Annotated in this window: 56 protein-coding genes and 1 pseudogene (1 of these 57 running past the window's edge); 28 read left to right on the top strand and 29 right to left on the bottom strand. The window is 70.4% G+C overall.

Annotation, left to right across the window (positions count from 1 at the left end; genetic code table 11):
- A protein-coding gene (locus HOV91_RS19575) for a CE1 family esterase (protein ID WP_174186844.1) crosses the window boundary here: on the bottom strand, nucleotides 1-637 show its 5' portion. The gene continues 488 nt to the left of window position 1, outside the view; the window shows 637 of its 1,125 coding nt (coding positions 1-637); its start codon is at nucleotides 635-637; its stop codon lies beyond the left edge, outside the window.
- 169 nt (nucleotides 638-806) lie between these two features.
- On the opposite strand from HOV91_RS19575, the gene HOV91_RS19570 reads away from it, so the two are divergent.
- Complete coding sequence (locus HOV91_RS19570) at nucleotides 807-1,346, top strand: GNAT family N-acetyltransferase (protein ID WP_174186843.1); 540 nt, start codon at nucleotides 807-809, stop codon at nucleotides 1,344-1,346.
- Nucleotides 1,347-1,353: 7 nt separating this feature from the next.
- Here HOV91_RS19570 and HOV91_RS19565 read toward each other — a convergent pair whose 3' ends face one another.
- The 3 genes from HOV91_RS19565 to zapE form a co-directional block, all read right to left on the bottom strand.
- Nucleotides 1,354-2,106 (bottom strand): alpha/beta fold hydrolase, encoded by a 753-nt coding sequence (locus HOV91_RS19565; RefSeq protein WP_174186842.1) that lies wholly within the window; start codon nucleotides 2,104-2,106, stop codon nucleotides 1,354-1,356.
- Nucleotides 2,107-2,171: 65 nt separating this feature from the next.
- Nucleotides 2,172-2,957: a tyrosine-protein phosphatase gene (locus HOV91_RS19560; protein WP_174186841.1), complete on the bottom strand. Its 786-nt coding sequence runs from the start codon at nucleotides 2,955-2,957 to the stop codon at nucleotides 2,172-2,174.
- Between the two features lie 73 nt (nucleotides 2,958-3,030).
- Entirely contained in the window at nucleotides 3,031-4,047 is a 1,017-nt protein-coding gene (gene zapE, locus HOV91_RS19555) for a cell division protein ZapE (RefSeq protein WP_174186840.1), read from the bottom strand.
- A gap of 35 nt (nucleotides 4,048-4,082) precedes the next feature.
- Here zapE and HOV91_RS19550 point away from each other — a divergent pair, with 35 nt between their 5' ends.
- From HOV91_RS19550 to msrB, 4 genes are all read left to right on the top strand, one after another.
- Entirely contained in the window at nucleotides 4,083-4,844 is a 762-nt protein-coding gene (locus HOV91_RS19550; protein WP_174186839.1) for a pyrimidine reductase family protein, read from the top strand.
- 31 nt (nucleotides 4,845-4,875) lie between these two features.
- Nucleotides 4,876-6,432 (top strand): alpha/beta hydrolase, encoded by a 1,557-nt coding sequence (locus tag HOV91_RS19545; RefSeq protein WP_174186838.1) that lies wholly within the window; start codon nucleotides 4,876-4,878, stop codon nucleotides 6,430-6,432.
- An 82-nt stretch (nucleotides 6,433-6,514) separates the two neighbouring features.
- Complete coding sequence (locus HOV91_RS19540; RefSeq protein ID WP_312884702.1) at nucleotides 6,515-7,858, top strand: glycosyltransferase family 87 protein; 1,344 nt, start codon at nucleotides 6,515-6,517, stop codon at nucleotides 7,856-7,858.
- Nucleotides 7,855-8,286, top strand: coding sequence for a peptide-methionine (R)-S-oxide reductase MsrB (msrB, locus tag HOV91_RS19535; RefSeq protein WP_174186836.1), 432 nt, complete (start codon nucleotides 7,855-7,857; stop codon nucleotides 8,284-8,286). Before HOV91_RS19540 ends, msrB begins: the two co-directional genes overlap by 4 nt.
- Nucleotides 8,287-8,663: 377 nt before the next feature.
- On the opposite strand, the gene hemQ is transcribed toward msrB, so the two are convergent.
- The 3 genes from hemQ to hemE all read right to left on the bottom strand — a co-directional run bounded on the left by hemQ (nucleotide 8,664) and on the right by hemE (nucleotide 12,324).
- Entirely contained in the window at nucleotides 8,664-9,359 is a 696-nt protein-coding gene (hemQ, locus tag HOV91_RS19530; RefSeq protein WP_174186835.1) for a hydrogen peroxide-dependent heme synthase, read from the bottom strand.
- Nucleotides 9,360-9,669: 310 nt separating this feature from the next.
- Nucleotides 9,670-11,031, bottom strand: coding sequence for a protoporphyrinogen oxidase (locus HOV91_RS19525; RefSeq protein WP_174186834.1), 1,362 nt, complete (start codon nucleotides 11,029-11,031; stop codon nucleotides 9,670-9,672).
- 237 nt (nucleotides 11,032-11,268) lie between these two features.
- On the bottom strand, nucleotides 11,269-12,324 hold the full coding sequence (gene hemE, locus HOV91_RS19520; RefSeq protein ID WP_217440759.1) for a uroporphyrinogen decarboxylase: 1,056 nt from the start codon (nucleotides 12,322-12,324) through the stop codon (nucleotides 11,269-11,271).
- Between the two features lie 132 nt (nucleotides 12,325-12,456).
- Between hemE and HOV91_RS19515 the strand changes: the two genes are divergently transcribed.
- Both HOV91_RS19515 and HOV91_RS19510 read left to right on the top strand, forming a co-directional pair.
- A complete protein-coding gene (locus HOV91_RS19515) occupies nucleotides 12,457-13,095 on the top strand; it encodes a DUF3000 domain-containing protein (RefSeq protein ID WP_174186833.1) in 639 nt (212 codons plus the stop codon).
- Nucleotides 13,096-13,232: 137 nt separating this feature from the next.
- The gene (locus tag HOV91_RS19510; protein ID WP_174186832.1) at nucleotides 13,233-14,471 is read left to right on the top strand and encodes an HRDC domain-containing protein; all 1,239 of its coding nucleotides are present in this window, start codon (nucleotides 13,233-13,235) and stop codon (nucleotides 14,469-14,471) included.
- Between the two features lie 28 nt (nucleotides 14,472-14,499).
- Here the strand turns inward: HOV91_RS19510 and dxs are convergent, their stop codons facing one another.
- Nucleotides 14,500-16,398 (bottom strand): 1-deoxy-D-xylulose-5-phosphate synthase, encoded by a 1,899-nt coding sequence (dxs, locus tag HOV91_RS19505; RefSeq protein WP_174186831.1) that lies wholly within the window; start codon nucleotides 16,396-16,398, stop codon nucleotides 14,500-14,502.
- 441 nt (nucleotides 16,399-16,839) lie between these two features.
- On the opposite strand from dxs, the gene HOV91_RS19500 reads away from it, so the two are divergent.
- Nucleotides 16,840-17,514 carry an SIMPL domain-containing protein gene (locus HOV91_RS19500; protein WP_312884701.1) on the top strand — a complete coding sequence of 225 codons (675 nt, stop codon included), beginning with the start codon at nucleotides 16,840-16,842 and terminating at the stop codon, nucleotides 17,512-17,514.
- Nucleotides 17,515-17,558: 44 nt separating this feature from the next.
- Here HOV91_RS19500 and HOV91_RS19495 read toward each other — a convergent pair whose 3' ends face one another.
- Together HOV91_RS19495 and HOV91_RS19490 are read right to left on the bottom strand one after the other, a co-directional pair.
- Entirely contained in the window at nucleotides 17,559-17,924 is a 366-nt protein-coding gene (locus tag HOV91_RS19495; protein ID WP_174186829.1) for a VOC family protein, read from the bottom strand.
- A gap of 28 nt (nucleotides 17,925-17,952) precedes the next feature.
- Nucleotides 17,953-18,252 (bottom strand): DUF1330 domain-containing protein, encoded by a 300-nt coding sequence (locus HOV91_RS19490; protein ID WP_174186828.1) that lies wholly within the window; start codon nucleotides 18,250-18,252, stop codon nucleotides 17,953-17,955.
- Between the two features lie 20 nt (nucleotides 18,253-18,272).
- Here HOV91_RS19490 and HOV91_RS19485 point away from each other — a divergent pair.
- Nucleotides 18,273-18,584 (top strand): annotated as a pseudogene (locus HOV91_RS19485) (Clp protease/crotonase-like domain-containing protein); the annotation flags it as partial.
- Between the two features lie 4 nt (nucleotides 18,585-18,588).
- On the opposite strand, the gene HOV91_RS19480 reads toward HOV91_RS19485, so the two are convergent.
- Together HOV91_RS19480 and HOV91_RS19475 are read right to left on the bottom strand one after the other, a co-directional pair.
- On the bottom strand, nucleotides 18,589-20,034 hold the full coding sequence (locus HOV91_RS19480) for a class I SAM-dependent RNA methyltransferase (protein ID WP_174186827.1): 1,446 nt from the start codon (nucleotides 20,032-20,034) through the stop codon (nucleotides 18,589-18,591).
- A gap of 19 nt (nucleotides 20,035-20,053) precedes the next feature.
- Nucleotides 20,054-22,042, bottom strand: coding sequence for an APC family permease (locus tag HOV91_RS19475; RefSeq protein WP_312884700.1), 1,989 nt, complete (start codon nucleotides 22,040-22,042; stop codon nucleotides 20,054-20,056).
- A gap of 161 nt (nucleotides 22,043-22,203) precedes the next feature.
- On the opposite strand from HOV91_RS19475, the gene HOV91_RS19470 reads away from it, so the two are divergent.
- A complete protein-coding gene (locus HOV91_RS19470; protein WP_174186825.1) occupies nucleotides 22,204-22,869 on the top strand; it encodes a potassium channel family protein in 666 nt (221 codons plus the stop codon).
- 2 nt (nucleotides 22,870-22,871) lie between these two features.
- Nucleotides 22,872-23,543 carry a potassium channel family protein gene (locus tag HOV91_RS19465; protein ID WP_043727886.1) on the top strand — a complete coding sequence of 224 codons (672 nt, stop codon included), beginning with the start codon at nucleotides 22,872-22,874 and terminating at the stop codon, nucleotides 23,541-23,543.
- 48 nt (nucleotides 23,544-23,591) lie between these two features.
- On the opposite strand, the gene HOV91_RS19460 is transcribed toward HOV91_RS19465, so the two are convergent.
- The 3 genes from HOV91_RS19460 to HOV91_RS19450 all read right to left on the bottom strand — a co-directional run bounded on the left by HOV91_RS19460 (nucleotide 23,592) and on the right by HOV91_RS19450 (nucleotide 25,457).
- Nucleotides 23,592-24,218: a sigma-70 family RNA polymerase sigma factor gene (locus HOV91_RS19460; protein ID WP_174186824.1), complete on the bottom strand. Its 627-nt coding sequence runs from the start codon at nucleotides 24,216-24,218 to the stop codon at nucleotides 23,592-23,594.
- A 165-nt stretch (nucleotides 24,219-24,383) separates the two neighbouring features.
- A complete protein-coding gene (locus HOV91_RS19455; RefSeq protein WP_174186823.1) occupies nucleotides 24,384-25,076 on the bottom strand; it encodes a DUF3159 domain-containing protein in 693 nt (230 codons plus the stop codon).
- A 3-nt stretch (nucleotides 25,077-25,079) separates the two neighbouring features.
- The gene (locus HOV91_RS19450; protein WP_174186822.1) at nucleotides 25,080-25,457 is read right to left on the bottom strand and encodes an OB-fold nucleic acid binding domain-containing protein; all 378 of its coding nucleotides are present in this window, start codon (nucleotides 25,455-25,457) and stop codon (nucleotides 25,080-25,082) included.
- Nucleotides 25,458-25,589: 132 nt separating this feature from the next.
- Between HOV91_RS19450 and HOV91_RS19445 the strand changes: the two genes are divergently transcribed.
- Nucleotides 25,590-26,285 (top strand): alpha/beta fold hydrolase, encoded by a 696-nt coding sequence (locus HOV91_RS19445; protein WP_174186821.1) that lies wholly within the window; start codon nucleotides 25,590-25,592, stop codon nucleotides 26,283-26,285.
- Nucleotides 26,286-26,295: 10 nt separating this feature from the next.
- Here the strand turns inward: HOV91_RS19445 and HOV91_RS19440 are convergent, their stop codons facing one another.
- Complete coding sequence (locus HOV91_RS19440) at nucleotides 26,296-27,177, bottom strand: DUF3710 domain-containing protein (RefSeq protein ID WP_174186820.1); 882 nt, start codon at nucleotides 27,175-27,177, stop codon at nucleotides 26,296-26,298.
- 5 nt (nucleotides 27,178-27,182) lie between these two features.
- Entirely contained in the window at nucleotides 27,183-27,683 is a 501-nt protein-coding gene (dut, locus tag HOV91_RS19435; RefSeq protein WP_174186819.1) for a dUTP diphosphatase, read from the bottom strand.
- Between the two features lie 73 nt (nucleotides 27,684-27,756).
- Here dut and HOV91_RS19430 point away from each other — a divergent pair, with 73 nt between their 5' ends.
- Nucleotides 27,757-28,248 (top strand): DUF3093 domain-containing protein, encoded by a 492-nt coding sequence (locus HOV91_RS19430; RefSeq protein ID WP_174186818.1) that lies wholly within the window; start codon nucleotides 27,757-27,759, stop codon nucleotides 28,246-28,248.
- 23 nt (nucleotides 28,249-28,271) lie between these two features.
- On the opposite strand, the gene HOV91_RS19425 is transcribed toward HOV91_RS19430, so the two are convergent.
- On the bottom strand, nucleotides 28,272-28,574 hold the full coding sequence (locus HOV91_RS19425) for a DUF4193 domain-containing protein (protein ID WP_174186817.1): 303 nt from the start codon (nucleotides 28,572-28,574) through the stop codon (nucleotides 28,272-28,274).
- A gap of 376 nt (nucleotides 28,575-28,950) precedes the next feature.
- On the opposite strand from HOV91_RS19425, the gene cei reads away from it, so the two are divergent.
- On the top strand, nucleotides 28,951-29,628 hold the full coding sequence (gene cei / locus HOV91_RS19420; protein WP_174186816.1) for an envelope integrity protein Cei: 678 nt from the start codon (nucleotides 28,951-28,953) through the stop codon (nucleotides 29,626-29,628).
- Here cei and HOV91_RS19415 read toward each other — a convergent pair whose 3' ends face one another.
- A complete protein-coding gene (locus HOV91_RS19415; RefSeq protein WP_312884699.1) occupies nucleotides 29,629-30,531 on the bottom strand; it encodes an inositol monophosphatase family protein in 903 nt (300 codons plus the stop codon).
- Nucleotides 30,532-30,728: 197 nt separating this feature from the next.
- On the opposite strand from HOV91_RS19415, the gene ppgK reads away from it, so the two are divergent.
- A complete protein-coding gene (gene ppgK, locus HOV91_RS19410) occupies nucleotides 30,729-31,487 on the top strand; it encodes a polyphosphate--glucose phosphotransferase (protein WP_174186814.1) in 759 nt (252 codons plus the stop codon).
- 193 nt (nucleotides 31,488-31,680) lie between these two features.
- Nucleotides 31,681-33,060, top strand: coding sequence for an RNA polymerase sigma factor (locus HOV91_RS19405; RefSeq protein ID WP_174186813.1), 1,380 nt, complete (start codon nucleotides 31,681-31,683; stop codon nucleotides 33,058-33,060).
- A gap of 280 nt (nucleotides 33,061-33,340) precedes the next feature.
- On the opposite strand, the gene HOV91_RS19400 is transcribed toward HOV91_RS19405, so the two are convergent.
- Nucleotides 33,341-34,525, bottom strand: coding sequence for a cation:proton antiporter (locus HOV91_RS19400; protein WP_174186812.1), 1,185 nt, complete (start codon nucleotides 34,523-34,525; stop codon nucleotides 33,341-33,343).
- 4 nt (nucleotides 34,526-34,529) lie between these two features.
- Entirely contained in the window at nucleotides 34,530-35,012 is a 483-nt protein-coding gene (locus HOV91_RS19395) for a cation:proton antiporter regulatory subunit (RefSeq protein ID WP_043694470.1), read from the bottom strand.
- Nucleotides 35,013-35,105: 93 nt separating this feature from the next.
- Between HOV91_RS19395 and HOV91_RS19390 the strand changes: the two genes are divergently transcribed.
- Nucleotides 35,106-36,302, top strand: a complete 1,197-nt coding sequence (locus HOV91_RS19390) for a sensor histidine kinase (protein ID WP_174186811.1) — start codon at nucleotides 35,106-35,108, stop codon at nucleotides 36,300-36,302.
- The gene (locus tag HOV91_RS19385) at nucleotides 36,299-36,946 is read left to right on the top strand and encodes a response regulator transcription factor (protein WP_174186810.1); all 648 of its coding nucleotides are present in this window, start codon (nucleotides 36,299-36,301) and stop codon (nucleotides 36,944-36,946) included. Before HOV91_RS19390 ends, HOV91_RS19385 begins: the two co-directional genes overlap by 4 nt.
- Here HOV91_RS19385 and HOV91_RS19380 read toward each other — a convergent pair whose 3' ends face one another.
- Nucleotides 36,947-37,306 (bottom strand): DUF952 domain-containing protein, encoded by a 360-nt coding sequence (locus HOV91_RS19380; protein WP_312884698.1) that lies wholly within the window; start codon nucleotides 37,304-37,306, stop codon nucleotides 36,947-36,949.
- 276 nt (nucleotides 37,307-37,582) lie between these two features.
- On the opposite strand from HOV91_RS19380, the gene HOV91_RS19375 reads away from it, so the two are divergent.
- On the top strand, nucleotides 37,583-37,777 hold the full coding sequence (locus HOV91_RS19375; protein ID WP_036538000.1) for a DUF7455 domain-containing protein: 195 nt from the start codon (nucleotides 37,583-37,585) through the stop codon (nucleotides 37,775-37,777).
- Between the two features lie 105 nt (nucleotides 37,778-37,882).
- Here the strand turns inward: HOV91_RS19375 and HOV91_RS19370 are convergent, their stop codons facing one another.
- Complete coding sequence (locus HOV91_RS19370) at nucleotides 37,883-38,638, bottom strand: TetR/AcrR family transcriptional regulator (RefSeq protein WP_174186809.1); 756 nt, start codon at nucleotides 38,636-38,638, stop codon at nucleotides 37,883-37,885.
- A 117-nt stretch (nucleotides 38,639-38,755) separates the two neighbouring features.
- Here HOV91_RS19370 and HOV91_RS19365 point away from each other — a divergent pair, with 117 nt between their 5' ends.
- Entirely contained in the window at nucleotides 38,756-40,510 is a 1,755-nt protein-coding gene (locus HOV91_RS19365; protein WP_174186808.1) for a DEAD/DEAH box helicase, read from the top strand.
- On the top strand, nucleotides 40,510-41,064 hold the full coding sequence (locus tag HOV91_RS19360) for an SWIM zinc finger family protein (protein WP_174186807.1): 555 nt from the start codon (nucleotides 40,510-40,512) through the stop codon (nucleotides 41,062-41,064). The genes HOV91_RS19365 and HOV91_RS19360 overlap by 1 nt, the downstream gene beginning before the upstream one ends.
- Nucleotides 41,065-41,182: 118 nt before the next feature.
- Here HOV91_RS19360 and HOV91_RS19355 read toward each other — a convergent pair whose 3' ends face one another.
- On the bottom strand, nucleotides 41,183-41,752 hold the full coding sequence (locus tag HOV91_RS19355; protein ID WP_174186806.1) for a class I SAM-dependent methyltransferase: 570 nt from the start codon (nucleotides 41,750-41,752) through the stop codon (nucleotides 41,183-41,185).
- Between the two features lie 55 nt (nucleotides 41,753-41,807).
- Between HOV91_RS19355 and HOV91_RS19350 the strand changes: the two genes are divergently transcribed.
- Nucleotides 41,808-42,575 (top strand): AraC family transcriptional regulator, encoded by a 768-nt coding sequence (locus HOV91_RS19350; RefSeq protein WP_312884697.1) that lies wholly within the window; start codon nucleotides 41,808-41,810, stop codon nucleotides 42,573-42,575.
- Here the strand turns inward: HOV91_RS19350 and HOV91_RS19345 are convergent, their stop codons facing one another.
- Nucleotides 42,576-43,316 carry an SDR family NAD(P)-dependent oxidoreductase gene (locus HOV91_RS19345; RefSeq protein WP_174186805.1) on the bottom strand — a complete coding sequence of 247 codons (741 nt, stop codon included), beginning with the start codon at nucleotides 43,314-43,316 and terminating at the stop codon, nucleotides 42,576-42,578.
- Between the two features lie 104 nt (nucleotides 43,317-43,420).
- On the opposite strand from HOV91_RS19345, the gene HOV91_RS19340 reads away from it, so the two are divergent.
- Nucleotides 43,421-44,023 (top strand): TetR/AcrR family transcriptional regulator, encoded by a 603-nt coding sequence (locus HOV91_RS19340; protein ID WP_174186804.1) that lies wholly within the window; start codon nucleotides 43,421-43,423, stop codon nucleotides 44,021-44,023.
- 6 nt (nucleotides 44,024-44,029) lie between these two features.
- On the opposite strand, the gene HOV91_RS19335 is transcribed toward HOV91_RS19340, so the two are convergent.
- The gene (locus HOV91_RS19335) at nucleotides 44,030-45,781 is read right to left on the bottom strand and encodes a DEAD/DEAH box helicase (protein WP_174186852.1); all 1,752 of its coding nucleotides are present in this window, start codon (nucleotides 45,779-45,781) and stop codon (nucleotides 44,030-44,032) included.
- A gap of 191 nt (nucleotides 45,782-45,972) precedes the next feature.
- Between HOV91_RS19335 and HOV91_RS19330 the strand changes: the two genes are divergently transcribed.
- Entirely contained in the window at nucleotides 45,973-47,139 is a 1,167-nt protein-coding gene (locus HOV91_RS19330; RefSeq protein WP_174186803.1) for a YhjD/YihY/BrkB family envelope integrity protein, read from the top strand.
- Here HOV91_RS19330 and HOV91_RS19325 read toward each other — a convergent pair.
- Nucleotides 47,112-47,348: a DUF3039 domain-containing protein gene (locus tag HOV91_RS19325; RefSeq protein ID WP_174186802.1), complete on the bottom strand. Its 237-nt coding sequence runs from the start codon at nucleotides 47,346-47,348 to the stop codon at nucleotides 47,112-47,114. The two genes, HOV91_RS19330 and HOV91_RS19325, sit on opposite strands and share 28 nt — an antisense overlap.
- A 288-nt stretch (nucleotides 47,349-47,636) precedes the next feature.
- Here HOV91_RS19325 and HOV91_RS19320 point away from each other — a divergent pair, with 288 nt between their 5' ends.
- A complete protein-coding gene (locus HOV91_RS19320) occupies nucleotides 47,637-47,990 on the top strand; it encodes a DUF3099 domain-containing protein (RefSeq protein WP_246350417.1) in 354 nt (117 codons plus the stop codon).
- Between the two features lie 43 nt (nucleotides 47,991-48,033).
- On the opposite strand, the gene HOV91_RS19315 is transcribed toward HOV91_RS19320, so the two are convergent.
- Nucleotides 48,034-49,344, bottom strand: a complete 1,311-nt coding sequence (locus HOV91_RS19315) for an MFS transporter (RefSeq protein ID WP_174186800.1) — start codon at nucleotides 49,342-49,344, stop codon at nucleotides 48,034-48,036.
- Nucleotides 49,345-49,523: 179 nt separating this feature from the next.
- On the opposite strand from HOV91_RS19315, the gene HOV91_RS19310 reads away from it, so the two are divergent.
- The 3 genes from HOV91_RS19310 to HOV91_RS19300 all read left to right on the top strand — a co-directional run bounded on the left by HOV91_RS19310 (nucleotide 49,524) and on the right by HOV91_RS19300 (nucleotide 53,029).
- Entirely contained in the window at nucleotides 49,524-50,267 is a 744-nt protein-coding gene (locus HOV91_RS19310) for a VOC family protein (protein WP_174186799.1), read from the top strand.
- Nucleotides 50,268-50,346: 79 nt separating this feature from the next.
- A complete protein-coding gene (locus HOV91_RS19305) occupies nucleotides 50,347-51,864 on the top strand; it encodes a DUF7782 domain-containing protein (protein ID WP_174186798.1) in 1,518 nt (505 codons plus the stop codon).
- Between the two features lie 196 nt (nucleotides 51,865-52,060).
- The gene (locus tag HOV91_RS19300; RefSeq protein ID WP_174186797.1) at nucleotides 52,061-53,029 is read left to right on the top strand and encodes a sigma-70 family RNA polymerase sigma factor; all 969 of its coding nucleotides are present in this window, start codon (nucleotides 52,061-52,063) and stop codon (nucleotides 53,027-53,029) included.
- 183 nt (nucleotides 53,030-53,212) lie between these two features.
- Here HOV91_RS19300 and HOV91_RS19295 read toward each other — a convergent pair.
- Nucleotides 53,213-55,829 (bottom strand): bifunctional acetate--CoA ligase family protein/GNAT family N-acetyltransferase (locus HOV91_RS19295; RefSeq protein ID WP_246350413.1); only part of this gene is annotated, 2,617 nt, incomplete at its 5' end.

The raw sequence follows: 55,829 nt of genomic DNA, 5'->3' as shown, positions 1-55,829 counted from the left end.
CCACCGGAGCGATCGCCGCGATCCGATCGGAGAGCTGACATGCCAGCGAGGACGTGGTGAAGGCGCCCATCGACAGACCGGTGACGAAGATCCGGCGCTCGTCGACGCACAGCGACGATTGGACGTGCGACATCAGTTCGGACAGATAGGCGACGTCGCCGCTGGCCTCGCCGAAATCCCAGCGTGGCAGGCCCGGTTGCGCCAGCTGCGGCGTGATCGTCACGAATCCCTCTGCGGCGCCCAGCAGACTGATGCCGCTGCTGACGTGCTCGAGGGCGGCGGGCTCGAGATAACCGTGCAGATCGAACACGACGGGCGCCGGACGGCCCTGGTCGATGCCGGGCACGTCCTGGATGTAGCTGCCGGACCTGTCGCCCGCGGTGAAACTCAACGTCGAGCGTCCCGGTGCGACGGTGGGCGCGGCACAACCCGCGGAGGCTACTGGATCGGGAGACGGGACCCCCTCGTCGGAGCGTGCCGCACCGGGGCCCGCGGTGAGGACCGCTCCTATGGCGACGGCGGTTGTGACGACCGCGCAGGCGCGGCGGAAGGGCAGGCTGGTCCGCTGCGGTAGGCCGCGCACGCGACCGACCCGGTGGCTGGGCTCTGCTGCCCCGAAAGCCATATTCTTGAGCATGAGAAGCATATTCGCACCGATGTTCCGGAAACGGTCTCGCTTCGCGGTTTCCAGCAAGGCTCGGGAGAAATCACGACACCGGAGGGACGTCGGCTGCGCAGGTCCCTGAAAATATAGCTTCCACATTTGGAAGTGACATTCCCCCTAGGGAATATGCTCTGATGGACGTATGAGCAACCTCCCAGTCATCGTCGACCGGGCCGGGCTGTGGGACGCCGAAGCCCTCAGCGACGTCGCGGCTGCGACGTTTCCGCTCGCGTGTCCGCCGGGGGCGACGCCCGACGACATCGAGATCTTCGTCAGCGACGTGCTGTCCGGGGAACGCTTCGGCGAGTATCTGAGCGATCCGGCCCGGATCGTGCTCAAGGCCCTCGCGGACGACGACATCGTCGGCTACGCGATGCTGGTCGCGGGCGACCCCGCCGACCCGGCGGTGGCCGAATCGGTCGGGCTGCACCCGGCGGTGGAGATCAGCAAGATGTACGTGCTGCCCGGCCATCACGGCACCGGGGTGTCCACCGCGCTGATGCTGGCCGCGTTGGACTGGGCGCGCGCGGAGGGATATCCGGGCGTCTGGCTGGGCGTCAACCAGGAGAACGTCCGCGCCCAGCGCTTCTACGCCAAACACGGTTTCGCCGAGGTGGGCACCAAGACATTCACCGTCGGCACCCAGCGGCACCACGACTACGTGCTGCGCCTGGTCTTCTAGGCCGTCCTCACCGCACGAAATCGACGAGCGCGGTGTGGAACTCGGGCCCGACCACCGCCATCAGATGATCACCCGGCACCACGGCGAGTGTGCCGTTCGGCAAGGCCGCGGCCAGCCGCTCGGGCTCGGCGGCGAACGGGTCGTCGGCGCCGGCCAGCACCAGGGCGGGCACCGTGATGTCCGCCAGGGTCTCGATGGGACGGTCGTCGAGACCGGTCGCCACCGCGTGGATGGCGGCCACGTCGGCCCGCACCGCGTCGGCCAGCACCCGGAACATCTTCGCGGTCGGGGACGCGCCCGCGCCGTCCCCGGTCATCGCGGCCTGGAGATCGGGCAGATCGATCACCCGGCGGTCGACGCCCCCGCAGTCCAGCACACCCGACCCGATGCCGCCGACGACCAGGCGCCGCACCCGCGGGTCGGTGGCGGCAACCAGCAGCGAGATCACCCCGCCCATCGAGTACCCGACCTGCACGACCTCCTCGAAGCCGAGTTCGTCGTAGAGCGCGCGCACGTCCTTCGCCATGGCTTCCCACGAGTAGCGGTGCGCCTCGTGCGGCTTGTCGGAACGACCGTGGCCGCGCGCGTCCAGCGACACCACGGTGCGCCCGGCGGACTGCAAGGCGCCGACCACACCGGTGCTCATCCAGTTCGCGTTGGTGTCGGCGACCACACCGTGCTGCAGAACGACCGGAACGCCCGAGCCCTCCCAAACCCGGTAATTGAGTTCCAGGCCGTCCCATGTCTCAAACTTCGTCATGCCGGGATCGTAGTGGACGACACCGCGGCGGGCAGCCGAAGTGGACGCTCGGCCGAGAGCCGCGCTCAGCTCAGCAAACGCGCTCGCAAGGCGGCGACCTGGCGGTCGTCGAGTCGCAGACCATCCCGGACATATGCCGCGAAATCGCCATGGGTCCGATTCACCTGGTCGAAGGCCGCGTCCAGCCAGGACTGCTGCACACCGTTCAGCGGATCGTCCGCACGCGCGTTGCGATACCGGTTGGACAGCAGGTAGTCCTCGGTGACCGTGGCCCGGTCGACACCGAGCAGAGTGAGCAGCACGGCCGCCGCCCAGCCGGTACGGTCCTTGCCCGCGGTGCAGTGGAACAGCACCGCCCCGTCGGCGCCGATGATGTCGCGCAGCACGGAGGCGAATGCCTCGTTCGCGCCCGGCGCGGTGATGAACGCGCGATACAGTCCGTCGCCGCCGGTGAGCGTGGTGGCGACGACTTCCGGCGGCGCATGGCCGATGACGTCGTCCCAGTGCGCGATCGCGCCCGCGGGCACCCGGTCCGGCCCGAGCGCACGCTCGTAGGCCGTCCGCAGGTCGTGGACCGAGCGCACGCGGCGCTCGGTCAGCGCGGCCAGATCCGCGGCGGTCGCGTTGTTCAACTGTCCGGTCCGGTACACCAGGCCGGTGCGCACGATCCTGCCGTCGCCCGTGCGGTATCCGCCGACGTCGCGGGCGTTCTGCACGCCATGCAAACCCAGCGCGGGATCGGCGACGACGGGCGCCGCGGGCGGATCGGCGAGCGCGGTGCCGGCGACCGGCCCGAAGGCGATCGCCAGACCCGTCGCCATGGCGACCGGGGCGCGGAAACGAGGGGTCATACGGCTCTCCGTTTCTTCGGATCTGCGGTGCGTGCGGTCTCGCTGCTGGGCGAACCGCCGAGATCGACTCGCGCTAGGCCGAGACTTCGAACCGCGACAGCGCGAGCAAGCGCGAGATGGCGCGCAGATACTTCTTGCGATAACCGCCCTCGAGCATCTCGGCCGAGAAGATCTCGTCGAGTTTCGCGCCCGACACCGTCACCGGGACGCTCGCGTCGTAGAGCCGGTCGGCCAGCACCACGATGCGCAGCGCCACGGCCTGATCGGTGACCGGGTGCACGTTCGAGACGAACACCGACGACACGCCGGAGATCAGCGCGCCGTACTTCGACGGATGCAGGGTGCTCAGGTGCTTCAGCAGCGCGTCGAACTCGTCGAGGGTGGAACCCGGTGTGCCCGCCGCCCGTTCGGCCAGCACCTCCGGCGCGGTGGGCTCCGGCGCGGGCGGCAGGTCGCGGTGCCGGTAGTCCGGCCCGTCCACCCGCACCGCCTCGAAGATCGCGCCCAGCTTCTTGATCTCGCGCAGGAAATCCTGTGCGGCGAAGCGTCCTTCGCCGAGCTGGCCGGGCAAGGTGTTGGACGTGGCGGCGATCGAGACACCGGCCACGGACAGTTCGGTCAGCAGCCGGGAGACCAGCATCGTGTCGCCCGGATCGTCGAGCTCGAACTCATCGATGCACAGCACGCTGTTGGCCGAGAGCCGCTCCAGGGCGTTGGCGAAGCCGAGCGCGCCCACCAGGTTGGTCAGCTCACCGAACGTGCCGAACGACTTGGGCGCGGGCGAACTGTGGAAGATCGAGGCCAGCAGGTGGGTCTTACCGACGCCGAACCCGCCGTCCAGATACAGGCCGGCGCCGTCGACCTGCTTCTTCTTGCCGAAGATGTTCTTCTTGCGCGCCGCCTTGCTGATCTTGGCGACCTGACCGGCGAACTCCTCGGCCTTGCGCACCGCGGCCGCCTGGCTCGGTTCCTTCGGGTCGGGGATGTAGGAGGCGAAGCTCACCTCGTCGAACATGGGCGGAGGCACCATCTGGGCGACGAGCTGATCGGCCGGGACCTCCGGGTGACGATCGACGAGGCGTTCTTGCATGGACGAAGCCTAGAGACGTGGTGTGATCTGGTCTCATGCAGCGTAGCCACAATGCGATCCAGCTCACAGGACTCAGCCCGGACGACCTCGCGCAGTTGTACGCGTTCCCCACCGGACGCGACCAGCCCTGGGTGCGCGCCAATTTCGTCTCCAGCATCGACGGCGCCGCCACCAGCGGGAACCTGACCGAAGGGCTGGGCACCCCGGCCGACCGCACGGTGTTCATGCTGCTGCGCGAATTGGCGGAGGTGATCGTGGTCGGCGCGGGCACCGTGCGCGCGGAGAACTACGGCGGGGCGCGCACCGACTCGGCGCGCAGGCGTGCGTTCCACGAGCGCGGCATCGGCGGGCATCCCGACGGCGCGCCGCCGCCGATCGCGGTGGTCACCGCGAGCGCGGCGATCGACCCCGCCGCGCGCCTGCTCACCGACACCCGGGTGCCGCCGTTGATCATCACGACCGCCACCGCGCCCGCCGACCGCAAGCAGCGACTGGCGGACGCGGGCGCCGAGGTGATCGAAGCCGGTGACATCGCGGTGACACCCAGCGGCCTGCTGCGCGTGCTCGCCGAGCGCGGCCTGCTGCGCGTGCTGACCGAGGGCGGCCCGCACCTGTTCGGCGAACTGCTCGAGGCCGACGTGGTGGACGAACTCTGCCTGACCACCGCGCCGCTGCTGGTCGGCGGCGCCGCGCGGCGAATCTCGCTGTCGGCGCACGAGTTCCGGGTCCGCATGGTCCGCGCGCACGTCCTGCTGGACGACGACGGCACGATGCTCACCCGGTGGGCCCGTCGATGAAAGAACCGCCCGAACCTGGCAGGCTGTAGCAATGCGCTGGACTCGGGCCGCCGTGCTTGCCGCCACCCTCTCGATCGTGACCGCCGGTTGCGGCGCGGGACCGTCGGATCGTCCCGGCGTCGCGGTGCAGCGCCCGCCCGTGGCGGGCACCGCGCCGACCTCCGCCGCGCCCGCCGCACCGCCGAACGCCGAGCTGCCCAAGACCGACCTCAGCTGGCGGGAGTGCACGCAGTCGACCCTGGACCAGCTCGGGCTCGGCCCCGCCCCCGCCGGAGTGGTGCTCGACTGCGCGGAGTACTCGACCCCGATCGATTCGACGGGCGCCGTGCTGGGCAACTTCCGCGCCGGTGCGATGCGGGCCCGGCTGCCGCAGACACCGACCGATGTGCCGCCGCTGGTGCTCACCTCCGGTTCGGATCGTTCGTCGTCGGCGACCCTGGCCGGATTGGCCGCGGGCCCGGCGTCGGCGCTGCTGGCCGCCCGCCCCATCGTCGCGGTGGACCGGCGCGGCATCGGCACCTCGCAGCCGATCGACTGCCTGCCGCAGGAGATCCGCCGCGGCTTGGCCGACAACGCGCAATCCGGATCGGAGGCGGGCGACCAGGTGGCGCGGATGGTCAAGTTGAGCCAGGACGGCACCATCGCCTGCCGCGACTTCCTGCAGCCCTACGAGGGCACCTTCGACGCGCCGCACGCCGCCGACGACATCGAGCAGTTGCGCAGGCAGTGGCAGGTGGAGCACATCACGCTGCTGGGCACGGGCAACGGCGCGAAGGTCGCGCTCAGTTACGCCCGCAGATACGGCGACCACCTCGCCCGGTTGGTGCTCGACTCCCCCGAGCCGGTCGGCACGGACGCCGTGACCCGCACCGAGCAGTCCGTGCAGGGCGCCGAGGCGGCGCTGACGGCGTTCGCCCAGCGCTGTGTCGGCCTCGGCTGCTCGCTCGGCCCCGACCCCCGCGCCGCGGTCACCGAGCTGGTGAACCGGGCCGGGACCGGCGGGCTCGGCGACATCTCGGCGAACGCGTTGCTCACCGCGCTGTCGGGCTTCCTCGGCAGCCCGCGGGGCGACCAGGTCACCCGGGTCGCCGAACTGTCCGACGCGCTCGCCGCGGCGGGACGCGGCGACCGCGGGCCGCTGAGCAACCTGATCGCGCGCGAAGCCGCGGCCACCGAGAACGACGGCCAGTTCGTCAACCGGTGCACCGACACGCAGCGGCCGCCCACGCCGGACAAGGCCACCGAACTGTCGAGCACGTGGGCGGGCAAGTACCCGGTCTTCGGCAAAGCGGCGGCCATCGCCCTGATGGAGTGCGCGGCCTGGCCGGTGTCGACCGCGCCCCCGCTGCCGGAGAAGCTCGGTCTCCCGGTGCTCGTGCTCGGCGGGGTCGCCGATCCGGTGGTCGGCAACGCCGGTCAATCGTCGGTGACCGGCGCACTCGGATCGGCGGGCGCTCGTTTCGCGGCACTGTCCTGGCAGGGCTTCGGCCATCCGGTATCCACGCACTCCGCCTGCGCGCAGCGGGCCGTGCTCGACTACCTGAAGGATGGCAAACTTCCAGCTGACGGCACCGCCTGCCCAGCCTGAGCCGGGCGTCGGGGGTCCGGGGAGCGGCGCGTCGGGCAGGTCCCGGCAACCACCGGTAACCGATCCGGTGTACCGTGCCCCAGTGTTCCTTCGACAGCTCGAGCCCCGCACTGCTCGCACCACCGCCGAGGTGATCAAGTTCGCACTCTGGCCGCTGGCGGTCATGACGGTGCTCAACCGGGTCTTCATCAAGGCTGTCAACGGCTTCATCACCGACGACTACAAACCGGTCTACCAGGCCTCCCTCGATTTCCTGAACGGGCGCCCGGTCTACACCGCGAATTTCGACTCGGTGGACCCGCATTACCTGTACCCGCCCAGCGGCACCCTGCTGATCGCGCCGATGGCGGCCATCGACTACGAGAAGTCGCGCTGGCTGTTCATCGCCCTCAACGCCATCGCGATCCTCGTCGCGTGGTACCTGCTGCTGCGGCTGTTCCGGTACACGCTGAACTCGGTCGCCGCGCCCGCGCTGCTGCTGGCGATGTTCTCGTCCGAGACCGTGATCAACACGCTGGTGTTCACCAACGTCAACGGCTGTGTGCTGCTGGCGGAGCTGATCTTCATCCACCTGCTGCTGAAACGGCGGGATCTCTGGGCGGGCGCCGCGCTCGGATTGAGTATCGCGGTCAAACCGACGCTGGCTCCCTTGCTGTTGATCGCGCTGGCACGCGGGCAATGGAAAGTGTTCGTGACCGCGCTGGGGGTGCCGCTGGCGCTGACCGCGATCGCCTGGCCGCTGTCGAAGGACCCCGAGAAGTTCCTCACGCGCACCGCGCCCTACATCTTCGAATCCCGCGACTACTTCAACAGCGCGATCGTCGGCAACGGCGAGTACTACGGCCTGCCGCCCTGGCTGACCTGGGGCATGCGCGTGGTGCTCGGCGTGCTTGTGCTGATCTCGCTGTGGCTGCTGTACCGCTACTACCGCGAGGACGAGCTGTTCTTCGTCTGCACCTGCTCCGGCGTACTGCTGACGGCCTCGTTCCTGCTCAGCTCGCTGGGGCAGATGTACTACTCGATGATGCTGTTCCCGTTCCTGATGACGGTGGTGCTGCGCAATTCGGTGCTGCGCAACTGGCCGGCCTGGCTGGCGATCTTCGGGTTCATGAGCTACGACAAGTGGCTGTCGGACCGCTGGCAGCACATCGGTCGCAACCTGGAGTACCTGCGCATCACCTTCGGCTGGGGACTGCTGCTGATCGTCGTGTTCTGCGTGCTCGGCGAGCGTTATCTGGCCGCGCGGCGGGAAGGCAGGCTGCCGTTCGGGCTCGACCCCGAGTGGATGAAGTTCGCACCGGACCCCCGCGGCGACGCGGCGCAACCGCTCGCACCCGCGGCCGGATCCGCCGTCGCGACGGAGACTTCCCGGCCGCACAACGGTTCGGCACCCCTGGAGCAGAATCGTATTAGCGTGGAGCCATGAGTTTCTCCCTGCCCGCGCCGCGCATCCAGCTCTCGCCGCAGGAATGGCGGTCGAAGCTGGACCCCGAGGAATACGCGGTGCTGCGCGAGGCCGCCACCGAGCGGCCGTTCACCGGCGAATACACCGACACCAAAACCGAAGGCGTCTACGTGTGTCGAGCCTGCGGCACCGAACTGTTCCGCAGCACCGAGAAATTCGACTCGCACTGCGGCTGGCCCTCCTTTTTCGATCCGGCGGAGTCCGACGCGGTGATCCTCCGGCCGGACGATTCGCTCGGCATGCACCGGGTCGAAGTGCTGTGCGCGAATTGCCACAGCCACCTCGGCCACGTGTTCGAGGGCGAGGGGTACAACACGCCCACCGACAAGCGCTACTGCATCAACTCCATCGCCCTGCGGCTGCACCCCTCGGACAGCGCAGCGGAGTAACAGCCGACCGCTCATCGGCAGCGTACGGAGCGCCGGCGCTCGGCGCATGCCCCGAAAACTCTGGGCAACCGTGCGCCAGGGGTGACGGCCTCGCTGTGGCGGCGGCTCGCGACACCATCGCATCCGCCGCCGACCAGGCGGGAATCTGTCGGACAGGGCCTAGTTCTCGGGCACGGCGCACCGATCCGTTGCTCCGGACTTTCGCCCTCACCGAGTTGTTCCGGGGGCCGAGACTATCTCGGGCAACTCGTACGCCGTGAGCATCCCGGCCGCGCGGGCGGCGGCGTACCAGCGAACGCCTCCGCACCGGCGCGGCCGTTACCGGCGGTCTACCGACCGGCGATCGGGCGCGCCGAGCGGCACCCGTCGACGGCGCCTCAGGGCAGCGAGGCGATCAGTTTCTCGATCTCCACACGGGGACCGGTGAAGAACGGGATCTCTTCGCGGACGTGCTTCCGGGCGTCGGTGGCCCGCAGGTCGCGCATCAGGTCGACGATGCGGTGCAGTTCGGGCGCCTCGAAGGCCAGGATCCACTCGTAGTCGCCGAGCGCGAACGAGCTGACCGTGTTGGCCCGCACGTCCGGATACCCCCGCGCGGCCTTGCCGTGTTCGGCCAGCATCCGGCGGCGCTCGTCGTCGGGCAACAGGTACCAGTCGTAGGACCGGACGAACGGGTACACACAGATGTAGGCCCCCGGGTCCTCCCCCGCCAGGAACGCCGGGATGTGGCTCTTGTTGAACTCGGCCGGACGGTGCAGCGCCACGTTGCTCCAGACCGGCGCGCTTGCCCGGCCGAGTTCGGTGCTGCGGCGGAAATCGGCGTAGGCGGCCTGCAGGTCCTCGACGCGTTCGGCGTGCGTCCAGATCATGAAATCGGCGTCGGCGCGCATCCCCGCCACGTCGTAGATGCCGCGGACCACGACGTCGCGGTCGGCCAGACCGTCGAAGAACGCCCTGGCCTCCTTGGTCGCGGCGTCCCGGTCCTCGCCCAGCACTCCGGGCTGCACCTGGAAGACCGAGAACATCAGGTAGCGGATGGTGGAGTTGAGAGCCTCATAGTCGAGTCGCGCCATAGCACTATCGTGCCACTCGCCCGGCAGCACCCGGCGTGCTGGGCAGGCGCCGGAGCACGGCGCACGCTCGCCCGGTGGCAACGCTCGGCTGTTCGGACCTCACCACACGAGATCTGCGACGGCACCGACGACAGCAGCGGGCGGACTTCCGCAGCGCAGTGGACTCGGTGCGTCGGTCGCCGCCGTGGCGAAGAACTCGACGCGCAACTGCCCGCACCGACTCCCCGCGACACGGATCGCACCGAAGCGAATCGGCCCGACACGCAGTGCCCGCGCCGACTCACCACAACACGAACCGCATCGAAGCGGCTCAACGCGTGGTGTTCGCGCCGACTTGTGCGGCGATGCGGTGCGCGGCGGCGGCGCCGGAGGCGACGCACGCGGGTACGCCGACGCCGTGCAGGTACGCACCGGCCACGGCCAAGCCGTCGAGCGCCGCGACCTCGGCTTCGACCGCGGCGATACGGGCGGTGTGGCCGGGCGCGTACTGGGCGAGTCCACCCGGCCAGCGCCGGACGACCGCCGCGACCGGCTCGATGGCGACCCCGGTGACGGTGGCCAGGTCCTCGGTGGCGGCGGTGACGAGCTCGGTATCGGGCCACGACAGCGGGGAGTCGTCGCCGAACTTGCCGAAGGAGACTCGGACGAGAGCTGTCTCGCGTTGCGCGAGATGCGTCCATTTGCGGCTGGAGAGGGTGAACGCTTTGGCGCGCAGCGGCTCTCCGGTGGCCACCAGGATGCCGGAGTTCCGCGGCAAGGCGGTCTCGCGTGGCAGCGCGAGCGCCACCACTACCGACGAGGACAGTTCGACACCCGACAGTTCCGCCGCCGCGGCGGGGGCGACGGTCTTCAGCAGCCGCGCGGTCACCGGAGCCGGGGTGGCGAGCACTACGGCGTCGACGGCGCCGATCGGGTCGACCACCCAGCCACGCAGCCCCCTGGCCAGCCGCGTTCCCGGTGTCGCGGTGACGAATCGCGCCCCGGAGCGTTCGGCGAGTGCCTCGAGCAGCACCCGGTAACCGTCGCGGATTCCGCCGAAGACCGGCGCGTTCGACGGCGGCGGCAACGCGGCGCCGACAGCGGCGGTGAGGCTGGGCGCACCCCCGTCCAGCGCCGCGGCCAGCGTGGGCAGCGCGGCCCGCACGCCGATGGAACGGGAGCTGCCCGCGTACACGCCGCCGAGCAGCGGGTCTACGCTGCGCTCGGCGACCTGCGCGCCGAATCGGTCCGCGACCAGGCGATAGACGTCGATATCGGCCCCGGACTCCCAGGTGAGGGGGCGGTCGGGCTCGGTGGCGATCCGCGCCAGTGTGGCGTCGTCGACCAGCCCCCGCATCGACTCGGCGTTCGCCGGGACACCCATCAGCGTGCCTTCCGGCATCGGATGCGCCGCCCCGGACGACCACACCAACGGCCGCAGCCCGGCTGGAGTCACCAACTGCGACTCCAGCCCGAGTTCACTCAGCAGCGCGGGCACTTCCGGCCGTCGCCCGACGAACGCTTCGGCCCCGAGATCCAGTGGCTCTCCGGCCAATTCACCGGTGTAGAGGATGCCGCCGACCCGCTCGGCCCGTTCGAGCACGAGCACGTCGGCATCCGGTCCGAGTGCCGTCCGCAGCCGATACGCGGCTACCAGCCCACTGATTCCGCCGCCGACCACCGCGATACGCATACCTCGACGGTATCGTGCGCCGCGAGGATGTCCGCCCAACGGTCGCCGCCCTATGACCAGCGGCACATCCCCGACCGCGTGGACTCGCTTCGCCGGTCGAAGTCCCACCCTTCACGACTCGAGCGCATCCTCCACGCGCGGATCGGCGACGCCGCATGCGCGCTGATCAATGCCCGCCTCCGGCGAACGTCATCTCGAGCGCTCGGCCTCCACGCCCATTTTGCGGCGCCTGCGCGCTCAGAGTGTGTGGACGAGCTCCACCAAGGCGGTCAGCACGCCCGGGTCGGTCTCCGGCAGCACCCCGTGGCCCAGGTTGAAGATGTGACCGGAGGCGCCGAGCGTGATCGCCTCGTCCGCCTCGCGCGCGATCCGCCGCGCCTGCGCCTCGACCGCCTCCGGCCCGGCGAACAGCACGGCGGGATCGAGATTGCCCTGCAACGCTTTGCCGGGGCCGACTCGGCGGACGGCCTCGGTCAGCGGCACCCGCCAGTCGACACCGACCACGTCGGCGCCCGCCTCGCCCATGGCGCCGAGCAGCTCGCCGGTGCCCACCCCGAAGTGGATCCGCGGCACCCCCGCGTCCGCGATCTCGGCGAACACCCGCTCCGAATGCGGCAGCACGAACCGGCGGTAGTCGGCCAGCGAGAGCGCACCCGCCCAGGAGTCGAACAGTTGTACCGCGTCGACACCCGCCGCCAGCTGGGCCTGCAGGAACGCGATGGTGATGTCGGTGAGCACGCCCAGCAGCGCGTGCCAGGTCTGCGGGTCGGCGTACATCATCGCCTTGGTGCGCTCATGGTTCTTGCTGGGGCCGCCCTCGACCAGGTAGGAGGCGAGGGTGAACGGCGCGCCCGCGAACCCGATCAGCGGCGTCTCCCCCAGAGCGTCGAGCAGCAGCCGAACGCCGTCGGTGACGGCCCCGACCTCCTCGGGCCGCAACCGGGGCAGTGCGCGCACGTCGTCGACCGTCCGCACGGGCGCGGCGACCACCGGCCCCACCCCCGGCACGATGTCCAGATCGATCCCCGCCGCTTTGAGCGGAACGACGATGTCGGAGAACAGAATCGCGGCGTCGACCTGGTGCCTGCGGATCGGCTGCAGGGTGATCTCGCACACCAGCTCCGGATCGAAGCAGGACTCGAGCATTCCGATGCCCGCGCGCACCTCGCGGTATTCGGGCAGCGAGCGTCCGGCCTGGCGCATGAACCACACCGGACGCCTGCTGGGCGTCGCGCCGGTAGCGGCGGCCAGGAACGGGGCATCGGTCAACCGGCGACGGGTATGAGTGCTCATCACGGCTATCGTATGCGGGCCCGCGCGCAGGGGCGGACGCGGAGGCGGCGGAGATGACCGCATAGTCACCGCATCGCCCGTAGCGGCGCGCCTCCGACTGCGCCGGGTGCACAAGGTCTACCGTCAGCATTCGTGACACCGCTCGACTTCCGCGACGGCGCCGCACCGACCGAAGGACCCCATGGCGAGCCAGCTCGATTTCGCGCCGCGGTCGAGGCGATGGGCACCGCAACCGTGCACCCTCGGATCGAGCTCGCGCCCATCCGGCCACCGCAACGACTCGCACCGTACTCCTACGCCATCGGCGCGGAGGTCGCTCATCCGGAAACCCCCGTCGTGCCCGAGGATTCCGAAGGCGACGCGTTCGGCAGACTGATCCTGCTGCACGATCCGGACGGCGACGACACCTGGCACGGCACCCTCCGCCTGGTCGCCTACATCCAGGCCGACATCGATGCCGCGCTCGCCACCGACCCCCTACTGCCCGAGGTGGCGTGGAGCTGGCTGGTGGACGCGCTGGAGTCGCGAGCCGAACCGTTCACCGCGCTCGGCGGCACGGTGACCTCGACCAGCTCGGTGCGCTACGGGGACATCGCCGGGCCCCCGCGCGCCCATCAGCTGGAACTACGCGCCTCGTGGACGCCCGTCACCACCGATCTGCGCCCGCACCTCGAGGCGTTCTGCGAGGTCTTGGCCTACGCGGCCGGGCTCCCGCCGGCCGGGGTGACCCAGCTCCAGGTACCGCCCGGTCTGTCCCGCGATCACCCCTGAGCACGCCTCCGGCATGGGGTGACCTGCCCCGGACCGCCGTTGCCCGGTCCAGCGGGCGCGTCGCGCCCGAGCCGCCGACACACTTATGCGGCGATAGGACGGCGGCGCCGCGGAGTCGGCACGTAAAGTTCAACACCATGTCCGTACCAGACGAATCCGAAGCCTCGGCCGCGACGCCCCTGCTCGCGCCGGTGGAGGGCGTGCCACCGGTACTGGACACCGCCGCCGAGATCAGCGCGGCCGCCGCCCTGCTGGTCGCGGGCACCGGCCCGCTGGCCGTGGACGCCGAGCGCGCTTCCGGGTTCCGCTACTCGGCGCGCGCGTACCTGATCCAATTGCGCCGCGCGGGCGCGGGAACGTTCCTCATCGATCCCATCCCGGTCACCGATGCCCTCGCCCCGCTGGCGGAGGCGATCAACGGACTCGAATGGGTCCTGCACTCCGCGGATCAGGACCTGCCCGGCCTGGCGGAACTCGGCCTGCGTCCGGCCCGGCTGTTCGACACCGAACTGGGCGGACGCCTGGCGGGTTTCGAACGCGTCGGGCTCGCCGCGATGGTGGAGCGCCTGCTGGGCCGCGCGCTGCGCAAAGGGCACGGGGCGGCCGACTGGTCCACCCGGCCGCTGCCCGCCGACTGGCTGAATTACGCCGCCCTGGACGTCGAGCTGTTGCTGGAACTGCGCGACGCGGTGGCCGCCGCGCTCGATGAGCAGGGCAAATCCGATTGGGCGGCACAGGAATTCGAGTACATCCGCACCTTGGACCCGCCCGCGCCGAAGGCCGAGCGCTGGCGGCGCACCTCCGGCATCCACACGCTGCGCCGCACCAGGCAGCTGGCGGTGGTGCGCGAGCTGTGGACCACGCGGGACGCGCTGGCCCGCGCCCGTGACGTGGCACCCGCCCGCATCCTGCCCGACGTCGCGATCATCGCCGCGGCCACCGCGGAACCGAAATCCATCGCGCAATTGCGCACGCTGCCGGTGTTCGGCGGGCCGCGGCAGCGCCGGTACTCCCGCGAATGGCTCGCCGCGATCGAGCGCGGCCGCACACTGCCCGACAGCGAGCTGCCGCCGCTCACCCAGCCGTTCGACGGCCCGCCGCCGGTCAACCGCTGGGAGCGCCGCGACCCGGCCGCGGCGGGCCGCCTGACCCGGGCGCGCGCCGCCATGGGCGAGCTGTCGGCCGAGCACACGATCCCGGTGGAGAATCTGCTCGCGCCGGACCTGGTCCGCCGCCTGTGCTGGGACGGGCTGCCCGACTACGACGCGGCCGAGCCCTCCGCCGTCGACGGGTTCCTGAAGTCCGGGGGCGCCCGGCCCTGGCAGCGCGAACTCGCCGTACCGCGGCTGGCCGTCGCGCTGCGGCCGGTGGGCTAGTACCCGGCCGCGCGGTCGGGCCGCGGCGTCAGCGGGCGGCCAGCCACCCGCTGATCCGCCGGGCGATGTCGGGGCCGGTGAGGCCGAGTTCGGCGTGCACCTCGCCGCGCGAGGCATGGTCCAGGAACTGTTGCGGCACACCGAGATCGCGGGTGGGGATGTCCAGCCCGGAGTTACGCAGCCGGGCCGACACCGTCGAGCCTATGCCGCCGTGCAGCCCGCCGTCTTCCAGCGTGACGACGATCCGGTAGTTCTCCGCGAGCTTCAGCAGGGTGTCGGAGACCGGCAGGACCCAGCGCGGGTCCAGGACGGTGACCGAAATGCCTTCGGGATCCAGCAGTTTCGCCGCTTCCAGGGCCGCGCCCGCGAACGATCCCACCGCGACGAGCAGGACGTCGCCGTGCACCGCCTGCACCGAACCGCCGTCGGGCTCGGCCATCCGCAGCACGTCGATCCCGTCCAGCCGTTCGACCGCGGAGATATCCTCGGCCACACTGCCTTTCGGGAAACGCAGCGCGGTCGGCCCGTCGTTGACGGCCAGCGCCTCGGCCAGTTCCTCCCGCAGGGTCGCGGCGTCGCGCGGAGCGGCGACCCGGATGCCGGGGATGATCCCGAGCACCGACAGATCCCACATGCCGTTGTGGCTGGCGCCGTCGGAGCCGGTGATGCCCGCGCGGTCCAGCACCACGGTGACCGGCTGCTTCAGCAGCGCCACGTCCATCAGCAACTGGTCGAAAGCGCGGTTGAGGAACGTCGAGTAGATCGCCACCACCGGATGCATGCCGCCGAGCGCGAGCCCCGCCGCCGAGGCCATGGCGTGCTGTTCGGCGATGCCGACGTCGAACATCCGGTCGGGGAAACGCTCCCCGAACGCGGCCAGTCCCGTCGGGCCCGGCATCGCCGCGGTGATGGCGACGATGTCGGCGCGGCGCTCGGCGTGCGCGATCAGCTCCTCGGAGAACACCGACGTCCAGCCCCGCGCCTTCGGACCGCCGACCGGGACGCCGGTGAGCGGGTCGATGGGGTCGCAGGCGTGCATCTGGTCGGCGACGTGGTTCTCGGCGGGTGCGTACCCGCGGCCCTTCTGCGTCACCGCGTGCACCACGACGGGGCCGCCGAAGTCCTTGGCCCGGCGCAGCGCCGCTTCCAGGGCGACGACGTCGTGGCCGTCCACCGGCCCGACGTACTTCAGGCCGAGGTCGCTGAACAGTTCCTGCGGGCTGACCGCGTCCTTGATGCCCGCCTTCACCGCGTGCACCATCGAGTACGCCGACTCGCCCACCCCGGGAATGCTCTTCAAGATGCGCTTGCCCGCGTCCAGCGCGTGCTCGTAGGCGGGCTGGGTGCGCAGCGCGGTGAGCCGCTCGGCCAAGCCACCGATGGTGGGCGCGTAGGAGCGGCCGTTGTCGTTGACCACGACGACCACCGGGCGGTCCGGAGCAGCGGCGATGTTGTTGAGCGCCTCCCAGCACATGCCGCCGGTGAGCGCGCCGTCGCCGACGACCGCCACCACGTGCCGGTCCTGCCCGCTCAGCGCGAACGCCTTCGCCAGGCCGTCGGCGTAGGACAGCGCCGCCGAGGCGTGCGAGGACTCCACCCAGTCGTGGGCGCTCTCGGCGCGGCTGGGGTAGCCGGACAGGCCGCCCTGCTTGCGCAGCGAGTCGAACTGGTCCTTGCGGCCGGTCAGGATCTTGTGCACGTAGGCCTGGTGCCCGGTGTCGAAGATCAACGGGTCGGCCGGCGAGTCGAAGATCCGGTGCAGCGCGATGGTGAGCTCGACCACACCGAGGTTGGGACCGAGGTGCCCGCCGGTCGCGGCGACTTTGCGCACCAGGAACTCGCGGATCTCCTCCGCCAGCTCGCGCACTTGCGGCACGGTCAGCCGGCGCAGATCATCGGGCGTGTCGACCCGGGAAAGCACTCCCACCTGAACTAGCTCCCTCCGGATAGCGCATCTGATCCGATCAGTCTACGGAGCGGCGGCCGGTGCTCCCGCACGAGAACGGTCACACCCTCCGACATGGGGTCGGAATGTGAGCCTCGACATACGGTACCCGGCGCGGCGCGACAGGGTGGCGCGGCCCGAGCAAGTGGTCTCGCGGACAATCGAACCCGGCGGTGCGGCGCGGACCGTCGATGTCGCCACCGGCGCCGGAGCGCCGGACGACCGCATCCTTCGAATTCGCTGCGAAGCTGCCCGATTCGTTCGGCCTCCGCCCGGCCACCGCACTGCCACCTGCCGTGCGCTGTCCCGCCGGCTCGAACGGCGAATTCCCGCACCCGAGGCGGGCCGTGTCGGCCCCGATCGACCACCGCGGCAGGCACGATGGTGCGATACGGATCGACAGCGATCGACGAGGAGAGTCCGGTGAGCAAGAAGAACGATTCGCGGGCGGGCACCGTCACGACCTACGGGTACGGCACCGCCCGCGCCACTCCGGACCTGATGCGGGTGACGATCTCCGTCGAGTCGCGGGCGAGCAAGGTCGCGCTCGCCTACAGCCAAGCCGGTGCGCGCGTGTCCGCGGTAGCGCGGTCGCTGCGGTCCGACGGCGTCGACGGCGCGGACATCGCCACCAGCGGACTGTCGGTGCAGACCGAGACGGTGTGGACCGAGGGCCAGGGCAACCGCATCACGGGATACCTGGCCACCACGTCGCTGACGGTCGCGTTGCGCGACATCGGCGAGGACGCCGATCCCGCTCCGGGGACCGTCATCGCCAACTGCGTCGAGGCGGGCGGCGACGACGTCCGTCTCGGCGGCCTGGTCCTCACCTTCGCCGACCAGGAGTCGCTGCTCACCCGGGCCCGCGATGCCGCGTGGGAGAACGCCATGGCCAAGGCCGAGCAGTACGCGGGGCGCGCGCAGCGCGCACTCGGCAAGGTCGTGGAGATCACCGAGAACACCGCCTCCGCGCCTCCGGTGCCGCGCGCGCAGTCGATGTCCGCTCCGATGGAGGCCTACCGCGCCGCCGCCATCCCGGTCGAACTGGGTGAGAGCGAGATCTCCGCGGGCATCCGCATCACCTGGCAGTTGGACTGACGGCAGGTGGGCGCGGGTCGGCGACCGCGACCGGTCGGCCACGATCAGTCGGCCAGGAACTCGACCCGGTTGCCCACCGCGTCGTGAGTGTGGAACCGCCGCCGCCCCGGAATCTCCGCCGGATCGGCCCAGACGACCGGGTACCCGGCGGCCGAGACCGCTTCGGCGACGGCGTCGATGTCCACGACGAACGCCGGGTGCGCCCTAGTGGCCGGGCGGAAGTCGGCTTCCACGCCGATGTGCAGTTCGCCGTCCGGGCCGCCGCGACCGGGAACGCGGAACCAGCAACCGCCCCTGGCTGCCAGCAGTGGCGGCTTCGGCAGCTCGGGCCACCCGAGCACGCCGGTGTAGAAGGCGCGCTGCCGATCCTCCGCACCTGCGGGGCAACACAATTGGACGTGATGGATCATCGTTCCATCGTGCCGGATGCGCGATGCCTCAGGAGCCGTGCCCCAGTCCGCGCACCAGCAGGCTGACCGTGTCCGCCCCGGCATGACGATCCTTCGAGATCTCCTGATACTCCGGCGATTCGGCCCAGGCACGGAAGGAAGGCTCGTCCGGGAACGACATGAGGACCACCTTCTCGCGGTCGGTGACGCCCTCGATGGTCCGCGGGGATTCGTCGGCGGCCAACAGCGTGCCGGAGTACCGGACGAAGACGTCCAGGAAGCGCGCCTGGTAGCGGTCGTAGGCGGCACGATCGGTGAACTTCAGCTGTGCAATTACATACACGGTCATGGCAGTGACTCTAATTGGACGCCCGCGCGTTCGCGTCCGGACGCGACGTGGACGCGGCCGAAGCCGAACGCATCGGTCTGGTCTCCCGCACGGTGGCGGCGACCGAACTGCTGGACACCTGCTATGAGCTGGCCGAACGCGTCACCGGCTTCAGCCGGGTGGGCACCGAGCTCACCAAGCGCATGCTGTGGAGCGGCATCGAGGCGGGCGAATTCGAATCACACATGCAACACGAGGGCATGGCCCAGCTCTACGTCCGCCGCACCACCGGCAATTTCGACGAAGCGATCCGCGCCCGCCGGGACCGCAGGCCGTCGGTCTACGAGGACTGATCGCTCAACGCTCCAGCAGTGCGAGGCATTCGACGTGGTGCGTCGCGGGGAACGCGTCGAAGGCGCGCAGATCGGCGAGCCGGTAACCCGCGGCCTGGTACAGGCCGAGATCGCGGGCGAACGCGGCGGGATCGCAGCCGACGTGGATGATCCGGGTGGGCCCGCTGGCGGTGACCGCGCCGACCACCTCTTTGCCCGCGCCCGCGCGCGGCGGGTCGAGCACGACGACATCGGGGGCGGCCGCGCCGACGTGCTCGAGCACCCAGCGCTCCACCCGCTGGGTGCGCAGCTGCACCCACGGCAGATCGCGCAGCGCGGCGGCCCCGTCGGCCACCGCGGACCGGGCGGATTCGACCGCGAGCACCGCACCGCTGCGCCCCGCCTGCTCGGCGAGGCGGGCCGCGAAGACTCCGGCACCGCTGTAGAGGTCCCACGCCCGTCCACCGGGCCCGAGTCCGGACCACTGCGCGACCAGATCCGAATAGCGTTGCGCCGCACCGTGATGCGCCTGCCAGAAGCCGGTCGCCGCGACCTCCCACCGGCGGCCCGCCACGTACTCGACCGCGCGTCCGGTGCCCTCGAACACCCACTCGTCGCGCGCCGCGTGCGCCGCGGCACGTCGCGCCGAGGCGTCGCGCCGTTCGTCCCGCCGAGTGAACTCCCCCGCGGTCCATTCCCCACCGCGCCGATCGCCGCCGCCGTGCCGTCCGCCGCGGTGATCGCGGCCGTGCGGCCGGTCGCGGCGGCCGCTTCCGGCGCGCCGGTCCCGGCCGCCCTGCTCGGATCGCCGACCACCCCCACCGGGCCCGCGCCGCTCCGCGCCACGGCTGCCCGGTTCGGCGTCCGCGGCGGGCGCCAGTTCGACGATGTGCCGGAGCCCGTCACCGTCCACCGCGATCACCAGATCGGCCCCCGGCGTCCACTGCCGGTCCGCGATTCCCTCCAGCGCCCCCGCGACCGGCTGCGGGCACCGCAGATCCGCGATCACGCCGGTGCTGCGATAGCGGTGCACGCCGGCACGACCGTGCGCGTCGACCGCGAGCCGTACACGCGTGCGCCACCCGCCGATCGCGTCGCCGGGCACGATCGGCTCCACCAGCACTTCTCGTTCGATCCCGGCCAGCCGCCGCAACTGCTCGGCCACCACCGTGGCCTTCAGCGCGCGCTGGGCCGCCGGCGTGGCGAACGAGAAGTCACAGCACCCGGCGCCACCGGGACCGGACACCGGGCAGGTGGCGGGCACCCGGTCCGGCGACGCCTCGAGCACCTCGATCGCGTCGGCCCGGCAGAACGAACCGCCACGATCCTCGGTCACCCGCACCCGCACCAGCTCGCCGGGCAATCCGTGCCGGACGAACACCACGCGTCCCTCGCGCCGTGCGACGCAGAAGCCGCCGTGCCCCGGCGGGCCGAGCCGCACCTCGAACGTGGTGGTCCGCCAATCGCTCATCCCGAATGCTCCCTGGGACTCATGTCCGGTCTCCGTACCCCCGCCGCACCGCGCCGGGAGCGTTCACCACGCCGGGCGTCTTCGCCCGCGCCGACGAGCTCAGCTGCCACGGCACGCTGGTCACCATCACGCCGGGTTCGAACAGCAGCCTGCCCTTCAACCGCAGCGCGCTCTGGTTGTGCAGCACCTGTTCCCACCAGTGGCCGACCACGTACTCCGGGATGAAGACGGTCACCACGTCGCGCGGGGCGTCCTTGCGCACCCGCTTGACGTAATCGAGCACCGGCTTGGTGATCTCGCGGTAGGGCGATTCGATCACCTTGAGCGGCACCGTGATGTCGCTGTTCTCCCATTCCCGCACCAGTGCCCTGGTGTCGGCCTCGTCGACGTTCACCGTCACCGCCTCCAGCGTGTCGGGGCGGCTGGCGCGGGCGTAGGCCAGCGCGCGGCGGGTGGGCAGGTGCAGCCGGGAAACCAGCACGATGGAGTGCGAACGGCTGGGCAGCACGCCGTCCCATTCGTGCTCGTCCAGCTCCCGCGCGACCGAATCGTAATGCCTGCGAATCAATTTCATCACCACGAAGATCGCGACCATGGTGAAGATGGCGATGTAGGCGCCCGCGAAGAACTTGGTGATCAGCACGATCACCAGCACCGCGCCGGTCGCGGTGAGACCGACCGCGTTGATCACCCGGGAGCGCATCATCCGCGCGCGCTGCGCCGAGTCGGTCTCGGTGCGCAGCAGGCGGGTCCAGTGCCGCAGCATGCCGGTCTGGCTGAGCACGAACGAGACGAACACACCGACGATGTACAGCTGGATCAGCTTGGTCACCTCGGCGCCGAACAGCACCACGAACGCGATGGCCGCGCCGGACAGGAACAGGATGCCGTTGCTGAACGCGAGCCGGTCGCCTCGGGTGTGCAGCTGGCGCGGCAGATAGCGGTCCTGCGCCAGGATCGAGCCGAGCACGGGAAACCCGTTGAACGCGGTGTTCGCCGCGAGCACGAGGATCAGCGCGGTCACCGTCGTGATGAAGAAGAACCCGATCGGGAACCCGGCGAACACGGTTTCGGCGAGCTGGGCGATCAGCGTCTTCTGCTGATAGTCGGGCGGCGCTCCGGTCAGGTCGCCGACGTCGTGCGCGTACACGACGCCGATCTTCTGGGCGAGGACGATGATGCCCATCAGCAACACGATCGCGATCGTCCCCAGCAATAGCAAGGTGGTGGCGGCGTTGCGCGACTTGGGTTTGCGGAAGGCGGGAACACCGTTGCTGATCGCCTCCACACCGGTCAGCGCGGCGCAGCCGGAGGAGAACGCGCGCGCGATGAGGAAGGCGAACGCCAGCCCGTAGAGGTGCTCGTGCTCGGCGTTCAACCCGAAACCGGCCGATTCGGCCCGCAGCTCCTCGCCGAGCCCGAAGATCCGGAACAGGCCCCAGCCGAGCATGAGGAACATGCCGAAGATGAACGCGTAGGTCGGAACCGCGAACGTGGTGCCCGACTCCCGCACTCCACGCAGGTTGATCGCGGTGAGCAGCGCGATCGCCACGACGGCGAACAACACTTTGTGGGTGGCGACGAACGGTATGGCCGAGCCGATGTTGGACGCGGCCGAGGAGATCGACACCGCGACAGTGAGCACGTAGTCGACCAGCAGCGCGCTGCCGACGGTGAGGCCCGCGTTCGGACCGAGGTTGGTGGTGGCGACCTCGTAGTCGCCGCCGCCGGACGGGTAGGCGTGCACGTTCTGCCGGTAGCTGGCCACCACCACCGCCATGACGAAGGCGACCGCCAATCCGACCCATGGCGCGTAGAGATACGCGGCGACCCCGGCGGCCGACAGGACGAGGAAGATCTCCTCGGGAGCGTAGGCGACCGATGACATGGCATCGGAGGCGAACACCGGGAGCGCGATTCGCTTCGGCAGCAGCGTGTGGCCCAGCGAGTCGCTACGGAAAGGCCTGCCCAGCAGCACTCGCTTCGCTGCCGTCGTCAACTTGGACACTGGAGCGAGCATAGGCCCCCGCACGGTGGATCGCGCGCGTGGCTCGCAGGTTTGCCCGCCGGCCGAAGGGGGAACGTGGCCGGTGGAATCATTCGGCGGGTAGCGTTCGACCGGACAGCAGAGCAGACCGAACACCATGGTTCCAGGAACGAGGTTGCACGGTGTACGTAGTGATCATGGGGTGCGGGCGCGTCGGCTCGTCGCTGGCCCACGCGCTGGTCCGCGTGGGTCACGAAGTCACCGTGATCGATCGGGACTCCAGTGCCTTCCTCCGGCTGGGCTCCGATTTCCCGGGTGAGCGCGTGACGGGTGTCGGATTCGATCGAGATGTGCTGATAAAGGCGGGAATCGAACGGGCGAACGCGTTCGCGGCGGTCTCCTCCGGCGACAACTCGAACATCATCTCCGCCCGGGTCGCCCGGGAGATGTTCGGCGTGGAGCGGGTGGTCGCCCGCATCTACGACGCCAAGCGCGCGGCCGTCTACGAGCGGCTCGGCATCCCGACCATCGCGACGGTCCCGTGGACCACCGACCGCTTCCTGCGCGCGCTCATCGGCGACACCGGCACCACCACATGGCGCGATCCCACCGGAACGGTTGCTGTGACGCAGCTGACGCTGCACGAAGAGTGGTATGGCCGCACCGTGCGCGACCTGGAGCGAACCGTCTCGGCCAGGGTCGCGTTCATCATCCGGTTCGGCCAGGCGCTGCTCCCCGACAGCAAGACCATCATCCAGGCCGATGACATCGTCTATGTGGCCGCCGCGTCCGGCACCGTGGGCGAGACCGTCGCCTTGGCCGCGAAGCCCCCAGCGAGCGAGGACTGAACATGAAAGTGGCCATCGCCGGAGCAGGCGCCGTCGGCCGATCGATCGCCAGGGAGCTCCTGCGCGGCGGGCACCGGGTCATGCTGCTGGAGCGTCAGCTCGAGCACATCGATTCCGCCGCGATCCCGGACGCGGTCTGGGTGCACGCCGACGCGTGCGAACTGGCGCTGCTGGAACAGGCCGGGCTGGAGACCTACGAGGTGGTCATTGCGGCCACCGGTGACGACAAAGCGAACCTGGTGCACAGCCTGCTGGCCAAGACCGAATTCGGGGTGCGGCGGGTGGTGGCGCGGGTGAACGATCCGCGCAACGAATGGCTCTTCGACGGCTCCTGGGGTGTGGACGTCGCGGTGTCCACACCCCGGCTGCTCGCCTCCCTGGTCGAGGAGGCGGTGTCCGTCGGTGATCTGGTGCGCCTGATGACGCTGCGTCAGGGCCAGGCGAACCTGGTGGAGATGACGCTGCCCGCGGACACCGCCCTGGCGGGCAAGCCGGTGCGCACCCTCACCCTGCCGCGCGACGCCGCCTTGGTGACCATTCTGCGCGGCGGGCGGGTGATCGTTCCGCAGCCGGACGACGCGCTGGAAGGCGACGACGAGCTGCTGTTCGTGACCTCGGTGGAGGCCGAGGAGGACCTTCGGGTGGAACTCGCCAATCACGGCATCAGACCGTAACTCCCCGTACACGGCCGGACGCGTCCTCGGCGAAGCGCCGCCGGAGGACTACGCGGCCAGTTTCAGCTCCGCGCGCAGCTTGTTCAACGCGCGGTGCTGCATCACCCGGACCACGCCGGGACTGGTGCCGATGGCCTCCGCGGTCTGCGCCGCCGACCAGCCCAGCACGATGCGCATCACCAGCACCTTACGGTGCGCGGGCGCCAGCACCTTCATGAGTTCTCGTGTGGCGGTGCGTCGTTCGGAGGCCAGCGCCCACTCCTCCGGCCCGGCGGCGGAGGACGCGTAGTCCGGCACGTCGGCCATCGGGTAGGCGGGGTGCTGCTGCGAGCGACGGAACGCGTCGGCGACCTTGTTGGCGGCGATGCCGTAGACGAAGGCCAGGAACGACTTGCCCTGGTCGCGGTAGCGCGGGATCGCGTTGACCGTGGCCAGCAGGATCTCCTGCACCACGTCGTCGGCGGTGACCTGCAGGTGGGCCGTGTTGCCCAGGCGCGCACCGCAGTAGCGCCGCACCAGCGGGTGCACGATCCGGATGATCTCGGTGACCGCCTGACGGTCGCCCGCGGCCGCCGGGCCGATCAGCTTGTCCAACTCGGCCGAGACCCGCCGGCTCTCCGAGAGAGCGGGGTGGTGGTTCTTGGGCAGTGCCGCGGTGTTGTGCTCGGTAGCCACGTCCGAGTCCTTTCTTGCCGATCAGTGCGTGTTTTCGGTACGCATAGATCGTCTGATGAACTCGGGACGGCAACCAGGCACCCCAGGGTGGGGAAGCACCCACCTCCGCGGTGGGACTCGTACCACCCCGGTGGTTTTCGCCGGGTGGCGGCGCAGGGTCAGCGCTCAGGCGGGCTTGGCCGCGGCCACCCGTTTGGCAGGCAGGTGGCCGGCCCGGCGCACCGCCCAGATGGTGACGCCCAGCGCCACCGCGGTCAGCGGCCAGCCCATCGCGATGCGGGCGAACGCGAGCCAGCCGGTCCGGTCGGTGTCGTAGAGCTGGGACTGCACCAGATAGCGCGCGCCGAACACCACGATCCACGTGGCGGTGGCCAGATCGTAGAGACGCACCGCGCGCGGATCGGACCGCCAGTCCGAGCCGTGGCCGTTGAGCACGCCCCAGATCACGCCGACCAACGGCCTGCGGACCAGAATGGACCCGAGGAACACCGCGGCGTACACGAGGCTGGTGTAGATGCCGAAGAGGAAGAAACCCTTGGCCTCGCCCATCCGGTAGGCGATGAAGGCGCAGATGCCGACGCCGAAGAAGCCCGAGATGGCGGGCTGGATGGGATCACGCCGCACCAGACGCCAGATCAGGATGGCGGCGGCCACCCCGAGGGCCGACCAGATCGCGGCGGCCAGCCCGGCGACGCTGTTCACGGGAACGAAGACGACAACGGGGAGAGTCGAGTAGATCAGGCCGCTGAAGCCGCCGAGTTGTTCGAGGAGGGTCTGCTCGGCACGTTCCTCGTCACGGTCGGGCAGATCCAGCCCGGTGCGGTCGTCCGATCCTGCGTTGTCGTCGCTCAATGGCATACGTCAGCTGTTCCCGCGCAATTCGTAGTAGGGGTTGAAGATCACTTTGCGGCCGTCGCGGTCGCCCACCCGGCCACGGACCAGGATGCGCCGCCCCGGCTCGATGCCGGGAATGCGCCTGCGCCCGATCCAGACCAGCGTAATAGCGTCCGTGCCGTCGAAGAACTCGGCCTCGACACTGGCACCGGCCGACTTGGGACACGCCTCGACACTGCGGAGCCTACCGAGCATGGTGGCCTCGTCACCGCGCCGACACTCCGACGCGCGACACGCTCCAGAAGCCTCGGACGTCTCGGCCAGCTCTTCGGCGTCGAGCTGATCGAGGTCTTCGGTCAGTCTGCGGCCCAGACGTCGGAAATATCCTGAGGCTGCGGATGACATTGTGCACGCTCTCCTGCATAGAGCAGATGGCGTGGGTCGCACACCATCGTGGGGGATCCGATCCGCACGACCTGCTGAGGCCGTACACCGCCACTGTAGATGGGCCGGGCCACCCCCGCTACGCTCGGACCGATGTTCGACTCCCCACATCCCGCTCGCGTCGTGGCACTGCCCGGCACCGGATCCGACGCCGATTTCGCCCGGCGCGCCTTCGGGCCCGCGAGCGCAGCGCGCGGCGTGGATTTCGTCGCCGTGGAGCCGGATCCGCGTCGCGTGGTCGCCAGCTGCCGGGCAGCGCTGGCCGCGGCGGCGCAGGCGGGCCCGGTGCTGGCGGCGGGGATCTCGCTCGGCGCCGCGATCGCACTGGAGTGGGCCGCCGAACACCCGCATGACGTGGTGGGAGTCGTGGCGGCGCTGCCCGCCTGGACCGGACCCGACACCGCCGCCTGCCCGGCGGCGCTGAGCGCCGCGGCCACCGCGGCACAGCTGCGCGCCGACGGCCTCGCCGCGGTGATCGAGCGGATGCGGGCGAGCAGCCCGCGGTGGCTGGCGGACGCGCTGACCCAGTCCTGGCGGGCGCAATGGCCGGACCTGCCGCGGGCGCTGGACGAAGCCGCCGACTACAAGTGGCCGGACGCCGAGCGCCTGGCCACCTTCGAGCTGCCGATCGCGATCGTCGCCGCCGTCGACGACCCGGTCCATCCGGCGGCGGTGGCCGAGGAGTGGGCAGCGCTGGCTCCCCGCTCCCGGCTGCACCGCATCACCCTGGACGAACTCGGCGCCGATCCCGCGATCCTGGGACACGCGGGGCTCGGCGCCTTCCGGTGAGTCCGGTCGCTCAGTTCAGGCCGAGCTGCTGCATGGCCGACCCGTCCGCGCCGCGCCGCGGTCCCTGCGGCATCCGCGGCACCACCGGCTGGGCGCCGGTCTGCGCAGCGACCTGCGCGGCCATCGCCTGCTGCTGAGCCTCCACCTGCTGCTGATGCGCCGCGGCGAGTTGCTCGGACAGCTGCTGCGGCAGCACCACGGGCAGCGGCTCGCGCACCGGCAGCGGGTCCTCGCCACGGCGGACCACCGTTTCGCTCAGAATGGCGCGCGCCGCCTTGACCAGCGGACTGCCGTCGTTCGCCGCGCCGGAGGGGCCCGCCGCCACCAGCCGCACCATCCAGCGATAGCCGTCGACGCCGATGAAACGCAGATCCGCGCCCTCGGTCAGCGCCAGCAACTCCCGGCCCCACGGGCCGTTCTCGATCGACACCCTTGCGCCGTCCTTGCGCAGCGAGTCGGCGAGGTCCGCGGCGACCAGGCGCCACTGGCCCGAGGTCTTGGGCGCGGCGTAAGCCGCCACCGTGATCCGGCCGTGCTCGGTGGCCAGGTGCACCGCTTGCGGCTGGCCCTCCGGGGTCATCTCGACCTGCAGCTGTCCGCCCGGCGGGACCGGCAACAGCACCGATCCGAGGTCCAGCCGCTGCTCGGACACCGTCTCGAGCAGCTCGGCGACCTCGTCGTAGTCGTACGGGCCCGGTTTGCCCTGCGGCCGCTCGACGTCCAGGTCGACGCCCTCGTAGGAGCGCTCGTCGGTGGGCGCGTCGTCGTAGAACTCGTCGTCGTACTCCGCTGCGTACTCCGCCTCGTACTCGGGCTCGTACTCGGCGTAGTCCGCCGCCTCGTCGTACCGATCGTCCGCGGCCCGGCTCGACTTCTTTCTCTTACCGAACATTCCCGTCATGCCTCCTTGCCGGTCGCTCGGCCCGCCCCGTTCGACTGCGCGGCCAGGCTCGCGTGACCGCCGCTGGAGCCGTAGCCGCCCGCTCCCCGGGTGGTCTCGTCGAGCGAGTCGACCTCCACGAAATCCACCAGCTCCACCCGCTGCACCAGCAGTTGCGCGATCCGGTCGCCGCGCCGCAGTTCGATCGGCGTGCGCGGGTCGTGGTTGATCAGGCACACCTTGATCTCGCCCCGGTACCCCGCGTCGACGGTGCCGGGCGTGTTCACCACCGACAGCCCGGTCTTGGCCGCCAGACCCGAGCGCGGATGGATCAGGCCGACCGTGCCGACCGGCAGGGCGACCGCGACACCGGTGCCGACCAGCGCCCGCTCCCCCGGCTCCAGGACGACGTCTTGCGTGGTGCACAGGTCCACGCCCGCGTCGCCCGCATGGGCGCGCGTGGGCACGGGGATGCCGGGGTCCAGCCGCAGCAAGGGTATGGGTGAAAGTGCGCTCACGTTGGACGAGCCTACGCGTAGGCTGTTTGCCCTCGTGACTTAGTGTTGACTCGTGTCGGACCAGCCCAATCCCATGACCACGGACGAGAAAAAGCAGCCAGCGCGCCTGTATCGGGAGCGCCTGTGGGTTCCGCTGTGGTGGTGGCCCGTGGCCTTCGCCATCACCGGGTTGCTCGCGGCGGAGATCCATATGGGTGCACCCGGGTTACGCGCATGGCTGCCCTATGCGCTGCTGTTCCCGGTGCCGGTGTGGGTGCTGCTGTGGCTGAGCCGCCACCGTGTCGAAGTGGCGCCGGACGCCGGCGGCACACCGGAGCTGCGCGCCGATCGCGCCCATCTGCCGGTGAACTTCGTGGCCCGCGCGGCCGCCGTCGCTCCCACCGCGAAAAGCGCGGCGCTGGGCCGCCAGCTCGACCCCGCCGCCTATGTCCAGCATCGCCCCTGGGTCGGGCCGATGGTTTTGCTCGTGCTCGACGACCCCGACGATCCGACGCCGTACTGGCTGGTCAGTACGCGACGGCCCGAACGGGTCCTTGCCGCGCTCGGTCTTCCGAGCGCGGGCTGACACTGTCTTCGATCTCGTCGAGATCAGGCGGCGCAATCCATGCAGATCATCTGGCCGCCCTTGTCGCTGGCCAGCCTGCTCCGGTGATGAACAAGGAAACAGCTGGAACAGGTGAACTCGTCGGCCTGCTTCGGGATCACCCGAACCGTCAGCACTTCCTCGGACAGGTCGGCGCCGGGAAGCTCGAACGACTCCGCGGTATCGGATTCGTCGATATCCACGACGGCGGACTGTGCCTCGTTACGACGAGCCTTCAGCTCCTCCAGCGAATCCTCCGACACATCGTCGGTTTCGGTGCGCCTCGGTGCGTCATAGTCGGTTGCCATGTCGTCTTCCCCTCGTCCTAACTCCGTATATCCCGGACCGGTCCGCTCACACCCGATTCCTGCCGGAACCGCCGCGACCGGTACCGCCCCGCCGGTGGTGCACGTCACACGTACACCGGTCGCCTATCAGGGCGGATCACGCCGATCCACTCCTGATAGCGCTGGGTAAACGCAGGACATGCCCTTCTTGTTCCCGCGACCGACCACTGATTTCCGCACCGGCGATTCGATCTGGGCCGCCAGACAATAGCGGACCCACGAGGAAAAGGCGCAATCAAAACACGGCCGAGTCGAAAATGAGGGGCAATCGACACCGTCCGGGGAACGCACCGAGACCTTGCGCCGCGACCCCGCCACATTTTCGTAGAGTGTGCTGGTGGTTTCACTGATCACCGAAGGCACCGCGACGGATTCGCAAGGTCGGCCGTTCCTGCGTAGGCGCCCCCAGCCCTGGCTCATCATGCTCGGCGTTCTCGCACTGATCTGCGGGATCGTCTGGATAAAGGCCCTCACGACGCACGACGCCGACCACACCGCGATGGCATGCAACTCGCCGAGTCCGGCGTCGGATCCCGGTGCGCCGCAACCGACTCCGCTCGGCCAGCGAGTCGGCGCCGGCCGGCTGCAGGACGTGGAACCCGCGCCGCTCGCGGCGAGCAGGGTGCGCGTGCTGAACGCGAACAACCAGCGCGGTCAGGCCGCGCACGTCGCCGCCCAGCTCGGCGACCTCGGTTTCGCGAGCGCGCCCGGCACGCAGTACGGCAACGATTCGGTATACGTCAACGGCGACCTGGAGTGCACCGGGCAAATCCGCTTCGGCGTGAACGGCCGTCCGGCCGCCGCGTCCGTGCAGCTGGTCGCGCCCTGCGCCGAGCTGATCGAGGATCAGCGCGGCGACGAGACGGTCGATCTGGTGCTCGGCTCGTTGTTCCGGGACATCCGGCCGAGCAACGACGCCGAGGAGGTGCTGCGGTCGCTCAAGAACCCGGCGCCGGGCAACTCCACCTCGATCGATATCAAGTTGCTCGACGCCGCGCGGCAAGCGCGCTGCTGATCAGCGGTCCGGGATCGGCTCGGTAGCGCCGACCCGGGCCAGCAGTTCCCCGAGTTCGTCGGCGATGCCGGGCGCGGCGGCCACCACCAGGTCGCCGTCGGCGCCCGGCGCGGTGGCGGGGGGAAGCGTAAGCCGCGCGCCCGCCTCCGCGGCGATCAGCGCGCCGGCGCCCCAGTCCCACGCGTTCAATCCGTGCTCGAAGTAGGCGTCCACCCGGCCCGCCGCGACATGGCACAGATCCAGCGCCGCCGCGCCGAAGCGGCGGATGTCGCGCACGTGCGGCAGCACCTGCGCGATCAGTTCCGCCTGCCTGCTCCTGCGGTGCCTGCCGTAGGCGAACCCGGTGGCGACCAGCGACATCGCGACGGTGTCCACGGGCGTGCAGGTGAGGTGCTCCACCACGCCGTCGGCGTCGACCCGCAGCGCACCGAGGCCGAGCCCGGCGCTGTAGGTGGCCGCCCGCGCGACGTCCACCACGGCGCCCGCGACCGGTCGCCCGCCGCGCAGCGCGGCCACCGACACGGCGTAGCCGGGGATGCCGTAGAGGAAGTTCACCGTGCCGTCGATCGGGTCGACCACCCAGTGCACGGTGTCCGCGCTCGCGTCGTCGATGCTGCCGCCGCCCTCCTCGCCGAGGATCGGGTCGCCGGGGCGCTGTTCGGCGAGCAGTTTTCGGATCAGGTCTTCGGTCTCGGTGTCCACGATGGTCACCGGATCGGTCGCGTGGCTCTTGGACTGCACGGCGCCTTCGGCGTGCGCGCCCGCGGGCCCGAACACCTCGGGACGGCGGGCGCGGACGTGGGCGGCGGCCGTCTCGGCGATGTCGACGGCGACGCGCCGCAGGTCGGCTTCGTCGCCACGCGCGACGATCGAGACGAACGAGTCGGAGGTGTAGTCGGACACTGACGATGAGGTTTCCGGCACGCCTTCCATCGCATCACACATCCTCGCCGAACGCCCAGCCTCGGGGTCCCATTACTCTTGTCGTGCACGACACAGCGCCGTCGTCGGGCATCCCATTCGCAACGCCCGCCGTGGCGTCGTGGGCCCCGTGCAGCGCTGTCATCACACCGGCCAGCACAGGGAACGAGGGGTTAGTCATGTCCGCTCGGGGGCACGCATTCGGCATCGATATCGGTGGCAGCGGCGTCAAAGGCGCCGTGGTCGATCTGGCCACCGGCGAGTTGGTCCATGAGCGGATCAAGATCGCGACGCCGCACCCCGCGACACCGTTCGCCGTGGCGGAGGCAGTGGCCGAATTGGTCGCCAAGGCCGGGTGGAACGGTCCGGTCGGCCTCACACTGCCCGCCGTGGTCATCGGCGGCGTGGCGCGCACCGCGGCCAACATCGACAAATCCTGGATCGGCACCGACGCGCGGGCGCTGTTCTCCGCCGCGCTCGGCGGCCGGCCGGTCACCGTGCTCAACGACGCCGATGCCGCGGGCATGGCCGAGGACCACTACGGCGCGGCCAGGAATTTCGCGGGCCTGGTCATGCTGCTCACCTTCGGCACCGGCATCGGCTCCGCGCTGCTCTACCACGGCACGCTGGTGCCCAATACCGAACTCGGCCACCTGGAGGTCGAGGGCATGGAGAGCGAGCACCGCGCGGCGGCCTCGGTGAAGGAGCGCGACAACCTGACCTATGAGCAGTGGGCCGCGCAGGTCAGCCTGGTCCTGACCACGCTGGAGAAGCTGTTCTTCCCGGTCGTCTTCGTCGCGGGCGGGGGCATCAGCCGGGACGCCGAGCAGTGGATTCCGCTGCTCACCAACCGGACACCCGTCATCCCGGCGCGCCTGAGGAACACCGCGGGCATCGTCGGCGCGGCCATGGCGATCGCCGGGGGTGTCGCGCCGTGAGGCGCGCGGGTACCGCGAGGATGCCGTTCCGGGCATCGTGCCGTAGGTACCCTGGTTAGATCGTTACAATGGAACGTGCCCGGCTGAGCCGGAGAAACCCCGACCGGCCCTCCGCCGGTGCAACCCGACAGATCGCTCCGCCGGAACACCACTCTGGCGTGACGCCGCACGAGACCGTCACGAAAGGGCGTACGTGGTAGCCACGAATACCCGTCAGACCGCCGAATCGGCCGATGCCGACTCCGCAGATGTAAACGCAGCACGGCCGGTCCGTAAGGCTGCCGCCAAGAAGGCTCCGGCGAAGAAGGCCGTCGCCAAGAAGGCGCCTGCCAAGAAGGCCGCGAAGGCGGCCAAGGCTCCCGCGAAGAAGGCAGGCACCAAGAAGGCGGGACCGGACGGCGAGCCCGGTGCCGACGAGGCGCTCGAGGACGAGTCGCTCGACCTCGACGATCTCGGCGATCTGGAAGTCTCCGAGGAGGACCTCACCGAGGGCGACGAACTGGTCGACGTCGCCGAGGAACCAGAGGCCGAAGCGGAGGCCGAGGCCGAAGCCGACGAGCCGACGGCGGCGGACAAGGCCTCCGGCGACTTCGTCTGGGACGAGGAAGAATCCGAGGCGCTGCGCCAGGCCCGCAAGGACGCCGAGCTCACCGCCTCGGCCGACTCGGTCCGCGCCTACCTCAAGCAGATCGGCAAGGTCGCGCTGCTCAACGCCGAGGAGGAGGTCGAACTCGCCAAGCGGATCGAGGCGGGCCTCTACGCGGCGGAGAAGGTGCGCGAATTCGCCGAGCAGGGCGAGAAACTGCCGGTCGCGATGCGCCGCGACTACAACTGGATCGTCCGCGACGGCAACCGGGCCAAGAACCATCTGCTCGAGGCCAACCTGCGCCTGGTCGTCTCGCTGGCCAAGCGCTACACCGGTCGCGGCATGGCGTTCCTCGACCTGATCCAGGAGGGCAACCTGGGTCTGATCCGCGCGGTGGAGAAGTTCGACTACACCAAGGGCTACAAGTTCTCCACGTACGCCACCTGGTGGATCCGTCAGGCCATCACCCGCGCCATGGCCGACCAGGCCCGCACCATCCGCATCCCCGTGCACATGGTGGAGGTCATCAACAAGCTCGGCCGCATCCAGCGCGAGCTGCTCCAGGACCTCGGCCGCGAGCCGACGCCGGAGGAACTGGCCAAGGAAATGGACATCACGCCGGAGAAGGTGCTGGAGATCCAGCAGTACGCGCGTGAGCCCATCTCGCTGGACCAGACCATCGGCGACGAGGGCGACAGCCAGCTCGGCGACTTCATCGAGGACTCCGAGGCCGTGGTCGCGGTGGACGCGGTGAGCTTCACCCTGCTGCAGGATCAGTTGCAGTCGGTGCTGGAGACGCTGTCGGAGCGCGAGGCGGGCGTGGTCCGGCTGCGCTTCGGTCTCACCGACGGCCAGCCCCGCACGCTCGACGAGATCGGTCAGGTCTACGGGGTCACCCGGGAACGCATCCGCCAGATCGAGTCCAAGACCATGAGCAAGCTGCGTCACCCCAGCCGCTCCCAGGTCCTGCGCGATTACCTCGACTAGGTCGCATCGCCTCGACGCCCGCATCGTCGCGCCGCTCGATATTCAGCGGTCGGCGCATGCGGGCGTCGCGCTTTCCGCCATGGGCTCGGGGCCGCATCGCCCGGACATGCCGCGGCACGTCGTGGCGGCGCCCCCTGGTGCTCTTGAGTCAGCTGCACGCTCTTGGCGGGCAAAGAGGCCGCTGCACGGTGGCGGTCCCCTCACAGGGCGCACAGGGCGCCTTTCGGCGGGCGTCGGCTGGAGCGGACAACTGCGTGAGCCCGGCTCCGCGCCGGACTGATCAGGAGACCACGGGCTCGGGACGCCCACGGTTCTGCAACCGCCCGACCATCGGCTCCACCACCCGCGCCGCGATCGGGCCGAGCACCGCCATCAGCAGGACGTAGGTCGAGGCGAGAGCGGTGAGCTGCCCGTCCATCGCGCCCGCGCTGACCGCAAGGCCCGCGATGACGATGGAGAACTCTCCCCGGGCGACCAAGGCCGCGCCCGCGCGTGCCCGCCCCAGCGGACGGATGCCCTCGCGCGCCGCCGCCCACCATCCGGTCGCCACCTTGGTCACCAGAGTGACCGCCGCCAGCGCGATCGCCCAGCCCAGCACCGGCGGGATGGACCGCGGCTCGGTGCTCAACCCGAACGCCACGAAGAAAATGGCCGCGAAAAAATCGCGCAGCGGTTCGAGCAGCTTCGCCGCCGCGTGCGCCGTGGAGCCGGAGATCGCGATGCCGAGCAGGAACGCGCCCACCGCCGCCGACACGCTCAGCGCCGAGGACACGCCCGCCACCAGCAGCGCCGCGCCCAGCAGCGTGAGCAGGAAGACCTCCCGGTCGGCGCTGTCCACGACCGACGACACGTAGCGTCCGTAGCGCAGGGCCACCACGAGCACCAACGTGATGGTGATCAATGCCAGCGCCAGGGCACGCAACCCGCTGACCCAGCTCAGCCCGGCCAGCACCGTGGTGAGGATGGGCAGGTAGACCGCCATCGCCAGATCCTCGAACACGAGGATGGACAGGATCACCGGCGTCTCGCGGTTACCCAGGCGGCCGAGGTCGTCGAGCACCTTCGCCACGATGCCGGAGGAGGAGATGTAGGTGACGCCCCCCAGCGTGATGGCCCCGTTGACGCCCCAGCCCAGCATCAGCGCCACCACCGCGCCGGGCGAGGCGTTGACCACCAGGTCCACCAGGCCGGCCGGCCACGACCGGCGCAGCCCGGTCACCAGCTCCGCCGCGGTGTACTCCAGGCCGAGCAGCAGGAGCAGCAGCACCACACCGATCTCACCGGCGACGTGGCCGAAGTCGTAGGCGGCCCCGAGCTCGATGAAACCGCCCTGGCCGAAGGCGACGCCACCCAGCAGGTACAGCGGGATGGGTGACATACCGAAACGACCGGCGACACGCCCCAGCATGCCGAGAACGAAAAGAACCGCTCCGAGCTCGATCAGGGCGAGCGCGGTGTCCGTCACGTGCTCAGCCGTGCGTCATGATCTTCGCGGCGGCATCCAAACCCTCCGGAGTGCCGACCACCACGAGCAGGTCGCCCGCGGTGAACGTGAAATCGGGGCCGGGCGAGGGATGCAACTGCCCGGCCCGCATGACCGCCACGATGGAGACCTTCGTGCGGGTGCGCATCTCGGTCTCCCCGAGGGTGCGACCGTCGTACGGGGAGTCGTCACCGATCGGAAGCTGGCGGGTGGTGATCCCGGGCAGGTCCCGATGGTCGTCGTTGAGCTTGGCGACCAATTGCGGGGCGCCGAGCAGATTCGCCAGGACCGCCGCCTCGTCGGTGGTCAACGGGATCTGCGCGGCACAGGCGTCGGGATCGTCGAGCTTGGAGACGATCAGGTCGATATCACCGTCGCGGTGGGCGACCACGCCGATTCGGCGACCGGAACGTACCTCGAAGTCCTTGCGGACACCGATTCCGGGTAGTGCGGTGACGTCGACGTTCACGCCCTCCAGATTAGCCGGATCGAGGCGGCGATCGCCGGATCGGTCATCACTTCGGCGGATGGCGCGTCGCGGGCGCTGTGCTGTGATGGAGGCGTGCGGCGGTGGTCGGAATTGCCGGAGCGGAGGCGGGACGCGGCAGGCGCGGTGCTCGCTTTCACCGGCGGCGCCGCGCTGTACCTCATCGGCCTGTCCACGATGACCGATCGGGGCGTGCATTTGCCGCTGTGGGTGCGCTTCGGTGTGCTGGCCGCCGTGTGCCTCGCGACGTTCTATCGTCGGCGGATGCCGGTCACGGCCATGCTGTGCGGCCTCCTTCCCCTGGTGGCGGACATCTGGCTCGGCGCGACGGTGCCGGTGTGGATCATCTACGCCGACCTGATCTACTCGGCCGTGCTGTACGCGGGGCGGCGGGCCGCGCGGAGCACGGCTGCGGCCTGGTGGGCGTTCTCCGGCATCGCCGTGGCGATCACGCTGGCGACGACCGGTGACCTGCGGGCAGTCGCGCTGGCCTTGGTGGCGGTGTTCAGTTTCGTGGCGACCCCGATCTGGTGGGCGAATTCCGTGCGCACGCACAAGGAGGTGGCGGCCGCCGAGCGCACCCGCGCGCAGGCGCTGACGCTGGTCGCCGAACTCGACCGCCGCGCGGCCATCGCCGACGAGCGCACCACCATGGCTCGCGACCTGCACGACGTGATCGCCGGGCACCTCTCGGCCATCGCCCTGCACTCCGAGGCGGCGCTCGGGGTGCTGGATCGCGGCGACGGCGACCCCGCCGTGGCCGGCATCATGCGGTCCATCCGCGCCGACAGTGTCAGCGCGCTGCACGAGATGCGCACGATGATCGGCTTGCTGCGCAGCGACGGTGCCGCCGCTACGGAGACCGCCGCGCCGCGTACGCTGGCCCAGTTGTCGATTCTGGTGGATGCCGCACGCGCGGCCGGGATCTCGGTGCGGGTGCGCACGGCACTGGACGGCGCGGCGCTGCCCAGCGCGGTCGATCAGGCCGCCTACCGCATCGTCCAGGAGGCTTTGACCAACGCCATGAAACATGCCCCGGGCCAAGAGGTCTCCATCGACGTGCGGGCCGAGGAGCAGACGCTCAGAATCTCGGTCCGCAACCCGACCGTTCCGGCGCGGCCGCCGCACGCCGCGGGGGAAGCCGGGCGCCGCGGTCTGGTGAACATGCGCGAGCGAGCGGCCGCGCTCGGCGGGAATCTACGCGCCGGACCGGATTCCGGCTGCTGGGAAGTCCTGGCCAGCCTGCCGCTCGGTTCCCTCGGCGCCGCATGACGATTCGGGTGGTGATCGCCGACGACCACGCGGCGATCCGTGCGGGCCTGCGGATGATCCTGGACGTCGAGCCCGATATCGAGGTGGCGGGCGAGGCGGCCGACGGTGACGTCGCGGTGGCGCAGGCCAGAGCGCTGCGGCCGCAGGTGGTGCTGATGGACATCCGGATGCCCGGTGTGGACGGCATCACCGCCACTGAGCGGATCACCGCCGACGGTCTGGCCAAGGTGCTCATCTTGACCACATTCGATCTGGACGAGTACGTCTTTCGCGCGCTGCGCGCGGGCGCTTCCGGGTTCGTCCTGAAATCCGCGTCGGGACAGTCGCTGGTCGCGGCGGTGCGCGCGGTCGCGGCGGGCGACGGCGTGCTGGCTCCGGAAGTCACGCGGGCGGTGATCGCGGCCTTCGCCGCGACGAATCAGGCTGCCGCGCAACCGGCTCCGGCCGGACTCGCCGAACTGACCGATCGCGAACGCGAAGTGCTCGACTGCCTCGGCGACGGGCTGTCCAACGCGCAGATCGCGGGGCGGTTGTTCATCGGTGAGACGACCGTCAAGACGCACGTCTCCCGGGTGCTCACGAAACTCGGTGTCCGATCGCGGGTTCAGGCCGCCATCGTGGCGCGCGAGATCCGCGACCGGTGATCACGCCACGAGAGGAGCGAAGGACCCGTCCGCGCCGGGCCGGTACTCCTCGACCCCCGTCACCGCGCCCACCGGCAGCGGGCCGTACAGGTGCGGGAACAGCATCGAGTCCGGATCGGTCGGCACGCCAGGCTCCCACTCGATCGGCGACCCTACCCGTCGCGCGTCGATGCGCAACAGCACCAGATCGCGCCGTCCCGCGAACAGACGATTCGCCGGCAGGTGTACCTGCTGTGGCGACGAGAGGTGGATGAACCCTGCCTCGGCGAGCGAGGGCGCGCGGTACTCCCCCGTTTGCCGAGCGGAAAGCCATTCACCCAAGGTGCATAGGTGAACAAGCGTGTGAGTGTCATACGTCACGGGTAATCTCCCAGTAGACAACTGGATCGGTCGATCGAGAGTGTGACCCAGCGCACATCGATGGCATGACCTGTGATGTTCGCCCGTAGCGAAATCCCTGGTCGTGTTATCGAAAACACACTGGTTCATGCACGGGAACAAAGTCCCCCGTCCCGAACGTCTGACAGAGTAGTCATACCCCTGCTGGGAAGTAGCGGTAGCGAGCTCGTGGTGAGTGACCACGGGCCCCACACCAGGTGAACGGTCGTCGGGACCGGGAGCCAGGACGGAGGAGTCATGCCAGGAACCCTGACAAGCACCCCACTGACCGCGGTCGATCGTTGCGACCGCTGCGGGGCGGCTGCCCGAGTGCGTGCCGTACTGCCCGCAGGTGGAGAGTTGCTCTTCTGCCAGCACCACGCGAACGAACACATGGATCGGTTGCGTGAGCTGGACGCCGTCATCGACACGGAGTCCGCTCCCGCGCTCTGATCCGCTCCTCGCGTCCTGACACAACAGCATCGGACAACAGAACACCGTTTCCACCGGCAGCGGGCGACCCACAGGTCGCCCGCTGTCGGCGTGTCCAGGCGCCGGTCATTTCCCGGAGGCCGCGCCCAAGATGCCGTCCAGCAGCCTGGCCAGGCCGTATTCGAACGCGCCTTCCGGGTCGGCTGGCGCCTGGTACAGCTCGCCGACCGCGGCCCCCACGCGCGCGGACAGCGGGAACCGGCTCGGCGACATGAGCTCGGTGAGCAGCGGACCGTGCACCTCCCACCAGCGCGCGTCGCTCATCTGTCCGGTCTCGCGGGCCGCCGCGATCGCCATGCGGGCGTTCCCGGTGGCGAATTCCGAGAGCACCGCGATCACCCGGTCCATCACCACGTCCGGCAAGCCGAGCCCCTCGATCGCGGCGAGCTGCCGCTCGTAGCGCCGCATCCGCCCGGGGCCCAGCACGAGCCGCCACGGTGACACCTCGAGCAGCCAGGGGTGCGCGAGGAGTTCCTCCCGGACCTGCCGGGCGACGGCGGCCAGGCGTGCACGCGGCGGTAGGCCCCCCGGGATGGCCGCGTCCTCGTCGGCTACCGCGTCGACCATGAGAACCGCGAGCGCGTCCTTGCTCGGCACGTAGGTGTAGAGGCTCATCGGGCGCAGTCCCAGCTCGGCGGCGACGGCCCGGATGGAGACCTTCTCGTAGCCCTCTCGGTCGGCCAGCGCGACCGCGGCGGCGACCACCGCGTCGACGCTGACCGTCTGCTTCGGACCGCGTCCCCGCGGACGCGGCGGGCGTTCGTGCCGCCACAGCAGGCTCATCAGCTGCCGGGCCTGGTCAAGGCCCAGTTCTTCGCTCATCGGCTCCTCGGAACAAATCCAGTACGGTGTACGTTGTCACCATACTCCGTACGCCATACGTTATTCGAGGGGTCCGCTCTGCCCAGCACACACGCCACTTATCTACCGGACCGGCACATGTTCGCACTCTGGAACTGGCACGGTCACGGCACCGGTCCCGCCCCACGCGGCGAGGGCGACCGCGAGACCCTCGCGCTGGCCGTCCCGGCCACGGACGGGTCCATCGAAGTCGCCGACGTCGACGCCGCCCTGGTGGATCTACCGACTTTCGCGGAATCGACCGTCGAGCACCCCGGCGAGTCACTCCTGACCTGGCAGCGGCTCGTGCGCGCCGATCCCGCCGCGCAGCCGGCCGAGGCGGACGCCGACGGCCTGCCCATCGCCGCGCATGCCGTGCCCGACGCGTCCGGCACGGCGATCGTCTCGGCGCGACGCGCGCTGCGCGTCCTGCACGACACCGAAGTCGTCGCCGCCGAGCTGCGGGCAACGCTGAAAGCACGCCTACGGCCCTACCAGGCCCGTGGAATCGGCTGGCTGCGCGAAACCGTGGACGCGCACGGCGGCGCGGTACTCGCCGACGAGATGGGGCTCGGCAAGACCGTGCAGACCATCGGCTTCCTGCTCGACCGCGCCGAGGCCGGAGCGCAGCTGGTGGTCTGCCCCACCTCGCTGGTCGGCAACTGGGCGCACGAGATCGGCCGGTTCGCCCCGGGGCTGCGGGTGGTCGTCTGGCGTGGCGGTGACGTGGACGCCGACGCCGCGACGGTCGTCGTCACGGGCTACCCCGCGCTGCGGCTGCACGGACGGCAGCTGGCGCAGCGGAGCTGGGCCACGGCTGTCTTCGACGAGGCGCAGGCACTGAAGAACCCCAGGACCCAGGTCGCGAAGGCCGCGCGCGCGATCGATGCGGCCGCGACCGTCGCGTTGACCGGAACACCGGTGGAGAACCATCTCGACGAGCTGTGGGCCTTGCTGCACCTGGTGACGCCCCGGCTGTTCGGGCACCGGACGCAGTTCCGGCGGCGCTTCGTGCGGCCGATCCACGAGGGGTCGGCAGCCGCCGCGGCGCGGTTGCGCGACGCCATCGAGCCGGTCGTGCTGGCACGCACGAAAAGCCAGGTCGCCGCCGCACTGCCCGCGAAGATCCACAGCGATCTGCTCTGTGACCTCACCACCGAGCAGGAGCGGCTCTACGACCAGCTCCTCGAGCGAGCCGTCGACGACGGATTCGGCGCGGGCATCGAGCGTCACGGCCGCGTGCTGGCGGCGCTGACCGCCCTCAGGCAGGTGTGCAACCATCCCGGATTGATCAGCGGCGACCTGGACGAGCTGTCCGGCCGCTCCGGAAAACTGGACCTGTGCACCGACATCATCGCCACCAACCTCGAAACAAGCAGTCCCACCCTGGTTTTCACCCAGTACCGCCAGACCGGTGAGCTCCTGGTCCGGCATTTCGCCGAACAGTTCGGGGTGACCGCGCCGTTCTTCCACGGCGGGCTCACCCAGACCGAGCGTGCCGCGATCGTCACCCGGTTCCAAGCCCAGGACGGACCTCCGGTGCTGGTGCTGAGCCTGCGCGCGGCGGGCACCGGCCTCACGCTGACCCGCGCCGCCGACGTCGTCCACTTCGATCGCTGGTGGAACCCCGCCGTGGAGGCGCAGGCCTCCGACCGGGTGCACCGGATCGGCCAGACCCGCACGGTCACCGTCACCACGCTCACCTCGACCACCACCGTGGAAGAGCACATCGCGGCCATGCACCACCGCAAGGCGGCGCTGCGCGACCTCGGCGACGCGGCGGGAATCGCCGCGCTGGCCGCGCTGGACGACGACCAGCTGATCGAGGTACTGCGCCGCAAGAGGGAGAGCTGATGGCGGACAACGAATTCGGCTACACCGCGTGGGGTATGGACTGGGTGCGCCTGGCCGAGCCGCTGCGCCAGACCAGGCCGGACCCGCTACTGCCCCGCGCGCGCAGCATCGCCCGCAACAACGGCGTGCAGGCCACCGTCGAAGGAGGGGTGGTGCGGGCCACCATCCACCGCGGCGGCCAGGCCTCGCTGACGCACGTGGAGGTGGCGCCGCTACCCCGCAAGACGATCACCGCTATCGCCGCTGTCGCGCCGGACCCGACCGTGCTGACCGACGACATGCACCGCGCCATAGGCGCGGCCGGAATCTCCCTCGCGCCGGTGCTCGCGGGTACCGACTGCTCCTGCCCGGCGCGCTCGGCGCGGTGTGTCCACGTACTCGCCGTCTACTACGAGATGGCGCGGCGGATAGATGAGAATCCGCGGCTCGCCTTGGCGATCCAGGGCTACTTCGCCGCCGCGCCGCAGGAATCCGACGAGTCCGCACCACCGGCGCGCTGGACGCCGATCAGTGCCCTGGACCCACAGCGGTTCTTCACCGCGATGCCCGGGTGAACGGCCGAATTACGTTGCGGGCCGGTGCTATCGGTTGTTCTCGCGGAAGCGGCCCGACTCACGCGGGGGTGGCCGACGGGAAGGCTGCACAGCCGAACGCGCCGAAGCTCCACCCCACTCATTCCGGCCGTCGAGCACGGAAGCGGAAGCTCGACACCCCGGTATCGATCTCGACGTCGGTGAAACCGATCCTGCGCAGCCGGTCGGCCGCGGTCTCCGGTGGCACGGGAACGCAGGTGTCGCCCAGGTGCATGAGCCGGAAGATCCGGCCGTCGAGCCCGTCGCTGCCCGCGAACACGCCGCCGGGGCGCAGTACCCGCAAGGCTTCGGCGAACAACGCGTCCTGCCTGCCGGGTGTCGGCACGTGATGCAGCATGGTGAAGCACACCACGGAGTCGAATCGTCCCGGCGGCAAAGGCATGTCGGCGCCGTCGCCATCGATCACCGTCATCGCCGAGCCGTGCCGGTTACGCAGCCGGGCGGCCAGCGCCGGATCGATCTCGACCCCGGTGAGCGTCGATGTCCTGGCCAGCAGCGCGGCGACGTTGGCGCCGTAACCGGGGCCGATCTCCAGCGTCTCGGCGCCGAGTTCGAGACCGGACAGCGCCCACGGCACGATGCGCGTCGCGCTGGTCTTCTCCCACATCGAGGACCGGCACAGCAATCGGTGAAATGTGTTCATCGCCATGCCTGTGACGCTAGGAACGAATCACGCCCGGCACGACAGGCTACGGTGACAAACTGTGTCGCAGAACGGCCACGCCGTGGTTCATCCCGTCCCACCCGGCACGACCGCCATGGTGTTCGGGGCCGGTGCGCTGCCCGCGGGGCACTGGTTCGATCTGCACGAACATCCGCAGCACCAGATCGCCTGGGCCTCCCGCGGAGTCCTCGCGGTCGAGGTGGGCGACGACCGCTGGGTGCTGCCGCCGACCAGGGCGCTGTGGATCCCCGCGGGCATCGCGCATCGCACCGGCACCTGCGACGGCGCGGCGATGCGCGGCATCTTCCTGGATCCCGGCCGGTGCCCGGTCGCCTTCGGCGCGCCGACCATGCTGCGCGTGAGCCGGCTCCTGCACGAACTGTTCGACCTGCTCACCACCGCCGACCCGGCTCCCCAGCGGCGCGAGCGCGCCGAGGCGGTGGTGTTCGACCTGCTCGAGCCCGTGGAGGTGATCCCGATCGGCGCGCATCCGCCCACCGATCCGCGGGCGCGTCAGGTGGCGGACGCGCTGGCCGCCGATCCGTCCGACCCGCGCACGCTCGCGGAGTTCGCCGCCCACGTCGCGGTCAGCCCGCGCACCCTGGCGCGGTTGTTCGTCGCCGAGACCGGGCTCGGCTTCGGTCGATGGCGCACGCAGATCCGGCTGGCCGCTTCCCTGCCGTTGCTGGCCGCGGGACTGCCGATCGCCCGGGTCGCGGGCCGGGTGGGCTACGCGACACCGAGCGCTTACGTCGCGGCGTTCCGCCGGTCGGTCGGGGTACCGCCCGGACAGTATTTCACCGGCTGATCAGGCGTTGGTGCCGCTGTCCACGGTGAGGAACGCGCCGGTGACGCTGCGGCCGGACGGGCCTGCGAGGAAAGCCACCATGGCCGCGACATCATCGGCGGCACCGAAACGGCCGAGTGCGGTCAGGTCGCGCTGCTGCTGCGCGTGAGCGCCGTCCCCGGGGTTCATGTCGGTGTCGGTGGAACCGGGCTGCACGAGGTTCACCGTGATCGCGCGCGGGCCGAGCTCACGAGCCAGGGCCTTGGTGAAGCCGTTGAGAGCGGACTTGCTGAGGTTGTAGAGCGCCAGACCGTCGAACGGCGCGTGGTCGGTCAGGTTGGTGCCGATGCTGATGATCCGCCCGCCCTCGCTCATGTGCGCCACCGCGGCTTGTGCCCCGACGAACGCGGCGCGGGCGTGCACGTGCAACGCGTTGTCGATCTCGGCGACGGTGAACTCCTCGAACGGCTTGGCCGGGAAGATCCCCGCGTTGTTGACCAGGATGTCCAACCCGCCGAGCTCGGACGCGGTGCGATCCACCGCCGCGCGCACCGCTGCGGCGTCGGCGCTGTCGGCCTGGATCGCGACGGCTCGGCGGCCGAGCGCCTCGACCGCGTCCACCACCGTCTTCGCCTGCCCCTCGGCGTGCTGGTAGGTCAGCGCGACGTCCGCGCCCGCCGCGGCGAGGCGGCGCGCGATCGCCGCTCCGATCCCGCGACTGCCGCCGGTCACCAGCGCGACCTTGCCCGTGAGGTCCGACATCGGTACTCCTCCAATTTTGTGTCGATCGATACATAAATACCCAAGCGCATCGGCCCCGGCGCTGTCAAGGGGTATATTTAACGATCGACACAGAAAGGTGTGGCATGGCTGAACGGGGACGACCGCGCGCCTTCGACCGTGCCGAGGCTTTGCGCCGGGCAATGGAGGTGTTCTGGGAGCACGGCTACGAGGGCGCCTCGATGAGCGACCTCACCGCCGCGATGGGCATCAACTCCCCCAGCGTGTACGCCGCGTTCGGCGGCAAGGAGGCGCTGTTCCGCGCGGCCGTCGAACTCTACGGGCGCACCGACGGCGGGTACACCGACCGCGCGCTGCGCGAGGAGCCGACCGCGCGGGCGGGCATCGAGGCCATGCTGCGGGACAACGCGGCCGCCTATACCGAGGAGAACAAGCCACACGGCTGCATGGTCGTGCTCGCCGGTTCCACCTACACCACCCGCAACACGAGCATCCGCGACTTCTTGATCGAGAAACGCCGCGAGACGACCGAAGACATCCGGCGCCGGCTCGATCGCGGCGTCGCCGAAGGCGATCTGCCCGAAGGCACCGACACCGCGGCACTGGCCGGTTTCTACGCGACGGTCCTCTACGGCCTGTCCATCCAGGCCCGGGACGGCGCGACGCTGAGCGAACTCACCGCGTCCATCGACTGCGCCATGGCAGCCTGGCCCGCCCCGGCCGGTTGACCCGGGCTATTTCCTGCGCAGCGCGGCGATGCGCTCACCGAGTTGCTCGGCCGAGGCCAGCGCGGTCGGCGGCCCGCCGCATTCCCGGCGCAGCTCGCCGTGGATCACGCCGTGCGGCTTTCCGGTGCGGTGGTGATGCATCGCCACCAGGCTGTTGAGCTCGCGTCGCAGTTCGCCGAGCCGATCGGCGGTGGCGACCCGCTCCGCGGCGTTGGCCACCTGCGGCCCTGGGTCGGCGACGGGCGCGGGCACACTCCGCTCGGAGACCTGCTTGGCCTGCCGCTCGCGCAACAGCGCGCGCATCTGCTCGGCGTCCAGCAGGCCCGGTATCCCCAGGTAGTCCGCCTCCTCGTCGCTGCCGGCGAACGTCGCGGTGCCGAAGGAGGAACCGTCGTAGATCACCTGGTCGAGTTCGGCGTCGGCGGCCAGCGCGACGAAGGACTTCTCCTGCTCGCCCGGCTCGTCCTGCTGTTTGTTCGCCTCGATCAGCAGTTCGTCGTCGAGGCCGTTCTTCTCGCGGTGCGGCTTGCCGATCACGTGGTCGCGTTGCAGCTCCAGCTGCGCGGCCAGGTCCAGCAGCACCGGCACCGACGGCAGGAACACAGTCGCGGTCTCACCCGGCTTCCTGGCACGCACGAACCGCCCGATCGCCTGGGCGAAGTACAGCGGGGTGGAAGCGCTGGTCGCGTAGACCCCGACGGCCAGGCGCGGCACGTCGACGCCCTCGGACACCATGCGCACCGCGACCATCCAGGGCTGCGTGCTGTTGCTGAACTCGGCGATACGGCTGGAGGAGGCCGGGTCGTCGGAGAGCACCAGCGCGGGCTTCTCGCCGGAGATGTGTTCCAGCAGTTCGGCGTAGTCGCGGGCGCGGTCCTGGTCGGTGGCGATCACCAGGCCGCCCGCGTCCGGCATGCCGGAGGCGCGCTTCTGGCGCAGCCGGATGTCGGCGGCGCGCAGCACGGCGGAGATCCAGTCGCCCGCCGGGTCCAGTGCGGTCCGCCAGGCCCGGGCGGTCTGCTCGGCGTTGAGCGGCTCACCGAGGCGCGCGGAGTACTCCTCGCCCGCGCTGTCTCGCCAGTGCGCCTCGCCGGAGTAGGCCAGGAAGACCACCGGCCGCACCACGCCGTCGGCCAGCGCCTCGGCGTAACCGTAGGTGTGGTCGGCCCGCGACTTCGGGAAACCGGACTCGTCGGGTTCGTAGACCACGAACGGGATCTGGCTGTCGTCGCTGCGGAACGGGGTGCCGGTCAGCGCGAGACGGCGGGTGGCGTCGCCGAACGCCTCGGCGGTCGCCTCACCCCAGCTCTTGGCGTCTCCCGCGTGGTGGATCTCGTCGAGAACGACCAGCGTCCTGCGATTCTCCGTGCGTACGCGGTGGCGAAAGGGATGCGCGGCGACCTGCGCGTACGTGACGACGACACCGTGGTAGTCACCGGAGGTGCCGCCGGTGGAATTGGAGAACCGCGAGTCGAGCGCGATGCCGGCGCGCGCCGCGGACTGCGCCCACTGGTGCTTGAGGTGTTCGGTCGGCGCGACCACGGTGATCTGGTCCACGGTGCGGTCGGCCAGCAGTTCGGCGGCCACGCGCAGCGCGAACGTCGTCTTTCCCGCTCCCGGGGTCGCCACGGCGAGGAAATCCCTCGGCTTGGTGGCCAGATACTTCGTCAGCGCACGTCGCTGCCAGGCGCGGAGGGAGCCGCCCGCTGCGGTCCCCCTTGCTCTCGAATCGCCCGGCGTCTCCGCTTCTCCCGCCACAGCGGCGCCACCCGACCCAGTCACGCAGACGACCCTAGCGGCCCGGTCCGGCGTGTCGCCAAACCGACGCGGCGGGCGCGACGGGCATCACAGGCCATCGGCCGGGACGCTGGGAGTTCACCCGATGCCCACCGACACGTCGCGTCCGCACGCCGATACCGATCGCCGAAGTACGCGATGCTGTAAGCACGATGACAGATCACCGCGCCCTCCCGGGCGATCCGCCGCGGCCCGACGCACCGTCGCCCCGCCGCGCCCGCGTGCGTACCGGGAAGTGGGCCGAGCGGGCGAGCGCGGGCGCGGCGGAGGCGGGCAGGCGGGCCGTCGCGCTGATCGTGCGCGTGGCGGTGAAGGCCTGGGCGGATTCGATCTTCGCCAAGTCGGCCGCGGCGGCGTTCTGGCAGACGCTCTCGCTGGCGCCGCTGTTGCTCGGCGTGCTCGGCAGCCTCGGTTACGTCGGCGGCTGGTTCGGTCCGGACACCGTGCAGATCGTCGAGTCGAAGATCATCGCGTTCAGCCAGGACCTGTTCAGCGCCAGCGTGGTGACCGACCTCATCGAGCCGACGGTGCGGGACGTACTCGGGCGCGGTCGCGGCGCGGTGGTCTCGGTGGGCTTCGTGCTGTCGTTGTGGGCCGGATCGTCGGCGATGGCCACCTTCGTCGACTCGATCGTCGAGGCCCATGACCAGCAGGACGCCCGGCACCCGGTGTGGCAGCGCATCTTCGCGCTGCTGCTGTACGTGCTGTTCCTGGTGGCCGCGGTGTTCATCCTGCCGCTGGTGGCACTGGGGCCGACGCTGATCGGCCGGGTGCTGCCCACCGCCTGGCGGGCGACCGGCCTCGGCCTACTGGATTTCTTCTACTACCCGGGGGTCGGCCTGCTGCTGATCGTCGGGCTCACCACCCTGTACAAGCTCGCGCTGCACACCTCGCTGCCCTGGCACCGGCTCTTCGGCGGGGCACTGGTGGCAGGTGTCTTCTTCATGGCGGCCAGCGACGTGTTGCGCCGCTACCTGTCCTGGGTCACCCGCACCGGCGTCACCTACGGTGCGCTGGCGACGCCGATCGCGTTCCTGCTGTTCACGTTCTTCCTGGGCTTCGCGGTGATCCTGGGCGCGGAGTTCAACGCGGCGGTGCAGGAATTCTGGCCCGCCCGCGCGACGCGCATGGAGCAGGTGAAGGAGTGGATCGCCAATCAGGTCCGCGGCGAGGGCGGCGCCGACGAGGACACGGCCGACCGCGACGAGACCGCCCCGGTCCCGGACGACGCCGCACGGGCCGCGTTCGACCTGCGCCGGGCGTCGTCCTCCCCCGGTGAGGTATCCGCGTCTCAGTCGCCCTTGCGTAGGCCGTCGTAGACCTTCTTGCACTCCGGGCACACCGGAGAGCCCGGCTTGGGCGAGCGGGTCACCGGGAAGACCTCTCCGCACAGCGCGACCACGTGGGTGCCCATCACCGCGCTCTCGGCGATCTTGTCCTTCTTCACGTAGTGGAAGAACTTCGGGGTGTCGTCGCCCGTCGTCTCGTCGGTCGTCGTATCCGGGCGAACAATGGTGTCGGTGCTCACGCGTTCCATGATGCCGCATCCAGGAGTTGCCGGGCCGACCACGGCATCGCGACAAAGTAACCATCGTCGCGAATCAGGGGCTGACCGCGGTACCGCATCGAAACTGACCAGCATCGCGAATCAGGACCTGACCACGGTGTCGCATCGGAACCTACCCACCTCGCAATCAGGAGCTGACCACGCTATGTGCGCGGACGGACCGCGAGTGGAAGACTCGGGGGTATGCAGCAGAACGGCGATTCCCCATCCGCCGACGGCCGCGACCGCGAAGAGCACCCCGACGTGACGATGCCGACGCAGCCCCGCCGTTCCCCCGGATACTTCCCCGGCACTGACGACAAGCACCCGGCGCTGATCACCGAGGCGGCGCCCTCGCTGGAGGACCAGCACCGCGCTCGCGTGCGCCGGTACACGATCATCATGGCGTTCCGCATACCGTGCCTGGTTCTCGCGGCGATCGCCTACAGCGCGTTCGGCAATCCGCTGCTGTCCATCCTGATCCTCGTCGCGTCCATTCCGCTGCCCTGGATCGCGGTCCTGATCGCCAACGATCGCCCGCCCCGCCGCAAAGACGAGCCCAGCCGCTGGGACCGTCAGCGCACGGCCATCGAGTCCCGCTCGCACAACGCCATCGACGGCTGAGTCCGCGCCCCGCGCGCACGCGACGACCAGCGCGGGCACGCGGTCAGCGCCGGCCGGGAGTCACTGCGGGGGCCGGAGCCCGGCGGATGACGGCCGACATCACGGCCGCGGCGGCACACAACCCGCCCGCCAGATACCAGGCCAGGTCGTAGCCGCCCTGCACATCGCGAATGACACCGACGCCGGTGGCCGCCACCGCCGAACCGATCTGATGGGAGGCGAACACCCAGCCGAAGGCGACCGGACCGTCGGCGCCGAACAGTTCCCGGCACAGCACGACCGTCGGCGGCACGGTGGCCACCCAGTCCAGGCCGTAGAAGACGATGAACACCCACAGGCTCGGCCGGGTGTCCGGGCCGAGCAGCGCGGGCAGGATCAGCAGCGAGAGGCCGCGCAGCGTGTAGTAGCCGATCAGCAGGTAGCGCGGGTCGATCCGGTCGGTCAGCCAGCCCGAGGCGATGGTGCCCGCCACGTCGAAGACGCCGACGAGGGCGAGCAGGCTCGCCGCGGTGGTCGGCGGCATGCCGTGATCGTGCGCCGCACTGACGAAATGGGTACCGACCAGCCCGTTGGTCGACGCCCCGCAGATCGCGAATCCGCCCGCGAGCAACCAGAATCCGGGCCGCCGGGCGATCGTGCCGAGCACGGTCAGCGCGCGCGAGGCGCCACCGGCTGCGGGTACCCGCAGCCCCGCCGTGCTGTCCGGCGCCGCGCCGTAGGCCCGCACCCCGAGATCGCTCGGATAGTCCCGGACGAACAGCAGCACCAGTGGCGCCACGGCCAGCGCGGCCCCGGCGACGATCAGGGACGGCGCCCGCCAGCCGTGCGCGGTCGCCAGCGCCGACACCAGCGGCAGGAATATCAGCTGTCCGGTCGCGCCCGCCGCGGTGAGCACACCGGTCACCAGACCGCGCTGACGCACGAACCACCGGCCGGTGATCGTCGCGACGAACGGCATCGACATCGACCCCACACCGATTCCGACCAGCAGGCCCCAGGTCAGCACCAGGTGCCACGGCTGGGACATGAACACCGTCAGCCCGCTGCCCGCGGCGACCAGCAGCAGCGCGCAGGCCACCACCCGGCGGATGCCGAAGCGATCCATCAGCGCCGCGGCGAACGGCGAGATCAACCCGTAGAGCAGGAGATTCAGCGAGACGGCCGTCCCGATGGTGGCGTGCGACCACCCGAACTCCCGATGCAGCGGGTCCATCAGCACGCTGGGCACCGACCGGAAGGCGGCCGCGCCGAGCAGCGCGACGAAGCCGACAGCCGCGACCAGCCACGCGGGATGCAGTCGCCGACGCGGCGTGGCGTGGAACAGAACCGGGCTCGGCGTCTGAAGTTCGGTCACCGGCTGAGCTTGCCGGAAGTATGCGGACGCAACGAGTGGCTGGAAAGCCACATGTCATCAAATTCGTGCCATTCGCGGCGGTCCCGGTATTTTCTCGACAGGACGGGCACGCGTCCCTAGGGTCGCAGAAGCCTGCGGCACACCACGATCACCGTTGCGGGCCACAGACAGGAGTGAACATGATTCGGTGGATCTGGGTCTTCCTGGACCGCCCGACCCAACGCTTCGATGATTGCGCGAAGTTCTGGTCCACGGTCACCGGCACCCGGCTCTCCGCTCGGCGCGGTGCGGACGACGAATTCCTCACCTTGTTGCCGGACCCCGCGCTGTTCGCCGCGGCGAGCGTGAAGATGCAGGCGGTGACCGGTCTCGGCGGTGTGCACCTGGATCTGGACGTCGACGACATCCCCTCCGCCGTTCGCACCGCGCTCGGCCTGGGTGCGGAGCTGGTCGCCAACCACCCGGACTACGCCGTGCTGCGGTCCCCCGGCGGCCAGACCTTCTGCTTGACCCCCAGCGGCCGCGCCACGAGCACGCCCGCGCCCGCCGTCCGGGCTCCGGACGGCAGGCTGTCGCGTCTGGACCAGGTGTGCCTCGACATCGGCCCCGACGACCACGAGGTGGAGACCCGTTTCTGGACCTCGCTGACCGGTTGGACGTTCCAGCCCGGCAGACGGCCGGAATTCGCCCTGCTGCGCTCCACGCAGCACCAACTCGCCGCGCAGTTGCTGTTGCAGCGCCTCGGCGAGAACCGTCCCACCAGCGCGCACGTCGATCTGGCCGCGGAGGACGTCGAAGCCACCGCCGCCTGGCACGAGTCGCTCGGCGCGACCGTGGTGCAGCGGCACGAGCACTGGATCGTCCTGAGCGATCCCGGCGACGCGCTGTACTGCGTCACCGGCCGCGATCCCAACGGAATCTGATTCGCCGCGCGCCGCGGGGCACGGTCATCCCAGCGGGCACCTGCTCCGCGCCTTGCGGCCGCGGTGGCAGAGTACCGGTGTGCCTACGAATCGACCGACCACCACCGGATCGCTGCTCACCGCGCTGTGCCCGGACCTGCGCACCGCGCTCACCAGGGTGGGTTACGACGCCGACACCTTGCTCGAGGCACTCGGCGACGCGCACGCGGCATTGAGCCGATCGGAGCCGGTCCCCGTGCGCCGCGCGGCGCGCAAGGCGGGCGAGCTGGGCACGCTGATCCGCCTGCTGCTGCTCGGCGATACCGTGCCGGAGCGCGAGGTGGCCGCGGCGCTCGCGCCCGTGCGGATCGACCGCGCGGTCGCCGCGGGCCTGCTGGACCGCGACGGCGACCAGGTGCGGGCGGCGCTGGACCTTCGTCCGCTCGACGCGGGCGCGGGCACCAAGTGGATCCTGTCCGATCTCGACGATTCGATGCGACGGCGCACGCTGACCGAAGATCACGTCCTGGGTGTGGGCCACGCCTCCCTCTCGCTGCTGCGCGCCACCCCGACCCGTCCGGTCGGCACGGTGCTCGACCTCGGCACCGGGTGCGGCGTGCAGGCGGTGCATGCCGCCTCCTATGCGCGGCACGTCACCGGCACCGACGTCAACGCCCGTGCGTTGTGGCTGGCCGAGGCGACCGCGGCGCTCAACGGCCTGGACGTCGAACTGGTGGAGGGCTCCTGGTTCGAGCCGGTCCGGGGCAGGCGCTTCGACCAGGTGGTGGCCAATCCGCCGTTCGTGGTGGGCCCCGCGCGCGTCGAGCACACCTACCGCGATTCCGGCCTCGCGCTCGACGGCGCAAGCGAATTGGTGATCTCGCAGGCCGCGGACCTGCTCGCGCCCGGAGGCACCGCCGCGCTGCTCGCCGCCTGGGTGCACGCCGAGGACGAGGACTGGCGCGGGCGCGTCTCGTCCTGGCTGCCCGCGCACGGTGTGGACGCCTGGGTGGTGCAACGCGACGTCGCCGACCCCGCGCTGTACGTGGGCACCTGGTTGCGTGACGCGGGCGCGGACCCGCGTGACCCGTCCGCCCAGGCCCGCGCGGAGCGCTGGCTGGACGCCTTCGAGGCGGCGCGCGTGGAGGGGATCGGGTTCGGGTTCGTCTATCTGCGCGCCATCGACGGGCCGACCGAGCTGCTCGCGGAGGATCTCACCCACGGTTTCGACGATCCGCTCGGCGAGGAGGCCGTCCGGTATTTCGAGCGCTCGGCCTGGCTGCGCGCCGTCGCCGGTGACGAGAATCTCGCGTGGAGTTCACGATTCGCCGTGGACCCGGTGACCGCGTTGGAGCGGGTGTATCTCCCTGGCGCCGACGGGTGGGCCCCCGAGGTGGCCCGGTTGCATCGGGGCGACGGGCCGCGCTGGCAGCACGAAGTGGACGAGGCCACAGTCTCGCTGCTGGCGGGAATGCACGCCGACGGCCTGCCGTTGTACGAACTGATCGAGCTGTTGGCGCTCGCCCACGGATCCGAGGAGGTGAGCGCCCAGTTCGCGGCCGACGCGTTGTCCGTGGTCACCGGATTGGTACGGCACGGACTGATCAGGCCCGTGTGACCCCGCACGGCAGCCGTGCGCCGGTCGGTGCAGGTCCTGGCCGGGGATCGTCCCGTGTTGCGGTGCTTCTCAGGAACTTCTCAGACGAGAGAGGCGAAAACCGCTGTTCAGAGCGGTTTATGCCAGCCGTAACGGGGAACTTTCTTTCTGTCGGGTCCGTTGATCGGAGTGAGACACCACCGACAGGAGGCAAGTCATGACAAGCCCCGCCACCACTCGTGTGCGCATCAGCGATTCGGACCTCGACGCTCAGAGCCCTGCCGCCGACCTGGTACGCGTGTACCTGAACGGGATCGGCCGCACCGCGCTGCTCACCGCTGCCGACGAGGTCGAGCTGGCCAAGCGCATCGAGGCGGGCCTCTACGCGCAGCACCTGCTGGAAACCGGCAAGCGACTGTCCGCCACCCGCAAGCGTGATCTCGCGATCATCGTGCGCGACGGTCAGGCCGCCCGGTCGCATCTGCTGGAAGCCAACCTGCGCCTTGTTGTCTCGCTCGCCAAGCGTTACACCGGCCGCGGCATGCCGCTGCTCGACCTGATCCAGGAGGGCAACCTCGGGTTGATCCGGGCCATGGAGAAGTTCGACTACGCCAAAGGCTTCAAGTTCTCCACGTACGCCACCTGGTGGATCCGGCAGGCCATCACTCGCGGCATGGCCGACCAGAGTCGCACCATCCGCCTGCCCGTCCACTTGGTCGAACAGGTGAACAAGCTGGCCAGGATCAAGCGCGAACTGCACCAGCAGCTGGGCCGGGAGGCCACCGACCAGGAACTGGCCACCGAATCCGGCATCCCGGTCGACAAGATCTCCGATCTGCTCGACCACAGCCGCGACCCGGTGAGCCTGGACATGCCGGTCGGCAACGACGAAGAGGCCCCGCTGGGCGATTTCATCGAGGATTCCGAGGCCACCTCGGCCGAGTCCGCCGTCATCGCCGGTCTGCTGCACCACGACGTGCGCAGCGTGCTCGCCACCTTGGACGAGCGCGAACAGCAGGTCATCCGGCTGCGTTTCGGCTTGGACGACGGCCAGCCGCGCACGCTGGACCAGATCGGCAAGCTCTTCGGTCTCTCCCGCGAGCGGGTGCGTCAGATAGAGCGCGAGGTCATGGCGAAGCTGCGTAAGGGCGAGCGGGCCGACCGCCTCCGCGCCTACGCCAGCTGATCATCTCCCGGCGCCGGCTGCTCCGAGACAGCACCGGCGTTCGGCTCGGTGACCCTCCCGCCGGGTCACCTTCCCGCGCCGACCGGTGACCGCGCGTACCCGTCCCCTCCGGGTGTCGCGCGAGCCGGTCGGCGGTGTTGTATCCCTTTCGGGCGGCCCCCGGTGCGGCGATGCCGATGTCGCTCAAGCCAGTCGGCGCGGACCGGTGTCGAAACGGCTCGGCTCCGGGCCGATACGACCGCGCGCGTAGATGATCTCCGCCGAGGTCGGTGAGGCCAGCACCGGATCGAAGGCCAGCTCTCGCATTTCCGGCAGGTCGTCGAACAAGGCCGAAATACGCTGGGCGAGTTCGGCGAGGGCCGCTTTGTCCACCTGCGGACTCGCCGGGGTCCCCGAGAGCAAAGGCGCGGCGCGCGGCGCGTCGATCAGAGCCGTGGCCTCGTCGGCGGTCAACGGCAGTGCCCGATAGGCGCGGTCGCCGAGCAACTCGATGATCAGCCCCGACAGACCGAACTCGATCACCGAGCCGAACGAGGGGTCGTCCTGCACGCGCAGGATGCAGCCCACGCCCTTGGTGGCCATCTTCTGGATGTGCAACACCGGGTCACCGCACAGCTCCGCCAGGTCGACGTACGCCTGCCGTACCGCTTCCGGCCGCCACAGATCGAGCCGGACACCGGTGAGATCCGGTCTGCGCCGCCACAATTCGCCGGTCGCCTTGGCCGCCACCGGATAGCCGAGTTCCTCCGCGGCTGCGACCGCCTCGTCCGCACTGCGCACCTCGCGGAATTCCACGACCGGAATGCCATAGCAGGCCAGCAGTTCCACTGTCTCGAGATCGGTGAGCCTGCGTCCGCCCGACGCGGCCATCCAATCGGCCACCAATTGGCGCGCGCGGTCGGTATCGATGCCCTCCGGCCGCACCACCGGCGACACGGGTCTGGTCCGCCATTCGGCGTATCGCCGGACCCGGGCCAGCGCCCGTGCGGCGCGTTCGGGATCGGGATACGACGGAATCGACCCGTGCACCGCCGTCGCGCCCGCACCGCGCACCGCGAGCAGGTTCGGGATTCCTTGCTCGGCGACGAACGTGGTGAGGATCGGCTTTCCCGCCTCGGGAACGGCGGCCGCCGCCGCCCTGATCGCGTCGGCGAAACCGGCGGTCGGCAGCGGCACCGGCGGCGCGAAGACGACGATCACCGCGTCCGTCTCCTCCGACCGCAGGGCCTCGACCAGTGCGTCCAGATACGCGCCCGGCGTCGCCTGCGGGCCGAGGTTGACCGGCTCGCCGACCGAGAGGCCCTCACCGCGCGCCGCGTCGAGGGCCAGCCAGTTGAGCGCCGTGCTGTTGCCCACCACGGCCAGCCGCTGCCCCCGCGGCAACGGCTGATAGCCCAGCAGAGCGGCGCAGTCGAAGAGTTCGGAGATCGAGTCGACCTGGACGATGCCCGCCTGAGCGAACAGATCCCGCACGATCGAGCGGTCCATGTCCCCCGCGGGCTGGACAGCGGAGCGTCCGCTGCTCACGGCGACGATCGGTTTGGTCCTGGCCACCCGGCGCGCGAGGCGGGAGAACTTGCGCGGATTGCCGAAGCTTTCCAGATACAGCAGCACCACATCGGTGTCCGGGTCGCTGTCCCAGTACTGCAGCAGGTCGTTGCCGGAGACGTCGGCGCGATTACCCGCGGACACGAACGTGGACAAGCCCAGATTGCGGGCCGCCGCCTCACCCAGGATCGCCGCGCCCAAGGGCCCGGACTGGCAGAAGAACCCGATCCGCCCGCGACCGGGCAGCACCGGAGCGAGGGTCGCGTTCATGGCGACCGCCGGGTCGGTGTTCGCGATGCCGAGCGCGCTCGGCCCGACCACCCGCATCCCGTGCCCACGAGCGGCGGCCACGAGTTCGCGTTCGGCCGCCAGACCCCCTTCGCCGGTCTCGCCGAAGCCCGCGGTCAACACCACGAGCCCTTTGACGCCTTTGTCCATGCAGTCGTCGAGCACCGACCCGATCGCCGCGGGCGGCACCGCGACCACGGCGAGATCGACCTCGTCGGGGATTTCCCGGACCGTCGCGTATGCCCGCACCCCGCGCACCGACTTGCGGTTCGGGTTCACCGGGAACACCGGCCCCTGGAACAAACCCGACAGCAGATTGGCCAGCAGCGCTCCGCCGACCCGCCCGGTCGCCGGGGTGGCACCGATCACCGCGACCGACCGCGGGGCGAGCAGATTGCCCACGCTGCGCGCCTCCGAGGCGCGTTCGCGCGAATCGCGCACCGACAGCAGCGCTTCGGTGGGGTCGATGGCGAACTCGAGATGCAGGACCGATCCGTCCCTGCTGCTCCCCACTTGATAGCCCGCGTCGCGGAACACCGTCACCATCACGGTGTTCTCCGCGAGCACCTCGGCGACGAAGGTCTCGATCTTGTTCTCGGCGGCGGCGCCGGCCAAGTGCTCGAGCAGGATCGAGCCGAGCCCGCGGCCCTGGTGCCCGTCGGCCACCACGAAGGCGACCTCCGCCGCCCGCGGCCCGTTGCGCTCCAGCAGTTCGTAGCGGCCCACCGCGACGATCGACTCGCCCAGTTCCAGCACCAGCCCGACCCGGTCGCGGTAGTCCACGTGCGTGGTGCGGTACAGGTCTCTGGGCGAGATCCGCGGGTAGGGCCCGAAATACCGGAGGTACCTGGTGCGATCCGACAGCGCGCCGTGGAACTCCTGCAGCGGCTCGGCGTCGGCGGGTGTGATCGGGCGCAGCCGGACGACGCCACCGTCGGAGGCCAGCACGTCGGCGAACCAGTGC

Source organism: Nocardia barduliensis (assembly GCF_013315795.1).
Taxonomy (GTDB): Bacteria; Actinomycetota; Actinomycetes; order Mycobacteriales; family Mycobacteriaceae; genus Nocardia; species Nocardia barduliensis.
Note: the sequence above shows the minus strand (reverse complement) of the source record. Positions and strands in the feature narration are given on the sequence as shown.

Excerpts from the sequence above, each read along its gene's own strand:
- HOV91_RS19570 (WP_174186843.1), top strand. The coding sequence starts at position 807 with ATGAGCAACCTCCCAGTCATCGTCGACCGGGCCGGGCTGTGGGACGCC.
- HOV91_RS19565 (WP_174186842.1), bottom strand. The coding sequence starts at position 2,106 with ATGACGAAGTTTGAGACATGGGACGGCCTGGAACTCAATTACCGGGTT.
- HOV91_RS19560 (WP_174186841.1), bottom strand. The coding sequence starts at position 2,957 with ATGACCCCTCGTTTCCGCGCCCCGGTCGCCATGGCGACGGGTCTGGCG.
- zapE (WP_174186840.1), bottom strand. The coding sequence starts at position 4,047 with ATGCAAGAACGCCTCGTCGATCGTCACCCGGAGGTCCCGGCCGATCAG.
- HOV91_RS19550 (WP_174186839.1), top strand. The coding sequence starts at position 4,083 with ATGCAGCGTAGCCACAATGCGATCCAGCTCACAGGACTCAGCCCGGAC.
- HOV91_RS19545 (WP_174186838.1), top strand. The coding sequence starts at position 4,876 with ATGCGCTGGACTCGGGCCGCCGTGCTTGCCGCCACCCTCTCGATCGTG.
- msrB (WP_174186836.1), top strand. The coding sequence starts at position 7,855 with ATGAGTTTCTCCCTGCCCGCGCCGCGCATCCAGCTCTCGCCGCAGGAA.
- hemQ (WP_174186835.1), bottom strand. The coding sequence starts at position 9,359 with ATGGCGCGACTCGACTATGAGGCTCTCAACTCCACCATCCGCTACCTG.
- HOV91_RS19525 (WP_174186834.1), bottom strand. The coding sequence starts at position 11,031 with ATGCGTATCGCGGTGGTCGGCGGCGGAATCAGTGGGCTGGTAGCCGCG.
- hemE (WP_217440759.1), bottom strand. The coding sequence starts at position 12,324 with ATGAGCACTCATACCCGTCGCCGGTTGACCGATGCCCCGTTCCTGGCC.
- HOV91_RS19510 (WP_174186832.1), top strand. The coding sequence starts at position 13,233 with ATGTCCGTACCAGACGAATCCGAAGCCTCGGCCGCGACGCCCCTGCTC.
- HOV91_RS19495 (WP_174186829.1), bottom strand. The coding sequence starts at position 17,924 with ATGATCCATCACGTCCAATTGTGTTGCCCCGCAGGTGCGGAGGATCGG.
- HOV91_RS19490 (WP_174186828.1), bottom strand. The coding sequence starts at position 18,252 with ATGACCGTGTATGTAATTGCACAGCTGAAGTTCACCGATCGTGCCGCC.
- HOV91_RS19480 (WP_174186827.1), bottom strand. The coding sequence starts at position 20,034 with ATGAGCGATTGGCGGACCACCACGTTCGAGGTGCGGCTCGGCCCGCCG.
- HOV91_RS19465 (WP_043727886.1), top strand. The coding sequence starts at position 22,872 with ATGAAAGTGGCCATCGCCGGAGCAGGCGCCGTCGGCCGATCGATCGCC.
- HOV91_RS19455 (WP_174186823.1), bottom strand. The coding sequence starts at position 25,076 with ATGCCATTGAGCGACGACAACGCAGGATCGGACGACCGCACCGGGCTG.
- HOV91_RS19450 (WP_174186822.1), bottom strand. The coding sequence starts at position 25,457 with ATGTCATCCGCAGCCTCAGGATATTTCCGACGTCTGGGCCGCAGACTG.
- HOV91_RS19445 (WP_174186821.1), top strand. The coding sequence starts at position 25,590 with ATGTTCGACTCCCCACATCCCGCTCGCGTCGTGGCACTGCCCGGCACC.
- HOV91_RS19440 (WP_174186820.1), bottom strand. The coding sequence starts at position 27,177 with ATGTTCGGTAAGAGAAAGAAGTCGAGCCGGGCCGCGGACGATCGGTAC.
- HOV91_RS19430 (WP_174186818.1), top strand. The coding sequence starts at position 27,757 with ATGACCACGGACGAGAAAAAGCAGCCAGCGCGCCTGTATCGGGAGCGC.
- HOV91_RS19425 (WP_174186817.1), bottom strand. The coding sequence starts at position 28,574 with ATGGCAACCGACTATGACGCACCGAGGCGCACCGAAACCGACGATGTG.
- ppgK (WP_174186814.1), top strand. The coding sequence starts at position 30,729 with ATGTCCGCTCGGGGGCACGCATTCGGCATCGATATCGGTGGCAGCGGC.
- HOV91_RS19385 (WP_174186810.1), top strand. The coding sequence starts at position 36,299 with ATGACGATTCGGGTGGTGATCGCCGACGACCACGCGGCGATCCGTGCG.
- HOV91_RS19375 (WP_036538000.1), top strand. The coding sequence starts at position 37,583 with ATGCCAGGAACCCTGACAAGCACCCCACTGACCGCGGTCGATCGTTGC.
- HOV91_RS19370 (WP_174186809.1), bottom strand. The coding sequence starts at position 38,638 with ATGAGCGAAGAACTGGGCCTTGACCAGGCCCGGCAGCTGATGAGCCTG.
- HOV91_RS19365 (WP_174186808.1), top strand. The coding sequence starts at position 38,756 with ATGTTCGCACTCTGGAACTGGCACGGTCACGGCACCGGTCCCGCCCCA.
- HOV91_RS19360 (WP_174186807.1), top strand. The coding sequence starts at position 40,510 with ATGGCGGACAACGAATTCGGCTACACCGCGTGGGGTATGGACTGGGTG.
- HOV91_RS19355 (WP_174186806.1), bottom strand. The coding sequence starts at position 41,752 with ATGGCGATGAACACATTTCACCGATTGCTGTGCCGGTCCTCGATGTGG.
- HOV91_RS19345 (WP_174186805.1), bottom strand. The coding sequence starts at position 43,316 with ATGTCGGACCTCACGGGCAAGGTCGCGCTGGTGACCGGCGGCAGTCGC.
- HOV91_RS19340 (WP_174186804.1), top strand. The coding sequence starts at position 43,421 with ATGGCTGAACGGGGACGACCGCGCGCCTTCGACCGTGCCGAGGCTTTG.
- HOV91_RS19330 (WP_174186803.1), top strand. The coding sequence starts at position 45,973 with ATGACAGATCACCGCGCCCTCCCGGGCGATCCGCCGCGGCCCGACGCA.
- HOV91_RS19320 (WP_246350417.1), top strand. The coding sequence starts at position 47,637 with ATGCCGACGCAGCCCCGCCGTTCCCCCGGATACTTCCCCGGCACTGAC.
- HOV91_RS19310 (WP_174186799.1), top strand. The coding sequence starts at position 49,524 with ATGATTCGGTGGATCTGGGTCTTCCTGGACCGCCCGACCCAACGCTTC.
- HOV91_RS19300 (WP_174186797.1), top strand. The coding sequence starts at position 52,061 with ATGACAAGCCCCGCCACCACTCGTGTGCGCATCAGCGATTCGGACCTC.